The 57,671-nt window shown below is 73.4% G+C and carries 43 protein-coding genes (1 of these 43 running past the window's edge); 19 read left to right on the plus strand and 24 right to left on the minus strand.

The window, feature by feature from the left end:
* Positions 1-184: 184 nt before the first annotated feature.
* The 6 genes from ACIQPT_RS35325 to ACIQPT_RS35350 all read right to left on the minus strand — a co-directional run bounded on the left by ACIQPT_RS35325 (position 185) and on the right by ACIQPT_RS35350 (position 10,572).
* A complete protein-coding gene (locus ACIQPT_RS35325; protein WP_401162134.1) occupies positions 185-1,603 on the minus strand; it encodes a DUF6177 family protein in 1,419 nt (472 codons plus the stop codon).
* Positions 1,604-1,680: 77 nt separating this feature from the next.
* Entirely contained in the window at positions 1,681-5,673 is a 3,993-nt protein-coding gene (gene eccCa, locus ACIQPT_RS35330) for a type VII secretion protein EccCa (protein ID WP_401162136.1), read from the minus strand.
* Between the two features lie 5 nt (positions 5,674-5,678).
* Positions 5,679-6,581, minus strand: a complete 903-nt coding sequence (locus tag ACIQPT_RS35335) for a MinD/ParA family protein (RefSeq protein WP_401162138.1) — start codon at positions 6,579-6,581, stop codon at positions 5,679-5,681.
* 409 nt (positions 6,582-6,990) lie between these two features.
* Entirely contained in the window at positions 6,991-8,334 is a 1,344-nt protein-coding gene (eccD, locus tag ACIQPT_RS35340; RefSeq protein WP_401162220.1) for a type VII secretion integral membrane protein EccD, read from the minus strand.
* 182 nt (positions 8,335-8,516) lie between these two features.
* On the minus strand, positions 8,517-8,822 hold the full coding sequence (locus tag ACIQPT_RS35345) for a hypothetical protein (RefSeq protein WP_401162139.1): 306 nt from the start codon (positions 8,820-8,822) through the stop codon (positions 8,517-8,519).
* Positions 8,823-8,973: 151 nt separating this feature from the next.
* The gene (locus ACIQPT_RS35350; protein WP_401162141.1) at positions 8,974-10,572 is read right to left on the minus strand and encodes a PucR family transcriptional regulator; all 1,599 of its coding nucleotides are present in this window, start codon (positions 10,570-10,572) and stop codon (positions 8,974-8,976) included.
* Between the two features lie 104 nt (positions 10,573-10,676).
* Between ACIQPT_RS35350 and ACIQPT_RS35355 the strand changes: the two genes are divergently transcribed.
* The 3 genes from ACIQPT_RS35355 to ACIQPT_RS35365 all read left to right on the plus strand — a co-directional run bounded on the left by ACIQPT_RS35355 (position 10,677) and on the right by ACIQPT_RS35365 (position 14,973).
* Positions 10,677-12,173, plus strand: a complete 1,497-nt coding sequence (locus ACIQPT_RS35355; protein ID WP_401162143.1) for a sodium:solute symporter — start codon at positions 10,677-10,679, stop codon at positions 12,171-12,173.
* 131 nt (positions 12,174-12,304) lie between these two features.
* On the plus strand, positions 12,305-13,294 hold the full coding sequence (gene speB / locus ACIQPT_RS35360) for an agmatinase (RefSeq protein WP_401162144.1): 990 nt from the start codon (positions 12,305-12,307) through the stop codon (positions 13,292-13,294).
* Positions 13,291-14,973 (plus strand): thiamine pyrophosphate-binding protein, encoded by a 1,683-nt coding sequence (locus tag ACIQPT_RS35365; RefSeq protein ID WP_401162146.1) that lies wholly within the window; start codon positions 13,291-13,293, stop codon positions 14,971-14,973. The genes speB and ACIQPT_RS35365 overlap by 4 nt, the downstream gene beginning before the upstream one ends.
* A 48-nt stretch (positions 14,974-15,021) precedes the next feature.
* Here ACIQPT_RS35365 and ACIQPT_RS35370 read toward each other — a convergent pair whose 3' ends face one another.
* Together ACIQPT_RS35370 and ACIQPT_RS35375 are read right to left on the minus strand one after the other, a co-directional pair.
* The gene (locus tag ACIQPT_RS35370; RefSeq protein ID WP_401162148.1) at positions 15,022-15,441 is read right to left on the minus strand and encodes a helix-turn-helix domain-containing protein; all 420 of its coding nucleotides are present in this window, start codon (positions 15,439-15,441) and stop codon (positions 15,022-15,024) included.
* A complete protein-coding gene (locus ACIQPT_RS35375) occupies positions 15,441-15,830 on the minus strand; it encodes a type II toxin-antitoxin system RelE/ParE family toxin (RefSeq protein WP_401162150.1) in 390 nt (129 codons plus the stop codon). Before ACIQPT_RS35375 ends, ACIQPT_RS35370 begins: the two co-directional genes overlap by 1 nt.
* Before the next feature lie 220 nt (positions 15,831-16,050).
* Here ACIQPT_RS35375 and ACIQPT_RS35380 point away from each other — a divergent pair, with 220 nt between their 5' ends.
* From ACIQPT_RS35380 to ACIQPT_RS35390, 3 genes are all read left to right on the plus strand, one after another.
* Positions 16,051-19,785: an ABC transporter ATP-binding protein gene (locus tag ACIQPT_RS35380; RefSeq protein ID WP_401162152.1), complete on the plus strand. Its 3,735-nt coding sequence runs from the start codon at positions 16,051-16,053 to the stop codon at positions 19,783-19,785.
* 136 nt (positions 19,786-19,921) lie between these two features.
* On the plus strand, positions 19,922-20,287 hold the full coding sequence (locus ACIQPT_RS35385; protein WP_401162153.1) for a hypothetical protein: 366 nt from the start codon (positions 19,922-19,924) through the stop codon (positions 20,285-20,287).
* 116 nt (positions 20,288-20,403) lie between these two features.
* Entirely contained in the window at positions 20,404-21,888 is a 1,485-nt protein-coding gene (locus ACIQPT_RS35390) for a S28 family serine protease (protein ID WP_401162155.1), read from the plus strand.
* Between the two features lie 56 nt (positions 21,889-21,944).
* Here ACIQPT_RS35390 and ACIQPT_RS35395 read toward each other — a convergent pair whose 3' ends face one another.
* From ACIQPT_RS35395 to ACIQPT_RS35435, 9 genes are all read right to left on the minus strand, one after another.
* The gene (locus tag ACIQPT_RS35395) at positions 21,945-22,607 is read right to left on the minus strand and encodes a hypothetical protein (protein WP_401162156.1); all 663 of its coding nucleotides are present in this window, start codon (positions 22,605-22,607) and stop codon (positions 21,945-21,947) included.
* A 126-nt stretch (positions 22,608-22,733) separates the two neighbouring features.
* On the minus strand, positions 22,734-24,566 hold the full coding sequence (locus tag ACIQPT_RS35400; RefSeq protein ID WP_401162158.1) for a glycoside hydrolase family 3 protein: 1,833 nt from the start codon (positions 24,564-24,566) through the stop codon (positions 22,734-22,736).
* Positions 24,567-24,722: 156 nt separating this feature from the next.
* Positions 24,723-25,511, minus strand: a complete 789-nt coding sequence (locus tag ACIQPT_RS35405) for a sugar phosphate isomerase/epimerase family protein (protein ID WP_401162160.1) — start codon at positions 25,509-25,511, stop codon at positions 24,723-24,725.
* Positions 25,512-25,638: 127 nt separating this feature from the next.
* Complete coding sequence (locus ACIQPT_RS35410) at positions 25,639-26,256, minus strand: GAF domain-containing protein (protein WP_401162162.1); 618 nt, start codon at positions 26,254-26,256, stop codon at positions 25,639-25,641.
* Positions 26,240-27,178 carry a S8 family peptidase gene (locus tag ACIQPT_RS35415; RefSeq protein ID WP_401162164.1) on the minus strand — a complete coding sequence of 313 codons (939 nt, stop codon included), beginning with the start codon at positions 27,176-27,178 and terminating at the stop codon, positions 26,240-26,242. The genes ACIQPT_RS35410 and ACIQPT_RS35415 overlap by 17 nt, the downstream gene beginning before the upstream one ends.
* A 3-nt stretch (positions 27,179-27,181) precedes the next feature.
* Positions 27,182-30,466 (minus strand): adenylate/guanylate cyclase domain-containing protein, encoded by a 3,285-nt coding sequence (locus ACIQPT_RS35420; protein ID WP_401162166.1) that lies wholly within the window; start codon positions 30,464-30,466, stop codon positions 27,182-27,184.
* A gap of 186 nt (positions 30,467-30,652) precedes the next feature.
* Positions 30,653-30,871 (minus strand): aroma-sacti cluster domain-containing protein, encoded by a 219-nt coding sequence (locus tag ACIQPT_RS35425; protein WP_401162168.1) that lies wholly within the window; start codon positions 30,869-30,871, stop codon positions 30,653-30,655.
* Positions 30,868-31,626 carry an iron-containing redox enzyme family protein gene (locus ACIQPT_RS35430; protein WP_401162170.1) on the minus strand — a complete coding sequence of 253 codons (759 nt, stop codon included), beginning with the start codon at positions 31,624-31,626 and terminating at the stop codon, positions 30,868-30,870. The genes ACIQPT_RS35425 and ACIQPT_RS35430 overlap by 4 nt, the downstream gene beginning before the upstream one ends.
* On the minus strand, positions 31,623-32,750 hold the full coding sequence (locus tag ACIQPT_RS35435; protein ID WP_401162172.1) for a radical SAM protein: 1,128 nt from the start codon (positions 32,748-32,750) through the stop codon (positions 31,623-31,625). Before ACIQPT_RS35435 ends, ACIQPT_RS35430 begins: the two co-directional genes overlap by 4 nt.
* 322 nt (positions 32,751-33,072) lie before the next feature.
* On the opposite strand from ACIQPT_RS35435, the gene ACIQPT_RS35440 reads away from it, so the two are divergent.
* The 4 genes from ACIQPT_RS35440 (at position 33,073) to lanKC (ending at position 37,573) form a co-directional block, all read left to right on the plus strand.
* Positions 33,073-33,234: a hypothetical protein gene (locus tag ACIQPT_RS35440; protein ID WP_401162173.1), complete on the plus strand. Its 162-nt coding sequence runs from the start codon at positions 33,073-33,075 to the stop codon at positions 33,232-33,234.
* Between the two features lie 74 nt (positions 33,235-33,308).
* Positions 33,309-33,467, plus strand: a complete 159-nt coding sequence (locus ACIQPT_RS35445) for a hypothetical protein (RefSeq protein ID WP_401162175.1) — start codon at positions 33,309-33,311, stop codon at positions 33,465-33,467.
* 192 nt (positions 33,468-33,659) lie between these two features.
* Positions 33,660-34,949: an MFS transporter gene (locus ACIQPT_RS35450; protein ID WP_401162177.1), complete on the plus strand. Its 1,290-nt coding sequence runs from the start codon at positions 33,660-33,662 to the stop codon at positions 34,947-34,949.
* 11 nt (positions 34,950-34,960) lie between these two features.
* Positions 34,961-37,573 (plus strand): class III lanthionine synthetase LanKC, encoded by a 2,613-nt coding sequence (gene lanKC / locus ACIQPT_RS35455; protein ID WP_401162179.1) that lies wholly within the window; start codon positions 34,961-34,963, stop codon positions 37,571-37,573.
* Here lanKC and ACIQPT_RS35460 read toward each other — a convergent pair.
* The 4 genes from ACIQPT_RS35460 to ACIQPT_RS35475 form a co-directional block, all read right to left on the minus strand.
* Positions 37,560-39,770, minus strand: a complete 2,211-nt coding sequence (locus ACIQPT_RS35460) for a BTAD domain-containing putative transcriptional regulator (protein ID WP_401162181.1) — start codon at positions 39,768-39,770, stop codon at positions 37,560-37,562. The genes lanKC and ACIQPT_RS35460 overlap by 14 nt on opposite strands.
* A 243-nt stretch (positions 39,771-40,013) precedes the next feature.
* Positions 40,014-43,037, minus strand: coding sequence for an AAA family ATPase (locus ACIQPT_RS35465; RefSeq protein ID WP_401162182.1), 3,024 nt, complete (start codon positions 43,035-43,037; stop codon positions 40,014-40,016).
* 79 nt (positions 43,038-43,116) lie between these two features.
* Complete coding sequence (locus tag ACIQPT_RS35470; protein ID WP_030593348.1) at positions 43,117-43,314, minus strand: hypothetical protein; 198 nt, start codon at positions 43,312-43,314, stop codon at positions 43,117-43,119.
* 114 nt (positions 43,315-43,428) lie between these two features.
* Entirely contained in the window at positions 43,429-46,734 is a 3,306-nt protein-coding gene (locus tag ACIQPT_RS35475) for a type 2 lanthipeptide synthetase LanM family protein (RefSeq protein WP_401162184.1), read from the minus strand.
* Positions 46,735-46,991: 257 nt separating this feature from the next.
* On the opposite strand from ACIQPT_RS35475, the gene ACIQPT_RS35480 reads away from it, so the two are divergent.
* Positions 46,992-47,972, plus strand: a complete 981-nt coding sequence (locus tag ACIQPT_RS35480; protein ID WP_401162185.1) for a DUF4232 domain-containing protein — start codon at positions 46,992-46,994, stop codon at positions 47,970-47,972.
* A gap of 39 nt (positions 47,973-48,011) precedes the next feature.
* Here the strand turns inward: ACIQPT_RS35480 and ACIQPT_RS35485 are convergent, their stop codons facing one another.
* Together ACIQPT_RS35485 and ACIQPT_RS35490 are read right to left on the minus strand one after the other, a co-directional pair.
* The gene (locus ACIQPT_RS35485; protein WP_401162187.1) at positions 48,012-48,662 is read right to left on the minus strand and encodes a hypothetical protein; all 651 of its coding nucleotides are present in this window, start codon (positions 48,660-48,662) and stop codon (positions 48,012-48,014) included.
* A gap of 53 nt (positions 48,663-48,715) precedes the next feature.
* Positions 48,716-49,852 carry a LacI family DNA-binding transcriptional regulator gene (locus ACIQPT_RS35490; protein WP_401162189.1) on the minus strand — a complete coding sequence of 379 codons (1,137 nt, stop codon included), beginning with the start codon at positions 49,850-49,852 and terminating at the stop codon, positions 48,716-48,718.
* Between the two features lie 109 nt (positions 49,853-49,961).
* On the opposite strand from ACIQPT_RS35490, the gene ACIQPT_RS35495 reads away from it, so the two are divergent.
* The 6 genes from ACIQPT_RS35495 (at position 49,962) to ACIQPT_RS35520 (ending at position 55,459) form a co-directional block, all read left to right on the plus strand.
* Positions 49,962-51,113: a Gfo/Idh/MocA family protein gene (locus ACIQPT_RS35495; protein WP_401162190.1), complete on the plus strand. Its 1,152-nt coding sequence runs from the start codon at positions 49,962-49,964 to the stop codon at positions 51,111-51,113.
* Between the two features lie 40 nt (positions 51,114-51,153).
* Positions 51,154-52,311, plus strand: a complete 1,158-nt coding sequence (locus tag ACIQPT_RS35500; protein ID WP_401162192.1) for a dihydrodipicolinate synthase family protein — start codon at positions 51,154-51,156, stop codon at positions 52,309-52,311.
* On the plus strand, positions 52,308-53,144 hold the full coding sequence (locus tag ACIQPT_RS35505) for a sugar phosphate isomerase/epimerase family protein (protein ID WP_401162193.1): 837 nt from the start codon (positions 52,308-52,310) through the stop codon (positions 53,142-53,144). The genes ACIQPT_RS35500 and ACIQPT_RS35505 overlap by 4 nt, the downstream gene beginning before the upstream one ends.
* Before the next feature lie 246 nt (positions 53,145-53,390).
* Positions 53,391-53,987, plus strand: a complete 597-nt coding sequence (locus ACIQPT_RS35510; protein WP_401162195.1) for a hypothetical protein — start codon at positions 53,391-53,393, stop codon at positions 53,985-53,987.
* A 69-nt stretch (positions 53,988-54,056) separates the two neighbouring features.
* A complete protein-coding gene (locus tag ACIQPT_RS35515; protein WP_401162197.1) occupies positions 54,057-54,611 on the plus strand; it encodes a DUF664 domain-containing protein in 555 nt (184 codons plus the stop codon).
* A gap of 38 nt (positions 54,612-54,649) precedes the next feature.
* Entirely contained in the window at positions 54,650-55,459 is an 810-nt protein-coding gene (locus tag ACIQPT_RS35520; protein WP_401162199.1) for an MBL fold metallo-hydrolase, read from the plus strand.
* A gap of 12 nt (positions 55,460-55,471) precedes the next feature.
* Here ACIQPT_RS35520 and ACIQPT_RS35525 read toward each other — a convergent pair whose 3' ends face one another.
* On the minus strand, positions 55,472-56,179 hold the full coding sequence (locus ACIQPT_RS35525; RefSeq protein WP_401162200.1) for a VOC family protein: 708 nt from the start codon (positions 56,177-56,179) through the stop codon (positions 55,472-55,474).
* 259 nt (positions 56,180-56,438) lie between these two features.
* On the opposite strand from ACIQPT_RS35525, the gene ACIQPT_RS35530 reads away from it, so the two are divergent.
* Entirely contained in the window at positions 56,439-57,320 is an 882-nt protein-coding gene (locus tag ACIQPT_RS35530; protein WP_401162201.1) for a lysozyme, read from the plus strand.
* Between the two features lie 106 nt (positions 57,321-57,426).
* Positions 57,427-57,671 carry the beginning of a peptidoglycan recognition family protein gene (locus tag ACIQPT_RS35535; RefSeq protein WP_401162203.1) on the plus strand. Its footprint extends 415 nt past the window's final position, so 245 of the gene's 660 nt are visible here — the first part of the coding sequence; its start codon is at positions 57,427-57,429; the stop codon falls past the right edge of the window.

The raw sequence follows: 57,671 nt of genomic DNA on the forward strand, positions 1-57,671 counted from the left end.
TCAACGTCCCCAGATCCGTACTCGCACCCTGCGAATCCGACAACAGCCTCGACAGAACCGACGCCCCCATATCGAACTTCACAACATCCCCCACCCCGTCGAACGAACACACGTACGGCCATGTTTATCAACCCTGGAGTCGCTACTGCAATCTGCAATCAGCCAGATTGAGGCCGGTGCGGATCTACGCCCCCTTGAGGTGCCGCACCAGCCTCTCGAACTCCTGCCACCCCGTCAGATCCGAGGGGTCCCCCGGCAACGGGTAGTAGAGAGCAGGCCTGGTCCTCGGGCCGAGCTGCACCGGTTGTCCGGTCAGCGGAGTGCGCCTCGCCCGGTCTCCCGGCATCGCACGGACCTCCTCCGCACCCAGTACGAAGGCCAGCGGGACCCCCGGGCCCTCGAAGCGCGGCGGTACGGCCACATCGCGGCGCGCTTTGCGAAGTTGTACGAGCATCGACTGGAGGTGGTGGCGTGTGGCGAGCGCTTCGGCGGCCGCGGGCAGGGCGTCCAGCGGAGGCTTCTCGTCGGCGCCGTAGCCGAACGCGAGCGTGACCTCCTCCTCCACTCCCGCCTTCGTTCGCGTGATGCGTACGGTCGCGATTCCCGGTCGCGAGCGATTCCCGACCACCACGAGCCAGGTCGGTTCCGGCGCCCGCTCGTACGCGACGTCCGTCAGCCGGCGCAGTGACCAAGGAAGGGTCGCCGGTTCCGATGTGCCCCAGCCGGCCGGCGGTTCGCCCGTCAGGTCCCGCCACACCGTCTCCAGGCCGCCGCCCAGGACGAGTCGCTCGTCCGCCGGGTGCACCATGCGGAACGTCAGGCCCAGTTGGCGTTCGCCGGTGTCCCGGACCTCCTGGTAGGCGGCCGCCACCGGGGTGCGCGGGTCGTCGTCCGTGGCGTCGGGGGAGAGGACCGGGTCGAACGCGCCGTCCTGCCAGCGCAGTACCGCGCCCGTCAGGCCGTCGTAGTAGCCGTCGCGTTCGTCCTGGACGATCCAGCGGGACGGCCAGCCGGTCAGGGCGTCCCGTACGGCGGGGGAGAGCGTGGTGCCCGCCGGGCTGACGATCTGGAGGCCGAGGCCTGCCTCCGCGGCCGCGCGGAACGCTTCGGACAGCCAGGCCGTCATGGCCACCACCGGGCGGTCCTGGATGACGACCGCGACCTTGTCGGTGAGCACGTCGATGGCAGGCTGCGCCGCGGCGGGTTCCGGCGCGACGCTCACGCCGTCGGTCTTCACCACGGCGATCGAACCGACCGCGTCCGGTGGCCAGGCGGTGCCGCCCACCAGCGTGGCCAGCCGGGCCGCGAACGTGCCCGCGAGCTGTTCCGCCTCCGCGACCCCCGTGGTGGCGCGTGCCTCCGTCCACCAGTACGGGACCGGGGGCGCAGTGGTCCCGAGCAGCCGCTCGGCCTCGCCCTCGACGGAGACCAGCAGCGGGGCCTCCACGGAGACGAGCGGGCGGCCCTCCGCGTCGCAGAGCTGTATCACCGCACCCTCGCCCCGGGTGCCCACCAGTTTGTCCGGGCCGCCGGAGAGCAGGCCCGCCAGCACGGCCCACGGTTCGGGCATACGGGGGGTGAGGGCGATGACGTCCTTGGTCATGGAGGGGGTGTCCGGTCCTTTGTCGGTCGGCGGTGGGTGTGCAGGGGGCGTGTGCGGGGGGCATCCCCGCACACGCCTCACGTCGGCGCGTACACCGTCTGGATCAGGCGGTTCGGCTGTCCCCTGCGGATGAACACTCCGCGCCCGGGAGCCTGTTGGGAGGCGTACACGCCGGGGAACAGCTGGCCCTCGCTGCGGTCGCCCGCCATCAGCAGCGCCGAGGACCCCGATTCCCGCAGCCCCTGCACCAGCGGCTCGTACATGCCCCGCGACGCTCCGGCGACCCGGCGGGTCAGGACGAAGTGGAGGCCGATGTCGACCGCCGAGGGGATGTACGGCAGGAACGGTGACAGCGGGGACTGGCCCGCGGTCGTGAGGACGTCGTAGTCGTCGACCAGGACCACGATGCGCGGGCCCTTGCCCCAGTTGCCCGGCTCCAGATCCTCCAGGCGGGCGTTCTCGTCGGGCAGCCGCTTCTCCAGTTCGGTGGCGATCCCCGCCGAAAGGCCTGCACACAGCTTGGAGTTGTACGCGTAGCCCCCGTTGAACTCCTCCGGGATCGCACCACGCAGCGAGCGCCGCGGATCCATCACCGCGAACACCAACTCGTCCTCGCCGTACCGGTCGATGAGGCCGTGTGCGACGGTCCGCAGCAGGTTCGTCTTGCCGCATTCGCTGTCTCCCAGCACCAGCAGGTGCTGGTCGTGCTGGAACAGGTCGAGCAGTACGGGCGCGAGCGCCGACTGGTCGAGTCCGATCGGTACGCGCGTGGGTTCGGCTGCCGGGCCCGGCAGCGAGTGCGGCTCCAGGACATGTGGCAACACCCGCACCGGCTGGGCCACTTCGCCGTTCCAGGTGGCCCGGACCGTACGGGCCGTACGCTCCAGGACCGCACCCAGGTCCGCCGTGTCGTCGACCCCGTCCGTACGCGGTAGCGCCACCTGGGCGAAGAGCTTTCCGTCGGTGAGGACGCGGCCGGGTTCGTCGGGCGACAGGGTCTCGGCGAGCTTGCGGTCGATGCTGGACTCGCCGGGGTCGTTCAGGCGCAGCTCGACACGGGTGCCGAAGTTGGACTGGATGGCGATGCGTACGTCGTTCCAGCGCAGCATGCCCGCGACGATGTGGATCCCGTAGCCGCCGCCGCGCTTGAGGATGTCGGCGATCGCGTCGTCCAGCTCGTCGAAGTCGTCGCGCAGCGCACCGAATCCGTCGATGACGAGGAGGATCTCGGCCGAGGCGAGTTCGGGCAGTTGGCCGGCCGCGTGCAGGGTGCGCAGCTGCTCGACCGAGTCGATGGCGTGCTCGCGGAAGAGGTCCTCGCGCAGCGCGAGCATCGTGCGGACCTCCTCGACGGTGCGCGCCGCCCGCTCCCGGTCCGCGCGGCCCGCGATGCCGCCGACGTGCGGCAGACCTGACAGCGCCTGGAGGCCGCCGCCGACGAGGTCGAGGCCGTAGACGCCGATCTCGCGCGGGGTGTGGGTGAGCGCGAGGGAGAGGACGAGCGTGCGCAGCAGCGTCGTCTTGCCCGACTGCGGTCCGCCGATCACCGCCGCGTGGCCGCCCGCCACCGTGAGGTCCAGGAACCACTGCCCCTGCCACTGCTTGGCCGGGTCGTCGAGCAGGCCGACGGGGACGCGGAGCGGCCTCCGGCGTCCTTCCGTGACCGCTCCGGTCAGCCGCATCCCGTGCGGTCCGATGTCCAGCGGGCCGGCGACGGTGTCGAGGGCCGTGGCCGTGGGCAGCGGCGGCAGCCAGATGCTCCGTACGGCGGTGGCGGCTCCGGTCAACTGGTCGACCATCACACCGAGTTCCGTCGGTCCCGTCTCGCGGCGGCGGGACGCCGGTTCCGGGGACTGCCGTGCCTCGTCCGGTCCGGCCAACGTGTTGAACGCCTCGTACGACAGCGCGAGCGGGCCCGTCTCCTCGTCCTCGGTGCTACGGACCGGGCCGCGGTAACCGCCCGACACATAGCCCGCCTTGAACCGGGCGTAGTGGCTCGTGTCGACCTTCAGATAGCCGAAGCCGGGCAGCGGAGGCAGGTGGAAGGCGTCCGTCGTGTCCAGGACCGTGCGGGACTCGTCGGCGGAGAAGGTCCGCAGGCCGAGCCGGTAGGAGAGGTAGGTGTCCAGGCCCTTGAGCTTGCCGCCCTCGATGCGCTGGCTGGAGAGCAGCAGATGCACGCCGATGGAGCGGCCGATCCGGCCGATGGAGAGAAATAGATCGATGAAGTCCGGCTTGGCGGTGAGCAGTTCGCCGAACTCGTCGATCACCACGAACAGATGCGGCAGCGGATCCAGGTCCGGCCGCTTCTCGGCGCGCAGGGCCGCGTAGTCCCCGATGTCCGCGACGTTCCCCGCGTCCTTGAGGGCCTGCTGGCGGCGCTTGACCTCACCGGCGAGGGAGGAGTGGACCCGCTCGACGAGCCCCGCCTGGTTCTCCAGGTTGGTGATGACCCCGGCCACGTGCGGCAGCTCCGCGAACGGCGCGAACGTCGCCCCGCCCTTGTAGTCGACCAGCACGAGCGCCAGATCCTCCGGCGGATGCGTGGCCACCAGGGCGAGGACCAGGGTGCGCAGCAGCTCCGATTTTCCCGAACCCGTCGCGCCCACGCACAGACCGTGCGGGCCCATCCCCAGCTCCGAGGACTCCTTGAGGTCCAGCAGCACCGGCTCGTGGGAGTCGCTGATGCCGATCGGGACGCGCAGGAAGGCGCGTTCGCCGCGCGGCGCCCACAGCCGGTCCAGGTCGAGCCGGGCCACGTCGTCGATGCCGAGCATCGCCGCGAACTCCACCGGCCCGGACAGCGGGGCGTCGGCCAGGGACTCGGCGGACAGCCGCAGGGGCGCCAGCATCCGGGCCAGACCCTCGGCGAACGGGATGCCCGCCTCGTCCACCGTGCCGTGCGCCTCCACGGGCTCCGGCGTCCGGAGGTCCTCGATGGTCACGTCCGTGCCGTCGACGGTGATCCGTACGCTGACGTGTCCCGGCTCCTGCACCCGCTGCTCCAGCAGATGCAGCACCGTGACGCCCATCTCCCGCAGACCGACGGCGTCGTCCGGGCGCGGCAGGTCGACGGCGTCCTCGCCGTGCCCGTCGGTGACGACGAGCAGCCGGGAGTTCATGGACAGCGCGTCCCGGCCGGCCAGGCCCCGGCGGACCTCGGCCGCGTACGAGGCCCGGCGGCGCAGCTCCGCCCCGATCTGCCGGGCGAGCTGTGGGGCGGAGGGGGCGATGCGGCGCGCGGCGACCGGGCCGTCGTACTGCTCGGTGTCGAGCAGATGCGGCAGCCACTTGGCCCATTCCCAGTCGGCCATGCGGTCGCCCGGCGCCGCGAGGGCGATCGCCACGTCGTCGGGGGCGTGCAGGGCGGCCGTCTGGACCAGCAGGGCACGGGCCACCCGCAGACAGTCCTCGCGGGGGCCGATCACACTGACGTTGCCGATCCGGTCCAGCGGGACGGTGAGCGGCAGTTCGGTGCCGTTGCGGAACCGGTTCACCAGCGCCGACGCCTCGTTGAGCATGAACAGGTCGGGCGGTGTGAGCACCGTCGACCCCGGCTCGGCGATCTGCAGATCCCGTACGGGCATCTCGCCGGTGCCGACCCGCACACGCAGGAAGTCGTCGTCGATCCTGCGCCGCTCCCAGAGGCGCGCCGGGTCCCGCACGATGTCGTACAGGGCGTACGGCGGGGGGTTCAGGACGTCGGCGCGCTCACGTCGCTCGCGCTCCTCGCCCGAGAGCTCCTCCCGCAGGTCCTCCACATAGGCGAGATACGCCTCGCGCTGGGTGCGCCGGGTGCGCTGGGCCTTGCCGCGCTGCGAGAAGAGCAGGGCCACGGAGCCGATGACGGTGACCACGAGGATGATCGCGCCGAGGGCGGCGAACTGGCTGTTGCGGATCACCGTCATCATCACGACGGACGACATGACCCCGGCGACCGGCAGCAGCGACATCGCGATGTTGCCCGCCTTCCCCTCGGGGAGGTTGGGCGGGGCCTCGATGGTGCGGGGCGCGGGTGCGGCCGGCGGACGGGTGGTCCGGGCGGGGCGGTGGATCAGTCGGGTGCTCATGGGTGTTACCGGCGCTTCTGGGAGAGCTGGAAGACCTCGGCGGCCAGTCGGGTGGCGGCCAGTCGTGTCGGCCGGGCGAGCAGTTCGGTGCGGAGTTCTCCGCCTGCTGCCAGATGCCGGTCGTGGGGCAGGACATGGACGGCCGCGCCGGTGGACCGGAGCTTCTCGGCGGCCGCCTCCACATCGATCCCGGGGCGGGCCGTCGTGCTGGTCAGCGCCACCACGGTCCCGGCGATCAGGTGGCGGGGCAGCCCCTGCATCCACTGGAGGACCGCGTACGTGCTGGTGACGCCGTCCAGCGTGGCGGGGGCGGCCAGTACGCGGGCCTGGGCGGCCGAGAGCGCGACCCGGGCGACCTCGGCGGGCAGCGTCTCGCAGTCGACCACGGTCACCCCGAAGTACCGGCGCAGCGCCACCATGACCCGCTCGTACGCCGCCGTGTCCAGCATCGCCCCGATCCGGCCCTGACTGCCGGGCAGCAGCCAGGCGTTGTCGGGGAGCTGGACGAGATAGCCGGTGACGTCGAGCAGCGACATCTGCGGCTCCACGATGTCCGCCAGATCCGCCGTGGTCCAGCGCAGCGTCTCCGCGCCGAGACGCAGCGGCAGCGAACCGAGCGCGGGATCGGCCTCGACGAGGAGGACCGGGTCGTGGCGGTAGTGCGCGTACGCCGTGCCGAGCAGGGCAGCCACCGTCGTCTTGCCCGCACCGCCCCGGATGGAGGTGACGGCGATCTGCCGGCCGGTCGTCACCGGCTGCTGGATCCGCTCGGCGGTGCGGGTGATCTCGGCGACCTCACGTGCCGCAGACGAGGAAACGATCCGCCGTAGCGCGCGCGTTATTCGCGCGGCGGCCGGCTCACCCTGCCGGGGCCGGCGTGCCGTACCGGACAGGGCGCTGTCCACCACGGGCCGTGAGTCGGGGGAGCGGACGGGCCGTTGCGTACGCGCCGGGGGAGCGGCGGGGGCGGTTGCCGCGGCGGCGTCCGGGCTCGGCACCTGCGACGCCCGCGCCTGGGTACCCGTACGTTCTTGAGACGGGGACGGGGACGGGGACGGAGGCTGGGACTGGGACTGGGACTGGGACTGGGACGGGGGCTGCGGCTGGGGAGGCTGATGCTGATCCCGCGGCTGTGCTCCCGTATGTTCCCGCGCCTGTTCCCGCGCCTGTTCCCGCGCCGGGCCGTGGCCCTGCGCGCGCGGCGGGGGCGTACCCCTCAGATCGCGCAGCACATCACCCTGCCAGTTGTCCGCGTTCGGCATGTCTGCCCTTCTCCTCCGCTCCGATGCCCCGACCGGAGCCGCCCGCGCATGAATGTCAGAACTTGTCGAGCAACTGGCCGTACATGCCGAACACGCCGATGGCGAGCGGGAACAGCCCCACCATGCCGATGGACTCGACCAGGTCGGCGGTGCGCCGCAGCCGCACCCGTACATGCTCGGGCGGCTCCACCGACAGGGCGAGCAGCGGCAGCAACGCCGCCACGCCGAGCACGACGACGGGGCCCGCACCCCCGGACGCCTGCTCCATCCACAGCATCACGAGGCGTACGAGAAGCACCGCCGCAGCGGCGAACAGGGCCACCACCTCGGCCACCAGCGGGAACGCACGGGCCCTCGACAGCAGGACCACCGCCACCAGCGAGGGCAGGAGCACGGTCCACACGGTCGGCCGGGCGGTCAGGGTGAGCAGCCAGCCCGCCGCCGTCGCCGAGACCGCGGTGACCACGGTCGCGAGGGCGAGTCCGCGGTGCGTGGCGGCCAGCGCGTCGGCCACGTCGTGGCGGCTGACCGACACCCCGCCCGACCGCCGGTCGTCGAGTGCGGTGAGCCCGGACGCCATCAGGGCGAGCCGGGGCAGCATGCCGAGCAGCACCACGGAGAACACCGCCATCACGGCGCCCAGCCGGGCCGGATCCGACTCCACCGCGGCGACGGCCTCCCACACCGCGGCCATGACCGCCGTGGAGCCCGCGCCGATCAGGCCACCGCGGCCGAGCGGCGAGAAAATCCCGAGCAGCAGTAGGGCCAGGGCCACCGCAGCCGCCACCGCGGCGAGCCGGGCCGGGCCCGACCAGTCGTACGCGTCGGCCGCGGTCCAGGCCGTGAGGACGCCGAGGCCGCCCGAGACGAACAGCAGCGCGGTCGCCAGTCCGCGGTTGCCCGTCCCGATCCGGGCGCACAGCGCGCCGCCCACGAGAAGGACGGCGGTGACGACCGCCAGCGCGACGGCCAGCGTGCCGAGCGGGAATTCACGGCGGGCCAACAGGGCGGCGATCACGGCGAAGGCCACGGTCGACGCCCCGGCGGCGACCCTGCGCGCGGCCGGACGCCAGCGCCAGGCTTGCAGGTCGAGACTGTCGGCCACTTGGTCCGTGACGTCGTGGACCACCGGGGCGGGCGGCGCCGCGTGGGTCCGGACCAGGCGCAGCACGGCACCGTCGCTGACACCGGCCGAGGCGAGCGTGCTGTCGTGCGGCAGGGCCGAACCGTCGGAGGTGATCAACTGCCTGGTCAACGGCCGTGACGCCGCGCGGTCGTCCAGCAACTGCAGGATGTCCGGGAGAAGCTGACCGATGGGCGTGTCCGAGGGCAGCACGATGTCGGCCCGGCGCCGCTCACCGACCAGGGTCACCCGGCTCAGTTCCGAGCGGGACGTCATTGCTGTGCTCACCACTTACGGAAACCTATCATCGTGATTTTCCGAAAATTCGGGCCAATTGGGCAAAGTGCGTAGTGAAGTTGGCGCATTTCCGAGTTCGGCGAAATACCGCCTGCAACGCGTGCCCGGATGCATTTCCGGCCACCTGGTCGTTCTCCGGTCGTTCCTCGGCCGGAAGGCGATCAGGGGCCCTTCTCCGGGCCGGAAGGCGAAGCGGAATGCGTCGGCGGTTCGTACCGCTGCGCCTGACGCTGCTGTTGCTGCTTCTCCTGCTCGGCCTTCTGTTTCTCCAGCGTGTGCTGGAGGAAGGACCAGCCGACGCACCCGGCGCAGAGTACGGCGGTGATGGCGATGCCCGCGAAAACCTTCCCGAGGCGTTCGTCGGCGGTGCGTCGTGCGCGCCCCACGCCGAAGAGCAGGGCATCGCGCATCCTGCGGCGGCGTACCCCCACCGATTCCAGCAGTTGACTGTCGTAATCCCGTGCCACGCGATCCCCCTTTGCCACTGCAACATACCGAGGGGTGGTCACGGCGTGCACACCAGGGCGGCCATCGCGCTCGCACTCCGGCCGGAGAGAGGCGTGCACGTGCCCTGTACGGCGTCGCGGCCGTAGCCGTGGCCGCGGGTCCCCCGGGGGCTCACCCCTGCCGCAGCGCGAACCACAACTCCGCCCGTACGTCCATGTCGTCCAGGTCCCTGCCCAGCAACTCCCCGCACCGCCCGATGCGTTGGCGCACGGTGTTGCGGTGGACGGCCAGGGCCACCGCCGTACGGTCCCAGTTGCCGTGGAGCGAGAGCCAGCAGCGCAGGGTGTCGGCCAGGGGTGTGGTGAGCGGGGCGAGGAGGGCGCGGGCGTGGGCGGCCGCCTGTTCGGGCGGTACCAGGGCGGCGAGGCCGCTCGCGGGGGCGTCCACCGTCAGCGGGGCGCGGGTCGCCTGTGCGTGGGCCAGGGCGCGGGCGGCCAGGTGGTCGGCGGCGTCGAGAGCAGTGACGGGTGTGGGGGCGGACGCGCCGAGCGTCCAGCCGGGCTGCGGGGTGACCCGGGCCGGATCGTGGCCGGTGGCGCTGCGGGAATCCGTAGCGGGATCGGCCCGGGCCGGATTCGGCTCCGTTCCGAGAGGGCTCGGCAGCAGTACCCGTACCGCCTCGTCGCCCCCGCGGCCCGCGTCGACCAGGGCCGTGCCCAGCGACGCGCCCAGGGCGCCGGCGGTCAGGGCGTCCGCCGGGGCGCCGTTCGTGCGGCGGGCGTGGATCACCGTCCAGGGGCCGGTGGAGCCGAGCAGCGGGGCCACCTCGGCGGGGGAGGCGCCCAGGAGCATGCGGACCAGGGCCGCCGAACGGCCCGCCGCGTCCGCGCCCTGGTGGGGGGCGGCCAGGAGGGAGAGGAGGACCACCGCGATGCCCGCCACCGTGTGGTCGCCGGACTCCCGGTGCCGGGTCGCGAGCGCCAGCACCAGGCCCTCGCCGCCACCCAGCGCGTACGCGGCCAGGTGGGTGCCGTCGTGGGTGTCGGTGGCCGAGGTGGGGGAGCCGGGGCGTTCGCGGGCCACCACCCGGGCCAGGCGGGTCAGGGCTCCCGCCGCATCCGGGGGCAGCCGACGGCCCGCCGTGGGGGGCTCATCGGCCGGGGCGCGGCCCGCCGCGTGGACCTCCTCGCCCCGTGCCGTCAGCAGCACCGCCCGGCCGCCGAGCTGCGCCGCGAGCTGGTGGAGGACCGCCGGTACGGGGTCGGGGCGGGCCGCCGCCGTCGCCAGGGCCTGCTGGGCGCGGGTCACCCGGCGCAGCTCGCGGTGGCGCGCCTCGGCCATCAGCCGCCACACCGCCCGCGCGATCGTGGTGAACGGGGTCTTGGGCGGCACCTCCAGCAGCGGGAGGCCGTAGCGGTCGCACGCCTCGATGAGTGCGTCGGGGACGCTCTCGTACACCGGCCGTACCCCGAAGCCCAGCGCCGCCGCCCCCGCCTCCACCAGCCTGCCGACGTAGTGGTCCGGGTCCGTCAGCAGCACCCCGGCGCTCAGCAGCAGCTCGCCGCCCAGCAGATACGGATACGGGTCGGCCATCTCCGAGGTGTGCACCCAGAGCAGGTCGGCGTCCGCCGGACCCGCGATCCGGCGCAGGCCCAGCTCCTCCCTGGCCAGGAGTTCCGCCAGGGGGATGGGCGGGGTCGGCGGGCCGGGTGGCGGCGGAGTCGGCTGTGGGGTGCCTGCGGGAGGAGTCGGCATGGACGGTTCATCCATTCGGTGTGGCGGGAATGGAGGAAACGTACACTTCAGCGTCGGCTTTCGGCCACCTACCGTCTTCCTCGCACGTACATCTGTTTGCGCGAGACGGAGGGAAGCCCATGGCTGTCGACTACGCCGTGATCGTCGTCTACCTGGCCGGCATGCTCGCCATGGGCTGGTGGGGCATGCGCCGCGCCAAGTCGAAGAGCGAATTCCTGGTCGCGGGCCGCCGCCTCGGACCGGGGATGTACTCCGGCACCATGGCCGCGATCGTCCTCGGCGGCGCGTCCACCATCGGCGGTGTCGGGCTCGGCTACCAGTACGGCCTCTCCGGCGCGTGGATGGTCTTCACCATCGGCCTCGGGCTGCTCGCGCTGTCCGTCTTCTTCTCGGCGCGGATCGCCCGGCTGAAGGTCTACACCGTCTCCGAGATGCTCGACCTGCGCTACGGCGGCAAGGCCGGGATCATCTCCGGCGTCGTGATGTGGGCGTACACGCTGATGCTCGCGGTCACCTCGACCATCGCGTACGCCACCATCTTCGACGTCCTCTTCGACGTGAACCGCACGGTCGCGATCGTCCTCGGCGGTGCGATCGTCGTCGCGTACTCGACGCTCGGCGGCATGTGGTCGATCACGCTCACCGACATGGTCCAGTTCGTCGTCAAGACCATCGGGGTGCTGCTGCTCCTCCTGCCGATCGCCGTCGTCAAGGCGGGCGGCTTCAGCGAGATGAAGGCCCAGCTGCCGACCGAGTACTTCGACCCGCTCGGCATCGGCGGCGAGACGATCTTCACGTACGTGCTGATCTACACCTTCGGCATGCTCATCGGACAGGACATCTGGCAGCGCGTCTTCACCGCGCGCAGCGACACCACGGCTCGTTGGGGCGGGACGGTCGCCGGTACGTACTGTCTCGTCTACGCCATCGCCGGGGCGGTCATCGGTACCGCCGCCAAGGTGATGTACCCGAACCTGGCGAGCGCGGACGCCGCCTTCGCGACGATCGTCAAGGACGAGCTGCCGATGGGGGTGCGCGGGCTGGTGCTCGCCGCCGCGCTGGCCGCCGTGATGTCGACGTCCTCCGGCGCGCTGATCGCCTGCGCGACCGTCGCCAACAACGACATCTGGTCGCGGTTGCGGGGCGTCGTCGGCCGGGGCGGGGGCGGCGATGAACCGCAGGACGAGGTCAAGGGCAACCGGGTCTTCATCCTGATCATGGGCGTCGGCGTCATCCTCATCGCCATCGCGCTGAACGATGTGGTCGAGGCGCTGACCGTCGCGTACAACCTGCTGGTCGGCGGGCTGCTCGTGCCGATCATCGGCGGGCTGCTGTGGCGGCGCGGCACGGCGGCGGGGGCGCTGTCGGCGGTGTGCGTCGGGGGTGTCGCGGTGGTCGGGCTGATGTGGCACTACGGGATCCTCGCGAACCAGCCGATCTATTACGGGCTGCTGGCGTCGCTGGCCGTGTACGTGGTCGTGTCGCTGGCTACGCCGCCCACGGATGCGGCCGTGCTGGCCGCGTGGCGTGAGCGGTTGGCGGGCCGCGCTGAGCCCGCCCCGGAGGCCCTGGCTGCCGCCGGCGACTCCGGCGCACCCAGCCCGTCCGGCGTTTGAGGACGGAACCCTCGGGCTGGTCCCGGCCGGCCTCAAAGACGTCCTCCATCGCCGGACGGGCTGAATTTGCCCGCACACTTGACACCGTACGAAACCTGTACGAATCCCGTACTGAAGGAAAGGCACCCCCCATGAGCAGCACCGATGCGCCGCGCGGACCCATCGACTCCTCCCGCGTCCCGCGGTACGCCGGGCCCGCGACGTTCGCCCGGCTGCCCCGGCTCGACGAGGTCGGGCGCACCGACGTCGCCGTCGTCGGCGTGCCCTTCGACACCGGGGTCTCCTACCGGCCCGGCGCCCGCTTCGGCGGCAACGCCATCCGTGAGGCCTCCCGGCTGCTGCGCCCGTACAACCCCGCCCAGGACGCATCCCCGTTCGCCCTCGCGCAGGTCGCCGACGCCGGGGACATCGCGGCGAACCCGTTCAACATCAACGAGGCCGTCGAGACCATCGAGGGCGCGGCCGACGACCTGCTGGGCACCGGCGCACGCCTGATGACCCTCGGCGGCGACCACACCATCGCCCTGCCCCTCCTGCGCTCCGTCGCCAAGAAGCACGGGCCCGTCGCCCTGCTCCACTTCGACGCGCACCTGGACACCTGGGACACCTACTTCGGCGCCGAGTACACCCACGGCACCCCGTTCCGCCGGGCCGTCGAGGAGGGCATCCTCGACACCTCCGCCCTCTCCCACGTCGGCACCCGCGGCCCGCTCTACGGCAAGCAGGACCTGACCGACGACGAGAAGATGGGCTTCGGCATCGTCACCTCCGCCGACGTCATGCGGCGCGGCGTCGACGAGATCGCCGACCAGCTCCGTCAGCGCATCGGCGACCGGCCGCTCTACATCTCCATCGACATCGACGTGCTGGACCCCGCGCACGCCCCCGGCACCGGCACCCCCGAGGCCGGCGGCCTCACCTCCCGCGAGCTGCTGGAGATCCTGCGCGGGCTCTCCTCCTGCCACCTGGTCTCCGCCGACCTGGTCGAGGTCGCCCCCGCGTACGACCACGCCGAGATCACCTCCGTGGCCGCCTCCCACGCCGCGTACGAGCTGACGACGATCATGTCCCGCCAGATCGCGGCGGAGAAGGAAACCACGGGAGCCGAGGACGCCAAGTGAGCCACGACCACGACGACCGGCCGCAGCTCACCGCCGCGCAGGCCGCTGCCGTACTGGACCCGCCGGCCGGCCGCAACGGCGGTGACCTCGTCGTCGAGTCCCTCCAGGGGCTCGGCGCGACCACCGTCTTCGGGCTGCCCGGCCAGCACGCGCTCGGCATGTTCGACGCGCTGCGCCGCTCCTCCCTCTCGTACGTCGGACTCCGCGTCGAGAACAACGCGGGCTTCGCCGCCGACGCGTACGGCCGGATCACGGGGGAGGTCGCGCCGCTGCTCCTGTCCACCGGGCCCGGGGCGCTGACCTCGCTCGCCGCGCTCCAGGAGGCGGCCGCCGCCTCCGCGCCCGTCCTCGCCATCTCCAGCCAGATCCCCACGGCCGGGCTCGGCGGCGGGCGGCACGGCTATCTCCACGAGCTGCGCGACCAGCAGGCCTCCGTCCGCGACATCGTGAAGTCCGTCCACACCGTGCGTTCCGCCTCGCAGATCCCGTCCGCGATCGCCGCCGCCTGGGAGTCCGCCCTGACCGCCCCGCACGGGCCGGTCTGGGTGGAGATCCCGCAGGACGTGCTGCTGGCCGAGACGACCCTGCCGGTCGTCAGCGCCATGGACGCCACCCCGCGCGAGCTCTACCCGCGCCCCGAGCTGACGATCGCCGCGGCCCATCTGCTGTCGAACGCCGAGCGGCCCGTGATCATCGCGGGCGGCGGAGTCGTCCGCTCCGACGCCTCCGGCAAGCTCCTCGCGCTGGCCGAGAAGATCGACGCCCCCGTCGTCACCACCTTCGGCGGCAAGGGCGCCTTCCCCTGGGAGCACCCGCTGTCGCTGCGCTCCTGGCTGGAGGACCGGCACACCACCGACTTCCTGGAGGACGCGGACGTCCTGCTCGTCGTCGGCTCGGGGCTCGGCGAACTCTCCTCGAACTACCACACCTTCCGCCCGCGCGGCCGGGTGATCCAGATCGAGGCGGACGCCGGGAAGCTGGAGTCCAACCACCCCGCCCTCGGCATCCACTCCGACGCCCGCGAGGCGCTGGCCGACCTCCTGGAGGCCGTGGAGCCTCGCGAGGACGCGGGTGCCGCGGAGCGTGTGCGTACGGTGCTGGAGAAGGTACGGGTCCGGATCGACGCCCAGGAACTCACCCTGGAGCAGCAGGTCCTCGCCGCCGTCCGTGAGGCGCTGCCCGACAACGCGCCCAGCTTCTGGGACATGACGATCCTGGCGTACTGGGCCTGGTCCGCGTTCGACGCGCGGCGGCCCAACACCATGCACTCCGCCCAGGGCGCGGGCGGCCTCGGCTACGGCTTCCCGGCGGCCATCGGGGCCGCCGCCGCCGACCCGACGAAGCCCGTGCTCGCGGTCTCCGGCGACGGCGGCGCGATGTACTCCATCGCGGAGCTGGCGACCGCCCGCCAGTACGACCTGCCGCTGACCTGGCTGATCGTCGACGACGGCGGCTACGGGATCCTGCGCGAGTACATGACGGGCGCCTTCGGCGAGTCCACCGCCACCGAGCTGTCCCGCCCGGACTTCGTCGCGCTCGCCGAGTCCTTCGGCGTCCCCGCCGTCCGTACGACACCGGAGTCCCTCGCCGGGGATCTGAGCAAGGCACTGGCTGCCCCGGGCCCGTCCGTCGTCGTGCTTCCGGCGCTGCTGCGGATGTTCGAGCCGACGCATCTGTAGGGCGCGTGGTTACGGGGGCAGGGGTAGCCCGCACGCATCGCGTGCGGGCTACCCCTGTGCCGCCCGCGGGGCCTGGTCGTCGACGGCTCCCGATTCCTCGGGCCGGGAGGCCCGACCCGCCGCCTCCGGTGCGTCACCGTCGAGGTCGGTGAACGTCACGCGGATGCTGCTTCCGAACAGCTCCATCCGGAACATCGCTTCCATGGCACGGGCCAGCCGTGCCAGCAGCGGCACGGTGGGGACCGTGCCGCCCAGCTCCAGCTTCGAGACCTGAGGCTGTGTCATGCCGGCGCGCCGGGCCAGCTCGGTCTGTGAGATGCCGAGGGAGACCCGCCGGTCGTACACGGCCTGTCCGAGGTCGAACGCGAGGGAGATCTCCTCGCGCCGCCGCTCCACCTCGGGGTCCTCGGCGATCCCCTGGGCGACCTTCTCGTCGCGGGCGAACTTCCAGCGTGCGTGGCTGACCATTACCGCTTCTCCTTCTCCTCGTCGGCTGTACGCGTGTACACATCGTGAGCCGGTTGGTGCTGGGTCTCGCAGAGCACCTTGGCGCGCTTGGCGCGGGCGACCTCGGCCGTCTCCCGCTGCCGGGTCTTGCGGAAGACGGTAAGCAGAACGATCCGGCGATCCGGTGCGAGCCAATAGGGAATCCGGGTCGCGAACCCCCGTCGGCCCAGGCTGAACCGCAGCTCGCGGACACCGTCGCCGAGGTGCCGGGAATATGGCTCCCCGAGGGTCGTGGGGTGCTCCCGCAACAGGTCGGCGACGTGTTCGACCACGAGGAAGTCGTTGAACGGCAGGTTCATCAGCCACAGCCGAACCTCGGGTTCGATCTCGATCACATAGGGCGTATCCATATATCGGAACGTATAGATGCTCCAGTGTATGACGTCCGTCTTCCCTGTGCAGTCACCCGCACGGGTGATCTGCCCGGATCGGTTGTCGCACCCCCCACCCACCCCCATTTGTTGCGGAGGGATGAAATCCGCTCCCCCTGATGTTGGTGCCTTCCGGTAGAGCAGGTCCGCGATCCGGGCGACCGGACACGGGCACACGGGGCGAAACGGGAGGCAACGCGTGACGGGCGCAGAGCAACAGGGGTGGGGCCGGCGGCTGACCGGGTACGCGTGGCGGTACCGGCGCAACGTCGTGCTCGCTCTCGGCTCGTCGCTCGCCGGTATGGCCGTCATGGCCCTCGTACCGCTCATCACCAAGGTGATCATCGACGACGTGGTCACCGAGCACACCCGCTCCCTCGGGGTCTGGACCGGGCTGCTCATCGGCGCGGCCCTCCTCGTCTACATAGCGACCTACATCCGCCGGTACTACGGCGGCCGGCTCGCCCTGGACGTCCAGCACGACCTGCGTACGGACATGTACGCGACCATCACCCGGCTCGACGGGAAGCGTCAGGACGAGCTGTCCACCGGGCAGGTCGTCGGCCGGGCCACCAGCGACCTCCAGCTGATCCAGGGGCTGCTGTTCATGCTCCCGATGACCATCGGGAACGTGCTGCTCTTCCTCATCTCCCTGGTGATCATGGCGTGGCTCTCGCTGCCCCTGACCCTCGTCGCCCTCGCCGTCGCCCCCGCCCTCTGGTTCATCGCCCGCCGCTCCCGTACCCGCCTCTTCCCCGCCACCTGGTACGCCCAGAGCCAGGCCGCCGCCGTCGCCGGAGTCGTCGACGGGGCCGTCTCCGGGGTCCGGGTCGTCAAGGGCTTCGGCCAGGAGGACCAGGAGACCGGCAAGCTCCGCGAGGTCGGGCGCCGGCTGTTCGCCGGGCGGCTGCGCACCATCCGGCTGAACTCCCGCTACACCCCCGCCCTCCAGGCCGTGCCCGCCCTCGGCCAGGTCGCCATGCTCGCCCTCGGCGGCTGGCTGGCCACCCGGGGCGAGATCACCCTCGGCACGTTCGTCGCCTTCTCCACCTACCTCGCCCAGCTCGTCGGCCCGGTCCGGATGCTCGCCATGGTCCTCACCGTCGGCCAGCAGGCCCGCGCCGGTGTGGAGCGCGTCCTGGAGCTCATCGACACCGAGCCCTCCATGCAGGACGGTACGAAGGAGCTGCCCGCCGACGCCCCGGCCGGGATCGAGTTCGACGACGTACGGTTCGGCTACGACGAGGAGCGGCCCGTTCTCGACGGGTTCTCGCTCACCGTCGAACCGGGGGAGACCGTCGCCGTCGTCGGCGCGTCCGGCAGCGGCAAGTCCACCGTCTCGCTCCTGCTGCCCCGCTTCTACGACGTCTCCCACGGGGCCGTCCTCATCGGCGGCCACGACGTCCGCGAGCTCACCCAGGCGTCCCTGCGCTCCGCCATCGGGCTGGTCCCCGAGGACAGCTTCCTGTTCTCCGACACCGTCCGCGCCAACATCGCCTACGGCTTCCCCGACGCCACCCAGGAGCAGATCGAGCAGGCCGCCCGCGCCGCCCAGGCCGACCGGTTCATCGCCGACCTGCCCAAGGGGTACGACACCACCGTCGGCGAGCACGGGCTCACCCTCTCCGGCGGCCAGCGCCAGCGCGTCGCCCTCGCCCGCGCCATCCTCACCGACCCCCGGCTCCTCCTCCTCGACGACGCGACCTCCGCCGTCGACGCCCGCGTCGAGCACGAGATCCACGAGGCCCTCAAACAGGTGATGGCGGGGCGTACCACCCTCCTCATCGCCCATCGCCGCTCCACCCTCCAGCTCGCCGACCGCATCGCCGTCCTGGACGGCGGGAAGCTCGCCGCGATCGGCACCCACGAGGAGCTGGAGCGCACCTCCGCGCTCTACCGCCGCCTGCTCACCGACCCCGACGAGCTCGGCGGCACCTCGCCCGGCCACCGGCCGCCGCGCACCGGGGCGGACCCCGAGGGCGACGACCGCGCCCTCCAGGAGGAGCTGGACGCCGAGTTCGACGCGGAGCGCGGCATCACCCCCGCGCTGTGGGTCCGCGAGGAGGAGGAGCGGGACACCACGGTCGCCGGTATGCCCGCGACGCCCGAACTGCTCGCCCAGGTCGAGGCCCTGCCGCCCGCCACGGACACCCCGCAGGTCGACGAGGCCGCCGCTGTGCGGGCGGAGGAGTCCTACGGGCTGCGCCGGCTGCTGCGCGGCTTCGGCGCGGTCCTGCTGATCAGCCTCGGGCTCGTCGCCGTCGACGCGGGCATGGGCCTGCTGCTGCCGGTCCTGATCCGGCACGGCATCGACGAGGGCGTCACCCAGCTCTCGACCGGCGCGGTGTGGGCCGCCTCGGCGATCGCGCTCGTCGTCGTGCTCGTCCAGTGGGTGGCGCAGACCGGCGAGATCCGGATGACCGGCCGGACCGGCGAGCGGGTGCTCTACTCGCTCCGCCTGAAGATCTTCGCCCAGCTCCAGCGCCTCGGCCTCGACTACTACGAGCGCGAACTGACCGGCCGCATCATGACCCGGATGACGACGGACGTGGACGCGCTCTCCACGTTCCTCCAGACCGGACTCGTCACCGCCTTCGTCTCCGTGGTCACCTTCTTCGGCATCATGGTCGCGCTGCTCGTCCTGGACATCCAGCTCGCCCTCGTCGTCTTCGCCACCCTGCCCGTGCTGATCATCGGCACCTTCTTCTTCCGGCGCAGCAGCGTCAAGGCGTACGAACTGGCCCGGACCCGCATCAGCGCCGTCAACGCCGACCTCCAGGAGTCCGTCTCCGGCCTCCGTATCGTCCAGGCCTTCGGCCGCGAGCGGGACGGGGCCGCCCGCTTCACCGAGCGCAGCGACCACTACCGCCAGGCCCGGGTACGCGGCCAGTGGCTGATCTCCGTCTACTTCCCGTTCGTCCAGCTGCTGGCCTCCGTCGCCGCCGCCGCGGTCATGATCGTCGGCGCGGGCCGGATCGACAACGGCACGCTGACCACCGGAGCCCTGGTCGCCTACCTCCTCTACATCGAGCTGTTCTTCGCCCCCGTCCAGCAGCTCTCCCAGGTCTTCGACGGCTACCAGCAGGCCACCGTCTCCCTCGGCCGGATCCAGGAGCTGCTGCGCGAGCCCACCTCGACCGCCGACCCGGACGAGCCGCTCGACGTGCTCTCGCTGCGCGGCGAGATCGCGTTCGAGGACGTCTCCTTCGCGTACGGCTCCGACGAGGAGGCCCTCACCGGTGTCGACCTGCGCATCCCGGCCGGCCAGACGGTGGCGTTCGTCGGCGAGACGGGGGCCGGGAAGTCGACCCTGGTCAAGCTCGTCGCCCGGTACTACGACCCCACCAGCGGCCGGGTCACCGCCGACGGCACCGATCTGCGCCGCCTCGACATGACCGCCTACCGGCACCGCCTCGGCGTCGTCCCGCAGGAGGCGTACCTCTTCGCCGGCACGGTCCGCGACGCCATCGCCTACGGGCTGCCCGACGCCACCGACGCCAAGGTGGAGGCCGCCGCCCGGGCGGTCGGCGCGCACGAGATGATCGCCACGCTGGAGGACGGCTATCTCCACGAGGTCGCCGAGCGCGGCCGCAACCTCTCCGCCGGGCAGCGCCAGCTCATCGCGCTGGCCCGCGCCGAGCTCGTGGACCCGGACGTCCTCCTCCTGGACGAGGCCACCGCCGCCCTGGACCTCGCCACCGAGGCCCTGGTCAACCAGGCCACCGACCGGCTCACCGGCCGCCGCACCACGCTGGTGGTGGCCCACCGGCTGACCACCGCCGCCCGCGCCGACCGCGTCGTGGTCATGGACCACGGGCGCGTCGTCGAGGACGGCACGCACGGCGAGCTGCTCGCCCGGGACGGGCGGTACGCCCGGCTGTGGCGCACCTTCATCGGCGAGGGCATAGGGGAGGACGAGCCCGCGGGCGTCTGAACCGGCGGTGCAACCTCCCGGGGGTCTGCTGCGTCGTAGCCAGGGACGCACAGGTGCGTACAGACGTCAGGTGGGGGCGAACGTGTTCGACATAGCTGCGGGACCGGCGAGACCGGCGGCCGCGAAGAGGCGGCCGTTGCTGGTCCGTCTCCTCGTCCTGCCCCTGCTGGCCGGACTCGTCCCCCTGCTCGCCGCCCCCGCCACCGCGCAGGCCGCCTCCGCCTGCACCGGCCGCCCGGCGAAGACGGTCGGGTTCTCCACGGGCGAGCTGCGCGTCTACAAGAGCCGCGCCCACGTCTGCGCGGTGACCGTCGCGAAGAAGCCCGGCAAACGGCGGACGATGAGCGTCACGCTCCAGCCGCGCGGCGGACGCAAGGTCTCCGACAAGGGCTCATACACGAAGATGGCCGGGCCGGTCACGGTCAACGCGCTCAACCGCTGCGTCCGGGCCACCGGTGCGATCGGTAAGAAGTCCGTCTCCACCGGATGGATCCTCTGCTGACACCTCCGCCGGGCCCGTTTGCCGATATTGCCCACTGACACGGACAACCGGGTCTGGCGTGGCGTGTGTTGCCCCGATAAGTTCACGGCGACTGTTGTGAATCAAGGGGAGAGTGCATGCGCAAGTCACTCACAGGGGTTCTCTCGCTCGCCGTGCTCATAGGTACGGTCGGAGCCACGGGGGCCTCGGCCGGTGCGGCCACCGCCGCGGAGCCGGCCGCGAAGCTGAGCAGCGGCGCTGCCAAGGGCGGCGAAGCGAGCAACGAGGACATCAAGGACCGCATCCTGGCCATCCCGGGGATGAGTCTGATCGAGGAGAAGCCGTACGAGGGCTACCGCTACTTCGTCCTCAACTACACCCAGCCGGTCGACCACCGGCGCCCGTCCAAGGGCACGTTCCAGCAGCGCCTGACCCTGCTGCACAAGGACGTGAGCCGCCCGACGGTCTTCTTCACCAGCGGCTACAACGTCTCCACGAACCCCAGCCGCAGCGAGCCGACGCAGATCGTCGACGGCAACCAGGTCTCGCTGGAGTACCGCTACTTCACCCCGTCCCGTCCGGCCCCGGCCGACTGGTCCAAGCTGGACATCTGGCAGGCCGCCAGCGACCAGCACCGGGTGTTCACGGCGCTGAAGAAGATCTACGACAAGAAGTGGCTGGCCACCGGCGGGTCCAAGGGCGGCATGACCGCCACGTACTTCGAGCGCTTCTACCCGAAGGACATGGACGGCGTCGTCGCCTACGTCGCGCCCAACGACGTCGTCGACAAGGAGGACTCGGCGTACGACCGGTTCTTCCGCGACGTCGGTACCAAGGAGTGCCGCGACAAGCTGGCCGGTGTGCAGCGCGAGGCGCTGATCCGCCGGGCCCCGCTCCAGAAGAAGTACAAGGAGCAGGCCGCCGCCAACGGCTGGACCTTCAACACCGTCGGCTCCCTCGACCGCGCCTACGAGGCCACGGTCATGGACTACACGTTCGCGTTCTGGCAGTACAGCCTGCTCGCCGACTGCGTGGACCTCCCGGCCGACGCCAAGAAGGCCACCGACGACGACATCTGGAACTCCGTCGACGCCATCTCCGGCTTCTCCGCCTACGCCGACCAGGGCCTGGAGACGTACACCCCGTACTACTACCAGGCGGGCACCCAGCTCGGTTCGCCGGACATCAAGCAGCCCTGGCTCGGCAACCTGAGCCGCTACGGCTACCAGCCCCCGCGCAACTTCGTGCCCCGCTCCATCCCGATGAAGTTCGACCGGGGCGCGATGCGGGACATCGACAGCTGGGTCAGGAACAACGCCCGGCAGATGATGTACGTCAACGGCGAGAACGACCCGTGGAGCGCGGAGCCGTTCCGCCTCGGGCGCGGCGCGAAGGACAGTGCCGTCTACACCGTCCCCGGCGGCAACCACGGTGCGAAGGTCTCCGGTCTCCCCGAGGCCCAGAAGGCGAAGGCCACCGCCGACATCCTGCGCTGGGCGGGCGTCGCCCCGGCGGCCGTCGAGGCGGACCCGTCGAAGGCGAAGCCGCTGGCGAAGTTCAACTCGAGGCTGGACCAGCGCAACGGTGAGATCGAGCGCGACGAGGCCATGCTGCGCCGGTAGACGTCACGCCGTCACGCCGCCGCCCCGGTCTCACGCAGGTGGGCTGTGCCCGCGGGTCACCTTCCCGGTGTCCGGCGGGCGCAGCCCACCGGCCTGTCCCCGCCCAGGGAGACGAACAGGTCCGTGGTGCCGGGGCACTGGGCCCGCCGCTGCACCGCCGACTCCACCCGGTAGCGCGGCGCGCGTCCGCCCGTGTCCTCGCAGGCGGTCTCCGTGACCTCGCCCGCGCGGGACGCCGTGACGCAGTCCCCGACCACGGTCAGCGGGCCGCCGCCCTGCCCCGGGTCGCCCGGATGCGGGGGCTCCAGATTCCGCATGCAGGCGTAGCCGGTGGTGAGCCGGGAACGCGCCCCGGTGCCCGTCTCGGAGACATGCAGGACGAAGTCGGTGGTGTCGGGGCAGGGCGGGCCCGACGCCGGAGTGCCGAGGTGCCGGGCGAGGACGGTGGCCGCGGCCTTCTCGCTGCGGCAGAACACCTCCCGGATCTCCGGCCCCCGCGAACTGCAGTCGCCGGGCCCGAGGAAGACCACTCCGTACGGGGACGGGCCGGGCGAGGCGGGGACGGGCCCCCGGTCGTCGGTGACCGTCCCGTCCGGGATCCGGCAGCCCGTCAGCAGCAGGAGCGCGGCCACGGCCAGGACCGCGACCAGGGCGGCCGGCGGGGTGGCCAGTGGGGCGGGCCGTCGGCTCCGGTCCCCCGGGGAAGCGTGCTCATCCATGAAGAAACCCCCGATACGTCCGTAAAGACGTACACCCGGCGCGGCCCGCCGGAGCGGGGCCACGCCAGGTGCTCGGGGTGCTTTGCGTCTGCGGCCGGACGGTCGGGCCGTCCGGTCGGCGTAGGGCTAGTACGACAGTCCGTGGCCCACCGGATACAGCACCTGCGTGGGGTCGTCCGCGCGCTGCACCGGAACCGGGAGGGTGCCCTCCGGTTCGGCGCGGCCCGCGATCACCCGGGCGGCGGCGCGCAGTTCGACGTCCGTCCAGGAGTACGCGGCGAGGCTCGCCGCGACCCCGGTACCGGTGAGATGGGCGACGTCGTACGGGTTGCGGATCGCGACGGCGACCACCGGGACGCCGGTCGCCACCAGGGCGGTGACGAGGGCGCGCTGCGAGCTGCTCGCCGTGACGTTGTACGTCGCCACGACCACCGCGTCCTTGCCCTCGGCGGCGGCGACGGCCTCGGCGATCTTCGCCTGGTCCGGTGCCGTACCGGTGGACAACGCCCGTGCCGTGAAGCCCAGTTCACCGAAGGCGTTGGCCAGGGTGCTGGTCGGCGGGCCCGTCGTGCCGGAGGGCGACGCCGGATCCGCGCCCACCACCAGCAGCTTGCGGTGGGTGCGGCGGGAGAGCGGCAGCAGCGTGCCCGGGTCGGCGAGCAGGGTCGTCGTGCGCTCGGCGATCCGGTCGGCGGCGGCCCGGTGGGCGCGGCTGCCCACCGTGCGCTCGACGCCCCGGTGACTGACGAACGGGTCCCGGAACAGGCCCAGTCCGCTCTTCAGCCGCAGGATCCGCAGGATCGATTCCTCGATCCTCGCCTCGCTGATCTCGCCGCCGCGCACCGCCTCCAGCACCGCGTTCCAGGCGACGGAGAGGTCCGGCGGGTTCAGCAGCTGGTCCACGCCCGCCAGCAGCGCGAGGACCGGCACGCGGTCGTCGCCGTACTTCGTGCGCACCCCCTCCATGCCGAGCGAGTCGGTGACCACCACCCCGTCGTAGCCCAGCTCCTCGCGGAGGATGCCGGTGAGGATCGGCCGGGAGAGCGTGGCCGGGTCCTCGGACGGGTCGAGTGCGGGGACCACGATGTGCGCGGTCATGATCGAGTCGATCCGGGCCCGGATCGCGGAGCGGAACGGCGGGGCGTCCAGCTCCTCCCACTGGGCGCGGGTGTGGTTGATGACGGGCAGCCCGGTGTGGCTGTCGGTGTTCGTGTCGCCGTGACCGGGGAAGTGCTTGGCGGTCGCGGCGATGCCCGCGCCCTGATACCCCTTCACCTGCTCGGCGACCAGGCCGGCCACCGCGTCGGGGTCGGAGCCGAAGGACCGTACGCCGATGACCGGGTTGGCCGGGTTGACGTTGACGTCGGCGTCCGGCGCGTAGTTCTGGTTGATGCCGAGCGCGGCCAGTTCGGCGCCCGCGATCCGGGCGGCCCGCCGGGTGTCGGAGCGCGAGCCGCCCGCGCCCAGGGCCATCGCGCCCGGCAGCAGCGTGGCGGGTTCGCCGACCCGGCAGACGATGCCGTGCTCCTGGTCGGTGGAGACGAGCAGCGGCACCCGGGAGCGCCCGGCGAGCGCGGCGCGCTGGAGGCCGTTGGAGAGGTCGGCGATCTGGTGCGGGTCGCGGGTGTTGTGCGCCCAGGTGAAGTAGATGATGCCGCCGACGTGGTACGTGGCGATCAGCTCGGCGGCCGTACGCACCCCGATCTCGGCGAGGTTCGCGTCGATGTCGGCCTGGTCGGGGTCGGTGGCGGAGTGCCCGTAGACCCGCATCACGAAGAGCTGGCCGACCTTCTCCTCCAGGCTCATCCCGGCGATGATCCGCCGCAGCCGGTGGTCGGTGTAGGCGTCGGCGGAGTGCGCGGAGGCTGCGGTGGGGGCGGCGAGGACGCCGGTGGCGGCCGCTGCCGTGGCGGCGGCGGTGGCGGTGAGGAGGGTGCGTCTTGAGGTGCGGTGGGGCACGTGAGCTCCTTCCCGGGGTGAAAGAAACTTCCAAGGAAGTACGCTTATAGGGAAAGTAACTTCCGGTCAAGGGTCCGGGCCGCCCACGGCACCACCCCCACGCGATCGGCCCCCGGCCTACGGCCCCGCCGCCACCGCCATCCCCACTGCCTTCGGCTACTGCTTCGGCGCTCCGAGCCGCAGCAGGTACTCGCGGCCCGCGCCCAGCAGACCCGGCAGCTCCGCCGCCCCCGGGTGCCAGCGCTTCTCGTACTCCCAGCACACCCAGGTGTCCGGATCCAGCCCGTCCAGGCACTCCGCCAGCGGCAGCACCCCGGCCCCCAGCGCCAGCGGAGTGAGGTCCTCCGCCGACGCGACGTCCTTCACCTGGACGTATCCCAGGTGCGGGGCGAGCACCGCATGGCTCGCGGCCGGCTCCTCCCCGGCGAGCCAGGTGTGCAGCACATCCCAGATCGCGCCGATCCGGGGGTGCCCGACCGTGGCGACGACCCGGGCCGCGTCGAGGCCCGCGCGGTGCGAGTCATGGGTCTCCAGCAGGATGCTCACGCCCATGTCGGCGGCTGCCGGGCCGGCGGACCCGAGCCGCCGGGCGGCCGCCGCGTCGGCCTCCGCCTGCTCCTGGTCGCCACCGCCGGGGAACACCCGGACATAGGACGCGCCCAGGTCACGGGCGAGCTTCACCAGCTCGGACAGTTCCGCCAGGACCGCCTCGTCGTCCTCCTCGGAGGCCGCCTTCACATAACCGGCGAGGGCCAGGATCTCCACCCCGCCGGCCTTGAACGCCTCGACCACATCGGCCCGTTCCAGCGACGAGAGCCCCAGGTGCACCGGCTCCTCCGGATGGACGCGCAGCTCCACCCCCTGGTAGCCGTGGTCGGCGGCGAGCCGGACGACCTCGGTGACCGGCGTCCCCGGAACCCCGAGGGTGGAGAATGCGAGCTTCATCGTGCGTGTCCTTCCCTTGTGCCGACGACCTGTGCCGATGACCTGACCGACGACCGGTACCGACGGCCTGTGCCGATGCCCCGCTCCTGCCCGCCGGGCCGGTGGCCACTCCCGTACGGACGCCTCCTCAGCCGACGCCCCGCAGCAGCCGCTCCAGGCTACCCAGCAGCTTCAGCGCGTCCTCGCGCCGCGCACCCTCCAGCGCGCCCCCGCCGGACACCGCGCCGTGCTCGGCCTCCCGCACCCGCTCCGGGGTGAGCACCCGCAGCGCGGCGGCGGCCTGCCGGGCGAACATCGCGAGCAGGTCCAGCTCCCGGACGCCCGACCGGGCCTGCGGGGAGGGATCCAGCACCTCCAGTACGCCGAGGATCCGGGCATCGCTGATGAGCGGGGCCGCCATCAGGGAGTTCGGCACATATGCGGTCGACTCGGCCAGCGAACGGTCGAAGGACGGATCGGCGCTCAGATCGTCCACCACCATCGGCTCGCCGGAGGTCGCCACCCACCCGGCGATCCCGCGCCCGGCCGGGAACCGGCGGCCCACGAGGAACTCCTCGCCCTGCCCGGACACGGCCTGGAACACCAGCTCGTCCGCCTCCTCGTCGAGCAGGAAGACCGAGCTGGCCTCGGCCCCGAAGATGGCGCGGGCCACGTCGACGACCGACTGGAGCAGCTCGCTGCGCGGCGCGTCGGCGACCGTGGTGGTGGCGGAGAAGGAAGGGGCGGAATCAGTTCTCGGAGTCATCACGGGTATCTCCTGCCGGAGTGGAGGAAGGACGCGGCGCGTGACGCACGTTGGCCGCGGACAGATAAAGGGCGTTCTTGAGCTGGAAGGCCGTCATCCGCGGATGCGCGGACAGGACGCGGGCGCAGAGCCCGGCGACGTACGGCGTGGCGAAACTGTTGCCCGTGGTGCGGATCGTCCGGCCGCCCAGCCACGGCACGGTCACGTTCTGGCCCGGTCCGAAGAACTCCACCGGCGGGTCCGGGTTGTACAGGTGCAGTTCGGGGTCGTCCTCCTGGTGGCTGCCCACCGAGATCACCGACGCGAACCGCCAGGGGAAGCTCTCCACCGGGGTGTTGTGGGCCGAGGCGACGATCACCGTACGGGCGAAGTAGGCGCTGTCGGCCAGGCTGTGCAGCTCCTGCGCGAACCGGGTGCGGGTCGTCGACAGGCTGAGGTTGACCACGTCGAAGCGCTGCTCCACCGCCCAGCGCAGCCCGGCCATCAGGACCTCGCCGGTGCCGGAGAACCGCTCGCCGAGCACCCGCACACTGTGGATCTCGCACTCCGGTGCGGTCCGGCGGATGATGCCCGCGCACGCGGTGCCGTGCCCGCAGGTGTCGCCGGTGGTCGTCGGCTCGACCGTGATCCCCCCGCTCTCCCCGTCCTTGACGACCACCCAGGAACCGGCGAGCGGGCCGACCAGCGGATGGTCCCGTTCCACCCCCGAATCCACCACGCACACGCGTACGCCGCGGCCCGTGGCGGGCCCGGCGGGGCGGCCGAGCGGTGGTCCGGCGTCCGCCAGCACCGGTACGTCCCCCGGGCCGCGTCCGCGCAGGCTCCAGGTCAGCCCCTGCCCCGGCCCGGTACGCCTGCCTCCGGGGGCCGTGTCGGTCCCTCCCGGCCCCGTCCGTGTCCGTCCCGAATCCGTCGTCGTCATCGGTCAGCTCCTCTCCCTCGTCGTGGCCATGGACCGGGGCGGGTGCGCGAGGAACCCGGAGACCCGGCGCACCCCCGGCAGATGCCCCTTGCCGGTGAAGTGCGCCCCGGCCGACCGGGCCGAGGCCCCCGCCTCCGGCCACCGGCCCAGGGCGGCGAGCGTGTGCGCCCGGTCCAGCTCGGCCGTCGCCTGGACCAGCGGCGAATCGGTGAGCAACGAGGCCCGCACCGCCCGGTCCGCGTGCCCGGCCGCCTCCTCGGGGGCGACCCGCGCCGCCAGCCGGGCCCGGAGCCCCGCCAGATCCACCGCGTCCGCGCGGCTCAGCCCCGAGGTGTCGCCGACGCCCGCCAGCCGGGCGGCCGCCCGGTCCGCACGGCCTTCGTCCAGCTCCAGCCGGGCCGCGTCCAGCGCCACCGCCGTCCGCATCCCGGCCGCCCCCGTGCGCCGGGCCGCCGCGTCCGCCCGGCCGAGCAGCTCCAGTGCGGCGGCGCTCCGGCCGAGCAGCGCCGCCACCGTCGCCCGGAACACCGGAAGGAACACCTCCGCCTCGGCGAACCCCAGCTTCCCGGCCAGCCGCTCCGCCTCGGCCAGGCAGCCGTACGCCTCATCGGGCCGGCCCTGGAGCGCGTACAGCACCGCCAGCGGGCAGTTGAGGGTGACCCGGACCGTGGGCCGGCCCGCGCCGTGCGCCGCCAGCAGCGTCCGGCAGCGGATCACCGCGGCGGGCACCGGAACCGGCCCCCGCCACAGGGAGATCCCGATCGCGCCGAGCGCCCCGGCCCGCTCCGGCTCCGCACCGGCCAGCACGGCGTGCTCCAGGGCCCGCGCCTGGTCCCGCTCCGCCTCCTCGTGCCGCCCGGACCGCTGGAACTGCTGGGCGAGCCGCAGATGGGCCCGCGCCCGGCCGGTCGAGTCCCCGGCCGCCTCGAACACCGGCAACACGGTACGGGCCACGGCGGCGGGGCCGGGGCCCGGGCCGCCCGGATCCAGCACCGCGAGCGCGAGGCGGGCATGGGCCGCCTCCACCGGATCGGACCCCATGTCCCGTACGCGGCACAGCAGTTCGGCCCCCTCCTCGGTGCGGCCGAGCGCCACCCGGACCTCGCCGAGCCGCCGCGTCGCCGCCGGGTCCCCGGGGCGCAGGTCCACCGCCCGTTCCAGCAGGCCGTGCGCCCAGTGCAGGTCGGACCGGGCGGCGGCCTGCGCCCCGGCCCGGCCCAGCGCGGCGGCGGCCCGGTCACGCAGCCGCCGGGCCCGGTCGTCCAGCAGCCCCAGCTCGGCGCGGTAGCGGTAGGCGCGCTCCAGATGGCCGCCGACCGCACCGTCCCCGCTGCGCAGCACACTGGGCAACTCGGCCGCCCAGGCGTGGCGTTCGGCCTTGGCCCGCTTGGACAGCGAGGCGTACGCGACCTCGTGCACCAGTCCGCTGCTGAACCGGTACGCCGCCTCACCCCGGCTCCCCGGCGGCCCCGACTCCACCAGCCGGCGGCGGCCCAGCACCGCCAATGCCTCCTCGACATGCCGCCGGTGCTCCGGGGCGGCCGCGCCGCCGCTCGTTCCCGCGTCCGGCCCGGCGTCGTGGTGTTCCCCGGCCTGTACGGACAGCTCCAGCCGGACCAGTTCCGGTGCGGTGAACTCCCGCCCGATCACCGCGGCCAGGTCCACCACCCCGCGCTCGGCCCGGGCCAGGGCGCCGATACGCGCGCCCAGCAGGGCCTGGAGCGTGGGCGGCAGCTCCCCGTCGGCGGCCTCTCCCGCCGGGTCCGCCCGGTCGCCGACCAGGAGCTGTTCCAGATAGAGCGGATTGCCCCCGGCCCGCGCCAGGAGCCGGTCGTCCACCGGGGCGGTCCCGCCGTCCGGCCCGGCGGGACCGGTGGTGAGACCGGCGCCAGGGTCGACGGCGGCACCGACGGTGAGACCGGCGGCGAGCCGTGTCGCCTCCTCGTGCGGCAGGCCGGTGAGCTGGAGATGCGCGGCCCCGGCGGGAGCCTCGCCGTCCTTGTCCAGTCCGTCCGGTCCGTCCGGCCGCCCGGCGCAGAGCACCAGCACCCCCGCGCACCCCGAGCCGTCCGTCAGCCGGTGCACCGTTCGGACCAGCAGCGGGGCCGCCGCGTGCCAGTCGTCCAGCACCAGGACGGCCGGGCGGGCCCGGGCCGCCCGCTCCAGGACCGCCGCCAGGGCCGCGCACATGTCCTCGAAGGGCGCGTTCGGCGTACCGTCGCGCAGCAGGCCCCCGGACAGCAGAGCCATCGCGTCGTCGACCGCCAGCCCGCCGGCCCCGTCCGCCGGGCCGGGCGTGGGTACGGACATGGGCCCGGCCGCCACCAGGGAACGCACGGCGTCGGCCAGCGGGGCGAGGGTGCCGTGGTCCCCGTAACTGCGGCACCGCCCCGCGCCGTAGGCGAGCGCGCCGGACGCGGACGGGCCCGCCAGCCACTCCCGTACCAGCCGGGTCTTGCCGATGCCCGCCTCCCCGGTGACCCGCAGCAGCCCGGCACCGCCGCCGTGCACGGCCCGTTCCAGGGCGGCGTCCAGCGCCTGCCGCTCGGCGTCGCGGCCGACGAAGGGGACGTCGAAGCGGCGCAGCAGCTCGGGGTCGTCCGCGCCCAGCGCGAGCAGCCGGTAGGCCGCCACACTGTCCCGCTTGCCCTTCAGCCGCAGCGGCCCGGTGGGCTCGGCGCGCACCGTCGGACCGGCGGCGAGCAGGGTCCCCGGGCCGATCAGGATCTCGCCCCGGCCCGCGTTCTGCTCCAGCCGGGCGGCGATGTTGACGGTCTCCCCGGAGACCAGGGCCTGCCGGGCGGTCGCATCCGAACCCGCCACCACCTGACCGGTGTTGACGCCGATCCGGGTGGCCAGCTCGATGCCGAGGGTGGCGTCCAGCTCCTCGTTCAGCCGGGCCAGCGCCCGGCGCATCCCGAGCGCCGCCGCCAGTGCCCGGCGGGCGTCGTCGTCACGGACCACCGGTACGCCGAACACCGCCATCACCGCGTCCCCGATGAACTTCTCCGGGGTGCCGCCCCGCGCCACGATCTCCGCGCTCATCGCCTCGAAGTACCGCAGGGTCACCGTGCGCAGCGTCTCCGGGTCGAGCACCCCGGACAGCGCGGTGGACCCGACGAGATCGCAGAACAGCACGGTCACCGGCTTGCGTTCGTCACCGGGCGCGGCGGCGGAGGCCGGTCCGGCGGCGGACCCGGCGGCGGCGTCGGTCGCGCACGGTGTCCCGCAGGACGAGCAGAACCGGGCCGTCGGCGGCAGATCCTGCTGGCACGAGAGGCAGTTCATGGCGGGTCCTTCTCTCCCGGGGGCCGTGCTGGCATACGGACGGGCGGACGGACGGGCATACAGGCGGGCGTACGGAGCAGGGGCGTCGCGAGGCGGGCCGGGGCCCGGGCCCGGCGGTGATCGCCGGGTCCGAACCCCGAACCGGTACCGCCGTCGGCCGACGGCCTCCGGCTGTCGGCCGCCGGGTCAGAACAGCGCGCCCCCGGCGATCTCGCCGTGCGCCTGCACCTCCGGGCCGACGGCGTCCAGCCTGCTCTTCACGTCGAGCAGCAGCGCCAGCTCCGCCGGCGTCAGCCCGCTCAGCACCTCGCGCTGTTCCTCGGTGAGCAGGTCGACGGGGAAGCCCGCCTCGTACAACACGTCGGGCAGCGCGGCCCGTTCGCTGTTCTCGGGTGGTCCGGTCATGGTGTGACTCCCATCGGTGGGACAGGTCCGGCTCCCCGCGGCGACGGCGCCGCAGCGGAGCGCCCGAGCCGGACGAACAGCCGGGTGAGCGCGTCGAGGGAGTGCAGCGCGCTGACCGCCACGGCCGCTTCCCGGTCCCGGCCGAGCGGCAGCCGGTCCAGCAGCGCGTACAGCTCGTCCAGGTGCTCCGTGTCGAGCACCGAGTGCTCCCGTACGGTCCGGAGCGCGGCGGCGGGCAGCCCGGTCAGCCGGGCGATGCGGCCGGTGAGGCCGGGGGCGGGCGCGTAGCCCTCCAGTACGGCGATGTAGCCGAGCAGGGCGACCGGGTGGTGGTGCTCGATCCAGTAGTACTGGGCCCCGACGAGCGAGGCGACCAGGGGAGAGGGCAGCGGGCCGAGCGCGTCCTCGGGAGTGCCGCCCGCCGCCCGCAGGTCCTCCAGCAGCCAGGCGTCGTGGCCCTCCTCCTCCCGGATGTGCTCCTCCAGATACGCGGCGAGCGGCGCGGCCAGCGGGTCGCCGGAGGCGGCCCGGCCCCGGGTGCGGTCGAGGGCCAGCTCCATCAGCGGGACGGAGGCGCGGATGACGGCGTGCATGGTGCACAGATACGTCCGGTAGCGCGGCAACAGCCCCTCCGCACGCCACATATGGTGCGTCGCGGCACGGAACTCCGGCTCCAGCAGCAGGAGTTTCACCCGCAGGCGCGCGGAGGACCCCGCGCACCCGGTCCGCGTGTCGTCGGCCACCCGCGTGCTCATCGGACGTCCCCCGCGCCGGCCCCCGGCAGGGGCGGCCCGCCCGCGACGACCAACGGCGCGTACGCCGCGCAGCCGTGCCGCCGCACGACGCCCTGCGCCCCCTCCCGGGAGCCGCGCACCGCGGCCGTCAGGTCCAGCAGCGCTCCGGCGGCCCCGCCCGCCACCGCACGGGCCCCGGCCGCCACCGCCTCGTCGCCGCCCAGTGCACGGCAGCCGTCGCAGTAGGAGCCCGCCCGGGGGCCGGAGCCGTACCGGGCGGCCAGATGCGTGGGCCCGACCGTGCGGAGCATGCGCAGCACCGGGGACTCCAGCGCCCGGCCGCGCACCGTCCCCCAGTCGCCGTCGGCGATGTGGCCGAGGTCCAGATGGGCCGGGACGGGCCGCCGGTCGACGGTGTCCTGGTTGCAGCAGGCCAGCACCCGGCCGTCGAAGGCGACCACCGGCCAGGCGGCCATCGAGCACGGCGAAGCGGCGGCGGGGTCCGGGCCGGTGCGGGCGGGCCTGGCCCACGCGGCGGCCCGGCCGAACGGCCGCACCTCGTTGACCAGGCACGGGACCCGGCCGCCGAACTCCTGCTCCACCGCCCGGGTGATGTCGGCGAGATACGGGTCGGAGCCGCCCGTCCCGGTGAGGTGGAGGCTCACGGCCACGCCCTCCTCCCGGACGAGGTGCAGGGCGCGGAACACGTCGGCGCGCGGGACCTCGCGTTCGTGGTGGACGTCGAGGGAGGCGGAGAAATGGTCGACGGAGCGGATCGCGCGCAGGATCGCGGACGGAATCGCCTTCCCGCCCCGCCCGATCCGCCGGCCCTCGGACCGGGCGAAGAACATGCCGCTGAGCAGCGCGGTACGGGACCCGGCGCGGCGCGCCAGGGTGCTCAGCCGCTCGGCGAGCGCGGGCAGCAGCAGCGGTTCCCCGCCGGTGAGCATGACGACGTCGGGCCGGTTCGCCTCGGTGAACGAGCCGACGAACCGCTCCAGTTGGCCGCCGTCCGGCTCCTCCCGGGCGAACGGGTCCGACCCGGTCGAGCAGTGCGCGCAGCGCAGCGGGCAGCGCCGGGTGAGGCCGAGGAGCAGACCGGCGGCCGGGAAGGGCCGTCGTGCGATGAGTTCGGCGAGTTCCATGTGGGCCGCCTCCTTCGGGGCCGGGGCGCGTCGTGCGCGAACCCAGGCTGCGCTCCGCCGGTTCGAGGACGGCCCGAGGGCGCTTCGGTAGCGGTATGGGCCCAGGCCGGGACGGGTGCCCGGCCTCCCGGCCGGTCCGGCGGGCCGTGCTCCCACGGCCGCGAGCTGGCCCGATACCGGTGCCATACCGGCGGCGAAGCGATCGCCAGGCCCGGCTTCCTAACTTTCTCGGCAACGGCAGGCACCGGCCCGCCGCACCGGACACCGGAGGGAACGCCCCCGGAGTCCCGGGTTCCGCAGTGACGAGTGGATGGAGACCACCATGTCCGAGAACACGAAGCCCGCCGCCGGCGAGACCGACGAGACCCCCGAGGTCGAGGCGCACTCCGTGCTGGACCTCCAGGAGACGTCCGTCAACGCCGACCGCGACATCATCGCGCCCCCCGGTAACTGCATCAGCGTGCTGAGCGTCGTCGAGAACTGAGCCCACGCACCCGGCCCGGGGCCGTTTCCCCGGGCACCCGACCTTCCCGCAGTGACGAGTGGATGGAGACCACCATGTCCGAGAACACCAAGCCCGCCGCCGGCGAGACCGACGAGACCCCCGAGGTCGAGGCGCACTCCGTGCTGGACCTTCAGGACACGTCCGTCCAGGGCGGCGAGACGACCGACGGCAACTGCATCAGCGTGCTGAGCGTCGTCGAATCGCAGCGCTGACCACGGCGCTGACCGCAGCACTGATCACAGCACTGACCGCGACACGCTGACCGCAGCACACCGACCGCGGTGCCGGCGGACAGACGGTACGGGGGGCGGCTCCGCGAACACGGGAGCCGCCCCGCCACGCTGCGTACACCCACCACCCACCCACCACCCACCCCTTGCCCGACGATCTCCGGGAGCCCCCCGATGGCCACGTCGCTCCGCTCCAACCGGGATTTCCGGCTGCTCTGGATGAGCGGCCTCTTCGCCGTTCTGGGCAGCCAGATGGGCGCCCTCGCGCTGCCCCTGCTGATCCTCAGGGAGACAGGTTCCGCCGTGCAGGCCGGCGCCGTGGGGACGGTGTCCGTCTGCGCCGTGCTGATCACGATGCTGCCGGGCGGGGTCATGGCCGACCGGGTCGAACGCCGCCGCCTGATGCGGCTGTGCGACGTCGGGAGCCTGCTCGCGGTCACCGCCCTGACCGTCGCCGTGTGGAACGGCAGCGCCCCCATGGTGCTCGTCCTGCTGGTCGCCACCGCCGGCGCCGTCCTCAACAGCGTCTACGCCCCCGCCGCCTTCGGCCTGCTGCGCGCCGTCGTGCCGCCGGACCAGATGGGCACGGCGACCGCCCGGCTCCAGGCGCGTACCTCCACGGTCCGGCTGGTCGGCCCGCTCGTCGGCGGCGCGCTGTTCGGCGTGCACGAAGCCCTGCCCTTCACCGCCCAGTTCCTCGGACTGTTCCTCTCGACGGTCTGCGTGGCCCTCGTGCGGACCCGTTCGAAGGCCACGGCCAAGGCCGGTTCGGTGTTCAGCCGCCGGGAACTCACCGCCGGGCTCACCTTCCTCTGGCAACTTCCGTATCTGCGCACGATCCTGCTGGTCTTCGGCCTCGGTATGAACTTCGCGTTCGGCGCTCTCACCTTCACGGCGCTCGCCGTCTTCTCCGAGGGCGGACGCTCCGGGCTCGGCGGCGGCTTCGTCATCACCTGCGTCTCGGCGGGCGCACTCGCCGGCGCGCTCCTCGCGCCCCGGCTCGCACCCGACCGCCATGTCCGGGCGCTCATCGTCATCACCTGCTGGAGCTGCGTCGCGACGGCCGCCGCACTGGCCTGGGTCACCAGCCCGCTGCTGGCCGGCCTACTGTGCGCGCTCTGCATGGGCCTGTCGACGGTCGCCAGCATCGGCTTCCTCTCGACCCTGCTGATCGTCACGCCCGAGGACCGGGTCGGCCGGGTGCAGAGCGCGGCGAGCTTCCTGTCCTCGGTCGTCCAGCCGTTCGGCCCGCTCGCGGGCGGCGCCCTGCTGACCGCCCTCGGCGCCAGTACCGCCTTCGGGCTGATCGGGTGCGTGCTGGCCGTCTCGGCGGCGGTGGTGACGCTGGCCCCCTCCGTACGGGCCGGGGCCCTCCCGCCGACCGGCCGCCCGGCGGAAGCAGCCGAGCCCGCCCCCGCCCCCGCCTCCGCCCACGACACCGCCGGCCGTCCCGGCACACCCTGAGGAGGAACGCCGTGCCCGGCATCCAGGAGACCCAGCTGTACTGCCTCGCCGACCGCAGGTACTACGACACCCCGGCCCGGCTCCCCGACCAGGAGACCCGCTACCCGCTCGACGCGGCCGAGCCGCCCCCCGGGTGGCGGCGCGTGGCGGGCGGCCTGTGGACCTCCCTGCTGCCCGACGACGGCGAACCGGCCGAACAGGGCTGGAAGATCCATGTGTCCACCGTCCCGGAGGAGGCGGCCCGGACCCTCCGCGACACTGCCGGGATCTGTCTCCGGCACGGGGTGCCGTTCAAGTTCCTCCGCAGCGAGCAGGCGCTCCTGCTGATGTCGGGGAAGTACATGTCCCGGGGCAGCGCGGGGAAGTTCCTCACCCTCTACCCGCCGGACGGGACGGTCCTGGCCCGGGTGCTCGACGAGCTGGCCGGGGCGCTGTCCGGCCGCCGGGGCCCGTACATCCTGAGCGACCTGCGCATCGGCGATGCCCCCGTCTACGTACGGTACGGAGCCTTCGTCGACCGCTGGTGCCGCGACGCCAAGGGCGAGCGGGTGCCCGCCCTGCGCCACCCCTCCGGTGAACTCGTGCCCGACGAACGCGGGGTGGTGTTCCGGACGCCCGCGTGGGTGCGGGTGCCCGCCCTGCTGCGGCCGCATCTCGCCGCCCGCGCGGCCGCCCGCGACGACTCCTTCCCGTACACCGTCACCGAGGCCCTCCAGTTCTCCAACGCGGGCGGCATCTATCTCGCCCGGCACCGGGAGACCGGCCACCGGGTGGTGCTGCGCGAGGCCCGCCCGCACTGCGGACTCGACGCGGTGGGCGACGACGCCGTGACCCGGCTGGACCGCGAGCACCGGGCCCTGACGGCGCTCGCCGGGCTCGACTGCGTACCGGAGGTGTACGGCGTACGGACCGTGTGGGAGCACCGGTTCCTGATGACGGAGTACGTGGAGGGGCCCACCCTGCTCGACGAGATCGTCGCCCGCTTCGCCCTGGTGCGCGGAGCCCGCACGGCGGCCGAACTCGCCCCGTACACCGCGTGGGTGGACCGGGTGACCGGCCAACTCGCGGACGCGCTGCGGGAGATCCACGGCCGGGGGCTGCGCTTCGGCGATCTGCACCCCTCCAACATCATCCTGCGGCCCGACGGACGCCTCGCCCTCGTCGACTTCGAGTACGCCACCGAACTCGACGACGAGAAGACCCCGTTGGCCGGTGCACCCGGGCTTCAGGCCCCGCCCGGCACCCCCGGAGCGGAGGCCGACGCCTACGCCCTGTGGGCGACCTGGCTCACCATGCTGATGCCGCTGACGGAGATGGCCGCCCACGACCGGGCGAAGGCGCTCTCGCTGGAGTCCTGGGCCCGGGAGCGGTACGGCCTCGCGCCCGACGCCGGTCCGCCCCGGCCGGCCCTGCTGCGGGCGGCGGAGCGCGCCGCCGACCGGGAGAGCGAGATCGCCGCCCTCGTCGGCGGGCCCGTGCCCGACTGGGCCGAGCTCCGTACCCGGCTGATCGCGGGCGTCCACGCGGGCGCGACGCTCGAGCGCCGCGACCGGCTCTTCCCCGGCGACCCCCGGTCCTTCGCCACCGGCGGTACGGATCTGGCGCACGGGGCCGCCGGCGTCCTGTACGCCCTCCACCGCGTCGGGGCCCCCGTGCCGGACGCCTGGACCGACTGGCTGGCCGACGCCGCCCGCCGCCGCGATCCCGCATCGCCCGGCGGGCTGTTCGACGGGCTGCCGGGCACGGCCGTGACACTGGCCCTGCTCGGCCGCCGGGACGAGGGGCGCGAGCTGTTCGCGCGGGCCGTCTCCGCCGCCCACCCGTCCCCCTCGGCCGACCTGCTGACCGGCCGCGCGGGCACGGCCCTGGCCGCCCTGCGACTGGCGACGGCGGGCCCGTCCGACGTCCCGGACCCGGAGCTGGTGGACACCGCCCTGCGCACCGCCTGGGACCTCGACTGCCTGGTGCGGGGTGAGCCGGTGCCGGGCGGCGGACTGGCCGCCCCGCCCTCCGCCGGACTGCTGCGCGGGCTCAGCGGCGTCGCCCTGCTCCACCTCGAACTGCACGCGCTCACCGGCGAGGAGTGGCTGCTGCGCGCCGCCCGCACCGCCCTGTACCGGGACTCCGGCCACTGCGTGGCGATGGACGACGGCACGGTCCAGGTCAAGGACGGCCGCCGCCATCTGCTCTACCTCGACCAGGGCAGCGGCGGCTTCGCCCTGGTCGCCCGCGCCTATCTGGCCCGGGAGGAAGCGCCCGCGCTCGCCGGTCTGCTCCCCGGGGTGCGCAAGGGCTGCGGCAACGAGTTCGTGCGCGAGCCGGGTCTGTTCACCGGGCGCGCCGGACTCGTCGCCACCGCCCGGCAGTTGGAGGACGGCGGCCGGGCCGGGCCCGAGGTCCTCGCCTCCCTACGCAACCTGTCCTGGCACCTGGTCGCCGACGGGGACCGGCTGCTGGTGCCCGGGGCCAGACTGCGGCGCTGCTCGGCCGACCTGGCCACGGGGGCGGCCGGGCTGCTGCTCGCCCTGCACTTCCTGGCCGGGGCGGACGCGGGGGCGGCCGCCGCCCCCGAGGACGACGGCCACCGGCCGCACGATCTGCTGAAGCTGCTCACCCTGGGCTGACCGGCCCGGCGGCTACGGCCGTGACGGCTGCGGCGCCGGTGTGGGCGGGAGCGGCCGCCACGCCGGTGCCGGTCGGTGCGCCGGGACGGTCGGGCGCGACCGGTACGCGGGAGGCGCCCGCAGGCGTGACCGGTAGGCCGGAGGCGCACGCAGGCGTGACCGGAACGCCGGAGGTGCCCGCAGACGCGACTGGAACGCCGGAGGTGCCCGCAGGCGTGACCGGTACGCGGGAGGTGCCCGCAGGTGTGACCGGTACGCGGGAGGTGCCCGCAGACGCGACCGGCACGTCGGATTGCGCGGGCGCGACCGGTACGCCGGTGTGCGCCGGAGCCTCCGGAACTCCGGTCCGCGCGGGCGCGACCCGCTCGCGGGCGTACAGGCCGAGCAGCCGCGGCACCTCGTACAGCGCGGCGTGCGCGGTGACCTCCCCGGCCGGCGAGGTCACCGCACCGGCGTCGATCAGCGACTCGACAGCCCGGATCGCCGCCCGCTCCCCGCAGCCCAGCGCCGCCGTGGCCCGGTCCAGGGTGAAGCCCCCGTCCTCGGCGAGCCCCGCCAGCCGCCCCAGCACCCACCGGTCGCCGTCCGCCAGGTCCTGCCAGCCGGACGCGATCCGGTGCCGTACGGAGATGTCACCGGCGACCAGTTCGTCCAGGGCGGCCGACGGGTCCTCCAGCCGGGCCGCGTACTCCGCCAGCGGCAGATGCCGCAGCACCGCGAGCCGCATCCCGCTCACCTCCACCGCGAGCGGCAGCGCCCCGCAGGCCCGGACGATCCGCAACGCCGCCCCCGGGTCCGTCCGCAGCCGCCCGGCCCCGATCAGCTTCCCCAGCAGCTCCAGGGCCTCGCCGTCCGCCAGCGCGGGCAGCGCGATCCGGTGCACCGGGGCGAGCCCGGCCAACTGCCCCCGGGCGGTGACCAGTACGGAACACTGCCCGGACCGGGGCAGCAGACCCCGTACGGACGCCTCGTCCGGCACATCGTCCAGGACCACCAGCGCCCGATGCCGGGCCAGCCACTCCTGCCAGGCGTCCGCGAGGGCTTCCGTCGCCGCGCTCACGTCCCCCCGCCCACCCTCCGGAGCGGCGACGCCCGCGCCCATCACCCCGCACAGCCGCCCCAGCTCCGCCAGGACCTCCGCCCGGCCGCGCGCCGTACCGTCCCCCCGGCGCACCCGGACCTGGACGCGGCCGTCGGGGAACCGGTCGGCGAGCAGATGCGCCGCCCGGACCGCCAGCGCCGACTTCCCCGCCCCGGCCGGGCCCGAGACGACCACCACGCGATCCTCGCCGCCGCCCAGCACATCGAGCAGGCCCCGCAGTTCGTCGCGACGGCCGGTGAAGGCCCCGGTACAGGCGGGCAGCGCCACCGCGCTCACCGCCTCCCGGGCGGCGGCGGGCCGCCGGGCCTCGCGCCCCCGGCCGAGCATCGAGCGGTACAACGCCGTCATCGCCGGGCTCGGCTCCAGGCCCAACTCCCGTGCCATCAGCTGCCGGTAGTCGTCGTACACCGCCAGCGCCTCGGCCTGCCGGCCCGACTGGTGCAGCGAGTTCATCCAGGCGGCCCGGAGCCGCTCCCGCAGCGGATGGCGCTCCACCAGGTCCCGCAGCCCGTCCACCGCGACCGCCGCGCGGCCCAGCTCGATCTCGGTCTCCGCCCAGTCCTCGTATACCGTCAGACAGCGGGCCTCCAGCCGGTCCGCCTCCTCGGCGACCCCGGCGGAGTCCCGCAGATCGTTCAGCGGCGGCCCCTCCCAGAGGTCCAGCGCCTCGCGCAACAGCCGGGCGGCGGCCCGCAGATCGCCCCTTCCCGCCTCCGCCCGACCCGCACGGGTCAGCGACCCGAAGCGCAGGGTGTCCAGCTCGCCCTCCCCGATCCGCAGGAGATAGCCCCCACAGCCGTGCGCCACCCGGTCCCGGCCGTCGTCCCCGGCGGGACCCAGGAGGGCGCGGGCGGCGCTGACATAGACCTGGAGGTTCTTGCGGGCGGTGCGGGGCGGATCGTCCGGCCACACCGCGTCGGTCAACACATCCACCGGTACGGGGGTGTTGGGGCGGGCCAGCAGGGTGGCGAGGACCAGGCGCTGCTTTCGCGGGCCGAGCGGCAGCTCACGGCCGTCCAGCCGGGCCGTGAGCGGGCCGAGCAGGGAGAAGTACACCGCACCTGCGGAACCGGTACGGGTGGGAGGTCGGGTCATCGGCGGGCCTCCGGGAACGGGGACGGGCGGCGGACTTGGCCGTACGCACGCCCCGATCCTGCTGCCGCCCCGACCCCCGCACATCGGGGCCCCGCCCGCATTTTCCGCCCGGGCACCCGACCGAAACCGCGCCGCGCCCCCATGTTGCCCGCCCCGGCCCCCATGGCCCGGGTACTCAGGTCGCGCGGCCCTGGCTCCGGGCCCCCAGCACCCCGGCCTTCCCGGTCTCAGGCCTTCCCGGCCTCAGGCCGACTCGACGGCGCACTCGGAGGCGAACTCGCACAGGGCCGCCCGGTCGGCGCGCCCGGTCTTGCTCAGCAGACTGGCCATGTGCTTCTCCACCGTGCGGGGCGAGATGGACAGCCGCCGGGCGATCTGCTGGTTCCCGGGCCGCTCGGGGAGCAGGACGAACACCTCGTACTCGCGCGGCGTCACCCCGCTGGTCCGCAGCGGCGACGGGATCCGGTCCCAGCCGCCCCGGTGCTGGCCCACGCTCGCCCCGGCCTGCCGCAGCGCCGCCCGGCACGCGGAGGCGACCGGCTGCACCCCGGCCCCGTAGAAGTACTCCTCGGCGGTCCGCAGCCACGCCACCGGCTCGCCCCACCCGTCCGCGCGGGCCGCGTCCGCGACCAGCCGCAGGCCCAGATGGCGGGCGACCGGGAAGGGCGCGGAGCGCGCGTCGAAGGACGCCATCAGCCGTTCGGCCCCGGCCGGGTCCTTCTCCCGGCCCAGCAGCACCGCGTCGGCCAGCTCCAGGAACTGCCGGTTCCAGGCGAGGCAGCCCCCGGGAGCCGCCCGTGCCTCCTCCAGCTCCGCCCGGTCCGCCTCGCCCGCCAGGACCCGCAGCAGCGGGCGCAGCCCGTACCGGCCGCTCAGGTAGTAGTAGCTCGGATGGTCCGACTCCCAGGCCAGCGCCTCGTCCAGACCCGCCGCCGCCCGCTCCCGGTCCTCCTCCAACAGCGCCCCGAACGCCCGGCACAGCCCCGACCGGAGCGGCACCAGCAGCGACTGCTCGCCCCCGGCCCGCCGGAACGCGGCCAGCGCCCGGTCCATGTCCCGCCGCCGCCCCCGGTGCGCGGCCATCGTCGCCCCGGCCAGCAGCAGATAGCGGTGCGCGGACAGATCGCCGACCCGGGCGCTGGCCTCCGCCGAGCGGTCGATGATCTCCTGCGCCTCCTCCCACCGGCCGCACATCACCGCGTTCATCGCGAGCAGCCCGTCGACCGTACGGGTCAGCAGCAGCGCGCCCAGCTCGGTGGCCGCCGCCCGGGCCGAGAGCAGCCGGGAGGCGTCCCCGGTCCGCATGAAGGCGTTCGCCCCCAGCCGCACCAACGCCTCCACCCGCCAGACCGGCAGGGCGTGTTCGGTGGAGATCGACAGCATCCGTTCCAGCGCGGCGTCCGCGGCGTCGAAGCCCTCCTCGCGCCGCAGCAGCGCCAGCAACTGCCAGGCCTGGCAGGCCACCACGGGCAGCCCCTCGGCCTCGGCGGTCTCCGCGGCCTCCCGCACGGCCTGGTCCGCCTCCGCCGGATCCCGGGGCTTCGGCCCGCGTTCGAGCCCGTTCCCGTTCCCGTTCCCGTTCCCGTTCCCGTGCCTGTTCCCGTTCCCGTTCCCGTTCCCGGAACCCGGCCCTGTTCCGGTCGTTGCGGTCGCTCCGGGAAGCAGGGCGAGATACCCGTCGACCACCACCAGTGCGGCCCGGCGGCCCGGTGGCGGCGACGCGCCCAGCAGGACCCGGGCCGCTTCGACCTGGAGGGCCGCTTCGGCGGTGCGCTCCGCCATGACCGCCGCCCAGGCGAGTTCGATATGGATCCGGCCGCGCCGGGCGGCGGCCTCGGAACGCGCCGGAACCGGCGGCAGCGCGTCCGCCAGCGCCAGTGCGCCGGTCAGATCGCCGCCCTCGGCACGGGCGACCGCCAACGACTCGGCGACGGCGGCCCGGTCGCTCTCGGCGGCCAGCGGGTGCGCCCGCTCCAGCAGCACCACGGCGGAACCGTGCGCCCCCGAAGCGAGCATCCGTCTTCCCGCCTCCGCGAACTGCCGGGCCGCCCCCGCCCGGTTGCCCGCGGCCAGTTGCAGCGAGGCGACGAGCTGCCGCCCGTCCTCGTCCAGGGGCTGCCCGGAATGCTCGATGGCCCCGGCGGCGCGACGGGCCAGGGAGGCGCGCTCGGCCGGCGCCAGCGAGGAGACCAGGGCCTCGGCGGTGAGCGAGTGCCGGAAGGTGTAGCGATCGGGGGCCGCGCCGTCCGGGGCGATGACACCGGCCTCCACCGCCGACCGCAGATGCGTGAACAGGGCCCGGTCCTCGAAACCGGTGACGGTCTGGAGCACGGTCACCGAGAACTGGCTGCCCAGGGTGGCCGACGCCAGTAAGAGGTCCCGCACCGGCTCGTCCAGCCGCTCCAGCCTGCGGGCCCAGCTGCGGACGATGTCCGAGGGCACCGAACCGTCCGGCTGCTCCGCCGCCTGCCACCCGTCGTCCGTCCGCCGGAGCCGACCGGTGTCCAGCAGATCCGCCAGCAGCACCTCCAGCAAATACGGGTTGCCCGCGGCGCGTTCGGCCAGCCGGCGGTGGACCGACTCGGGGATCTCCTCCGGCCGCGCCTCCAGACACGCGCCCGTCAACGCCCGCACCCGGTCGTCGCGGAGCGGCCCCATCTCCCGCACCGTCGCGGTGTGACGGCGCTCGGCGGAGCGTACGAGGTCCAGGGCGGGGCCCGGCTCCGGACGCAGGGTGCCCAGGAACAGGATGGGCAGATCCGCGAGGTTGTCGATGACGTACTCGACGACCGCGACGGTCTCCGTGTCGCAGTCGTGCAGATCCTCCAGCAGGATCGTGCAGCCCGCCTCCCTGCCCAGCACGGACAGCAGCCGCAGCAGCGCCTCGGCCAGCTCCACGACCGTCTCCGGATAGCCGGGCGAACCACCCCTGCGCCACTCCGGGACCAGCCGGGCCAGCGCCGGATGGTAGGGCGCGAGCTCCGGATCGGTCGGGGTGCCCGCGGCCCGGAACCGGGAGGCCAGCGCCTCCGCGAGCGGGCGGAAGGGGACGACGAGCCCGGTCGAGGTGGCCCGGCCGCGCAGCACCGGCATGCCGAACCCGTAGGCCCGGTAGGCGCATTCGCCCACCAGCCGGGATTTGCCGATACCGGCTTCCCCGAGAAGGAACAGCGCGCGCCCCGAACGCCGTCGTACGGCGTCCAGGGCGCTGCTCAGCAGTCCGATCTCCTCGTCCCGCCCGACGATGACCGGCGAAGTGGCTCGCATGGCGGCAGATTACTGGAGCTGCAACTCCCACGGCAGCAGGCCAAACCGGCTGATGTGCCGCCGAGTTGGCCGGATCCGGTCAGAACGGGGACGTCATGGTGGTCCAGGGCAGATCGTGGCTGTAGCCGCTCTCGCCCTCCGAGGCGCTGAGAAGTCTGCTGCGCGCACCGAGTCCTCCGGTGGAACCCAAGGAGATCTGCCCGGCCGGGTGCTCGGGCGTGCCCTCGTGCGCGATGTCGCCGGACGCCTGCAGGGCCGATTCGCCGAACTGCTTCATCTCTGCCTCATCCTCTGGTGGTTGTCAGAAACGGTGGTGGTCGTCAGGAGCGCTGGTGGTCGTCGGGAGTGCTGGCGGTCGTCAGGAACGGTGGCGGTCGTCAGGAACGGTGGGTCAGGGCGCCCGGGAGGGGCGCAGGAGCAGGGCGGAGCCGATCCGGTCGGGGAACCCCGCCCGCAGGAGCCCGTGCCCGATCCCCGAGAGCCCGGTGAGCAGCCCCGGATGCGGTACGCGGCCGGGCGTCCCGCACTGCGGCCCCGCCCGGTCCGCGGCGGCCAGCAGCGTCCCGGCCCGGCGCACCCACGCGGGCCGTGCGGCGGGCAGCACGGCGGGCAGGGCGCTGTGGCCGAGGAGTTCGAGCAGCCCCGACTCCCCGTGGCACAGGCTGTCGTCGGCGAGCGGGCCGATGCCCGCCAGCTCGCCGGAGCGTGCCGCCAGCCAGCCGGCCAGCTCCGGGTCGGCGAGCGCGTCGTGGCTGTCGGCGATCGCCAGCGCGATCCCGGCGACCCCGTGGCACCAGGCGGGCCCGGTGGCCGCTGAGGTGGCCCTTTCGCGCGCCGCTCCGGTGGTCCTTTCGTGGGCCGCCGTCGCCCGGCGCAGGGCCCGCAGCCCGGCGCTCCGGTGGCGGGCGTCGCCGCCGGCCCCGACGAAGCGCAGCAGCGCCCAGCCGATCCCCGCCGCCCCGTCGGCGAAGCCCCCGGAGACGGGGAGCGGGGCGGCGGCGATCCGCTCGGCGCAGCGCGTGGCGCCACGCCAGGCCTCCGGGCGGCCGGTGGCGCGGTACACCGCGAGCAGCGAGACCAGCCCGCCCGCCGCGCCGCCGCGCACCCCGTACCCGGCCTCCGCCGCGCTCGCCGCGCAGCTCAGCCGGACGGCCGGACCCGCCAGGTCCAGCACCTCCCGGTCGCCCAGCAGCGTGCCCACCTCGGTCAGCGCGTACGCGATGCCGCCGAGGCCCGCGAAGGCGCCGGAGCCCAGGGACCCGAGGTCGTCGGCCCGCCCGTGCAGCGCGTCCAGCAGCCCCGGGACCGGGGTGAGCGCCTCGCGGGCCGCCTCCGCGTACCGGGCGGCGCCGGTGAGCGCGGCCAGCTGGGCCAGGAAGAGCGCGGGACCGGCGTAGCCGCCCGCGAGGTCCGCCGCCATCGGCGTGAGCCGCCAGTAGCGCTCGCCGAGCAGTTCGAGACTGATCCAGTTGGTGCGGCGCTCGTGCCGGTACGCCAGGGAGACGAGCTGGTCGCCCACCGACCGTGCGGCGGAGAGCAGTTGCTCGGGTTCCGGCGCGGTCGCCGCGCTCCGCGCCCGGCCGCCCGGGCCCGCCCGGTGCGGCGGCTCGGGCGAGGTGCTCACCATGGCGGCCCGGATGATCCGTTCCTGGTCCTGCCGGTCCACGGTGTCCATCGCGCGCACCTTCGCCTCGACGCGGGCGAGCCCGGTGGCGATGACGACAGCGTCGTGCGGGTGCGGCTGCGGGTGCGGGTGCGGTTGCGGCTGCGGGTGCCCCGAGATGCCCTCGGCCGGCCCCGGAACCGTACGGCCGGTGCCGCCCCACAGCTCCGTGCCGCCCGGCCGGGTACAGAACACCGGCACATCACCGCACCACAGCTCCGCGATCTCCTCGTCCTCCAGACCGGGCAGCGCGGGCACGCCCAGGAGCGGGGTGCGCAGCAGCGACAGCACCCGGTGCCGTTCGGCGGCGTCCCGCATCAGGTCGGGGTGGGTCGACTCGTCCAGCAGCGTCGTGTACGTCCAGGTCGGCCGCGGTACGACGCGCACCTCGTCCCGCGCGAAGAGCCGCAACAACCCGTCCTCGCCCAGGAGTTCGTCCCGATGCTCGTGGATCGCGGTGTACCCGGCGCGGAAGCCGCCGCAGAGGGCCTCGGTGTACGTGGAGGGGTCGGCGGCCACTCCGTCCAGCCGGGGCCGGTTGGCGGACTCGGTGAACCGGCCCGCCCGCCGCACCAGCCGCATGCGGTCGGTTCCGGCCTCCGCCCAGTCGGCGGTCTCGATCGGGGAGGAGGCGGCCCGGCCCCCGCCGATGGCGGACATGTCGAGTGCGGTCGTGTCCCCGACGAGCAACTGGGGCAGCAGGCCCACCCGGTGGACCGAGTCGTGCAGGGCGCGGGCGGCCGGATCGGCGGACCGGGCGGGCCCCAGCGGCGGATGGAACAGGGTCTCCACATCGACCAGGACCGGGTGCGGGCCGCAGGCGATCAGGTTCTCGTGGTGCAGGTCCGTACCGTCCAGCGCGTGCAGGAGGGCCAGCAGCGCACCCTGCCGCCGGTAGAACTGCCGGGTCTCCGCCCCCGAGGCGCAGGGCCGCTCCTCGACGAACTCGACCCAGCCGTAGTCCCCCCGGTCCAGGACGCGCAGCACCCGCAGATCCGGGGCGCCGGACAGCGAACCGAACCAGTCCGCCAGGGTGTTGAAGTGCCGGTGCGCCGCGAGCGGGCGCGGCTTGTAGACGAGCCGGGCGCCGTCGGCGAACCGCAGCAGCATCACCGACCGGCCCCCGCGGTGGCTGTCGCCGGCACCGGCTTCGACGCCGGTGAGCGCCCCGGGCCCCGCGCTCCCGCCGGGCCCTCCGTCCGGGAGGCCGGCCCGGTCGTCGCCGAGCACCCCGGCGGGGGCCAGCAGGTGCCGGTCGGCGGCGAGCCGCGTGGCCATCTCCGCGAACGCGTCCCCCGCGTTCAGGCAGGCCGTAGCGAGGAGGCGGGCCAGGACGGGGTAGCCGGTGACGAGCCGGGCGAGTCCGTCGCGGCGGGCGGTCAGCCGCACGAAGTCCCGGAAGCGCTCCTCGGACCCATCGCCGCTCAACCGGCCCAGCCGCCGGGCCTCGTGCAGTTCCGTGACGAGGGTGCGCGCCGCGATCCGGGACAGCCGGCGCGTCAACTGCCGCCGGAAGTCGGCGAGGACGGGGGCGGAGACGTCCACCGCCGCACCGCCCTCCTGCGCGAGTGCGTTCCGCGTCAGCGCGTCCTTCGTCAGCGCGTCCTTCGTGAGCGCGTCCCGGAGCCGCCCGGCCGCCGCCTCGACGAAGGGCGCGACGACCGGCCCGAAGCCGCTGAGCCCGGGGTACGCCTGCTCGGCGACCACCACGTCACGCGGCGCCGAGGAGACGGCCTCCCGGGCGAGGACGGCCCAGCCGGGTTCGCCGGAGGGCCTGCTCCCGACGACACCGGGAAGCCACCAGGGCTCGCCGCCCGCACCCTCGAACGGGGAGGGGGAGGGGGAGGGGGAGGAGGACGAGGAGGCGGGGGACGAGAGGGCGGCCGAGGCACCGCCATCCGCGACGAAAGCCCCATTGTCGGAAGCCCCATCGTCGGAAACGCCATCGGCGGAAACGCCATCGGCGGACGCGACGGAGACGGCAGGAGCGAGGCAACGGCTCGTACCTCTGTCGATCAGATCCTTCTCCACCATCGCCACGCACCTCCCCGGTCCCGGGCCGGCCCCGGTCGGGCCGCCCGTGACCATCGTGGTGGGGGAGCGGGGCGGGCACATGGGGGAGTCGCCCCCATCTTTCGGTCCCTGAGCCCGCAGACACCGACCACCGGCCACGGGAAGCGGTGGATCTGGCGACCGGATCGATCCGGCCGCCCCGGACTTGTGACACCCCTGTGACCCTGGCTATGGCCTCCGTCACAGGCGCGGGGGCCCCGTCCTGATCGGATGACCGGATGAGCAGACCTCCTTCCCGCCGCCGCTCGCCTCTCGGCGGAACCGCCCCCGTCGTATCAGCTCTCGTGGCCGCCGTACTGCTGACGGCCTGTGGGACGGAGCGCCCCGGTACGGAGGGTCCCGGGACGGAGGGTCCCGGCGCCAGGAGTGGGGGCGCTGCCGCATCGCCGTCCCCCGGGCAGGTCGACGATCCGGGCAAGGGCGGCGTACGGGTCACCTCGCTGACCCTCCCGTCGGCCTCCCCCTCGCCCGTCCGCAGCAAGGGAATCTCCGCCGACAGCCTCCCCTCGGGCTCGCGGGCCGTCGCCGGCTACGAGGTCACCAACGAGGGCACCGAAACCCTGACCTACTCGGTCATCATCACCTTCATGAGCGCCGACGGCGGAGCGATGTCCAACCGGACCGTGACCGTGCGGGACGTCGGACCCGGGAAGACGGTACGGGGCACGGTGTCGGCCGAGGAACTGCCGCCCGCCGCGCCACGGGTGACACAGGCCAAGGTGCTCGAAGTGACCAAGGTCCCCGCGGGCGAGGCGCCGGCCGAGCCGGGCACGTGTCCCGCCTCGGGGATCCGGGTCAGCGCCGACCAGGGCGACGCGGCCATGGGGCTGCGCGTGGTGGGCCTGCATCTCGAGAACTGCGGCACACGCCCCTACACCGTCGAGGGCTACCCGCTGCTGAAGCTCCTGGACAGCGACTTCCGGCCCGTCGACGGCGTCACCGTCCTCGACGGCAGCAGCGAGATCACCACCGGTGCCGGGGCCGACGAGCCGCCCCGCCCCGTCACGCTCGGGCCGGGCGAGTCGGCGACCGCCGGCCTGGTCTGGCGCAACACCACGGAGTCCGGCACCGCGGTGAACGTGCCCTACGTGCAGGTCCGGGCCAAGGCCGGTGCCGACCCGGTGACCGTGACGCCGAAACTCGACCTCGGAACGACCGGAAAGCTCGGGGTCAGGCCGTGGAAGAAGGCGGAGCGCTGAGCGAACCGGGCGGAGTGGTGTGCTCCCGGCGGCAGCGCGTCAACTCCCTTCGGCGGCAAGGGAATCGAACGTCTCCCGCATCATGCGATCCATCACTCCCGGCTGCCCGGCCAGGGAATCGAAGAGGTCGGCGAGCAGCCACAGCACGAAGCCGTGCACCAGGGCCTCCTCCGGCGGAATCGGCCCGAAGCGGTCGCGCCATGCCACGGTGTCCATGCCCATCGCCGCGGCCATGAGGACCCCGGTGACCATCGGCACCTGAGCCGGGTCGGCCGACTCGAAGGCGGGCAGTCTGCGGATCACGGCGGGGATCAGATCGCTGAGCGGATCAAGACGATCCCCGCCACCGGATGCGCCGCCACCGGATGCGCCGCCACCGGATGCGCCGCCACCGGATGTGCCGCCTCCGGATGCCCCGCTGCCGACTTGCCCGGTGGTGCCTCCGGCATGTCCGGTGCCGCCTCCGGCTTGCTCGGCGATCAGATATCCGGTCAGCACGCCCACCAGAAACACCGTCCCCCGGGACACCTCCGCACGCCCGTAGGCGTCCACCGCGGCCTCGACCCGCTGCCGCGCCTCCTGGCGCTCCCCGGCCGGCGTCCGCTTCTCGAGGACCCGGTAGGAGTCCCAGGCCGCCCGGATCGCCTCGTTCACGACTACGCCGTCTCCACTCATGCCGTCTCCGCTCATGGAGCCGACCGTAGACGAGCGCCGTCGTGCACCGGCAATCTCCCCGGCCCGGCTCACCCCCGCGGCGCCGCCGTGGACCCCCGGATCATCAGCTCGGCCGCGATCGTCGCGATGCCGCCGGGCGGCGGGTTCTCCTTGCCCATGGCGAGCCGCCCCGCCCGGGCGCCCGCCTCGAAGAGCGGCAGCCGGACCGTCGTCAGGGCCGGTACCGCGTCCACCGAGAACGGCAGGTCGTCGAAGCCCGCGACCGAGATGTCCTGGGGGATGCGCATCCCCTGGTCCCGTACGGCCGCGCACGCGCCCAGCGCCACGGTGTCGTTGGCGGCCACGATCGCGGTCACGTCCGGTGCCCTGCGCAGGAGTTCGAGGGTGGCCTCGTAGCCCGAGCGCCGGTCGTAGGGGCCGTGCACGGTGAGCCGCTCCTGATCGGCGGACGCCTGATCCCCGGAACTCTGGTCACCGGAGCCGGCCTGGTCGCCCCCGCCCCCGGCCACCGGCGCGGCGTCCAGCCCGGCCGCGCGCAGCGCCTCCCGGTGGCCCTCCAGCCGGTGCCGGGTGGTGGTGCGCTCCGGGGGCCCGGCGACGTAACCGATCCTGCGGTGGCCGAGCGAGATCAGGTGCTCGGCGAGCCGGCGTCCGCCGCCGCGGTTGTCGAACGCGAGCGCGGCGACGAGCGCGTCCCCCTCCGGCAGCGGGGGCCGCCCGCAGAAGACGATCCGGGTGCCCGCGTCCGCGAGCTTCGTCAGCTTCGCGGACATCGCGGCCTGGTGCGCCGGGTTCTCGACCGCGCCGCCGGTGAGGACGACGGCGGCGGCGCGCTGGCGCTGGAGGAGGGTGAGGTAGGTGAGTTCGCGCTCCGGGGAGCCGCCGGTGTTGCAGATGACGGCCAGCTTCTCGCCGCCCGCCCGGCCGGAACCGTCCCCGGGACCGCCGATCTGCGTCTGGGCCGCCCCCGCCATGATCCCGAAGAACGGGTCGGCGATGTCGTTGACCAGGATGCCGACCAGGTCCGAGGTGGCCGCCGCGAGCGAACTGGCGGGCCCGTTGAGTACGTAGTCCAGGTCGTCCACCGCGCGCAGGACCCGTTCCCGGGTCGAGGCCGCCACCGGGTAATTGCCGTTCAGCACGCGGGAGACGGTGGCCGGGGACACCCGGGCGCGGGCCGCCACATCCGCCAGGGTGACTGTCATCGCTGTCCTCCGTGAGATCACGTGCGGCCCCCTCTTGTCCGGCCGCTGTCGGCAGGCTAGCGTCATCTCCGATAGAAAGCGCTTGCTACGGCTGTATGGAGGGACCTTCGTGACACGCAGGACAGTGCGCATCGCCATGAACGGCGTCACGGGACGCATGGGATACCGGCAGCACCTGGTGCGCTCGATCCTCGCGATCCGCGAACAGGGCGGCCTGGATCTCGGTGACGGCGAGGTGCTGTGGCCCGAACCCGTGCTCGTCGGCCGCCGCGCCCACGCCCTGGAGGAACTCGCCGAGCGCCACGGCCTCACCGAGTGGTCGACCGACCTGGACGCGGTCCTCGCGGACGACACGGTCGAGATCTACTTCGACGCCCAGGTCACCTCCGCCCGGGTGGAGGCGATCAAGAAGGCGATCGCGGCGGGCAAGCACATCTACACCGAGAAGCCGACCGCCACGGACGTCGAGGGCGCCCTCGACCTGGCCCGGCTCGCCCGGGACGCGGGCATCAAGCACGGTGTCGTCCAGGACAAGATCTTCCTGCCGGGCCTGCGCAAGCTGAAGCGCCTGATCGACGGCGGCTTCTTCGGCGAGATCCTGTCCGTGCGCGGGGAGTTCGGCTACTGGGTCTTCGAGGGCGACTGGCAGGAGGCCCAGCGCCCCTCCTGGAACTACCGCGCGGAGGACGGCGGCGGCATCGTCGTCGACATGTTCCCGCACTGGGAGTACGTGCTCCACGAGCTGTTCGGCCAGGTCACCTCCGTAACGGCCCACGTCCAGACGCATGTTCCGCAGCGCTGGGACGAGCAGGGCAAGCCGTACGAGGCGACCGCCGACGACGCCGCCTACGGCATCTTCCAACTGGCAGGCGGGGCGGTCGCGCAGATCAACTCCTCCTGGACGGTACGGGTCAACCGTGACGAGCTGGTGGAGTTCCAGGTCGACGGCACGCACGGCTCCGCCGTGGCCGGCCTGCGCAACTGCCGTGTCCAGCACCGCTCGGCGACCCCGAAGCCGGTCTGGAACCCGGACCTCCCGGTCACCGAGTCGTTCCGCGACCAGTGGCAGGAGATCCCGGACAACCAGGAGTTCGACAACGGCTTCAAGGCGCAGTGGGAGCTGTTCCTGCGCCATGTGGCCCTGGACAGCCCGTACGCCTGGGACCTGCTGGCCGGCGCCCGGGGCGTCCAACTGGCCGAGCTGGGCCTGAAGTCGTCCGCCGAGGGCCGCCGCTTCGACATCCCGGAGCTGACCCTGTGACCCGCGCGACCGGCTCGTCGCTCCACCGGAGGCCGCTGCCATGACGACGATCCACCTCCCGCAGGGCCCGTACACCCTGCGCACCACCCCGCTCGACCTCGCGCCCGGAGCGGCGGCGGCCCCCACCTCCCGTACGGTCTTCTCGGCGGCCCACGTGGTCGCCGACCCGTACGCCGACGTCGCCCCCGGCGACCCGGCGGCCGTCGACTGGGAGTCCACGCTCGCCTTCCGCCGCCACCTGTGGGCGCACGGCCTGGGCGTCGCGGAGGCCATGGACACCGCGCAGCGCGGCATGGGCCTGGACTGGGCGGGCGCGGCCGAACTGATCCGCCGCTCGGCCGCCGAGGCGAAGGCGGTGGGCGGCCGGATCGCCTGCGGCGTCGGCACCGACCAACTGCCCGACGACGGCACCGTACCCACCCTGGCCGAGGTCAGGTCGGCGTACGAGGAACAACTGGCCCTGGCCGAGGAGCACGGCGCCCAGCCGATCCTCATGGCCTCGCGCGCACTGGCCCGCGCGGCGCAGGGCCCCGAGGACTACCTCGCCACCTACGCCCACCTCCTGCGCCAGGCGTCCGAACCGGTGATCCTGCACTGGCTGGGCCCGATGTTCGACCCGGCCCTGGAGGGCTACTGGGGGAGCGCCGACCTCGACGAGGCCACGGACACCTTCCTGAAGGTCATCGCCGAGCACCCGGACAAGGTCGACGGCATCAAGATCTCCCTCCTGGACGCGGCTCGCGAGATCGACGTCCGCCGCCGACTGCCGTCCGGGGTGCGCTGCTACACGGGCGACGACTTCAACTACCCGGAGCTGATCGCGGGCGACGAACGCGGCTTCAGCCACGCCCTGTTGGGCATCTTCGACCCGCTGGGCCCCTTGGCTGCCCACGCGGTACGGGTATTGGACACGGGAGACGTGGACGGCTTCCGGGCCCTCCTCGACCCCACCGTCGAACTCTCCCGCCATCTCTTCCAGCGGCCGACCCGCTTCTACAAGACGGGCGTGGTGTTCCTGGCCTGGCTGGCCGGACACCAGGACCACTTCACGATGGTGGGCGGCCTCCAGTCGGCACGCTCGCTGCCGCACCTGGCGAAGGCGTACGAACTGGCCGACGGCCTGGGCCTGTTCCCCGACCCGGAGCTGGCCGAACACCGCATGCGAGCCCTGCTGGCGGTCCACGGAGGCACACGATGACGAACGATCCGCTCGCCCGCCTCTCCATCAACCAGGAGACCATCAAGCAGTGGTCGCTGCCGGAGCTCGCCGAGGGCTGCGGCAAGGCGGGCATCGGCAAGGTGGGCCTGTGGCGGGCCCCGGTGCAGGCGTACGGCGTCGAGCGCACGGCACGGCTCATGTCCGACGCCGGGCTCACGGTCACCAGCCTCTGCCGGGGCGGCTTCTTCACCGCCCTGGACCCCGCCGAACGCGCCCGCGCCCTGGACGACAACCGGGCGGCGATCGACGAGGCGGCGGCCCTGTCCACCGACACCCTGATCCTGGTCTCCGGCGGCCTCCCGCCCGGCAGCCGCGATCTGCACGGGGCCCGCGAGCGGGTGGGCGAGGCGCTGGCGGAACTGGCCCCGTACGCGGCGGAGCGCGGCGTACGCCTGGCGATCGAACCGCTCCACCCGATGTACGCGTCCGACCGCTGCGTGGTCTCCACCCTCGGCCAGGCCCTGGACCTCGCGGAACACTTCCCGGCCGAGCAGGTCGGGGTGGTCGTCGATACGTACCACCTCTGGTGGGACGACCGGGCGCCCGCCCAGATCGCCCGCGCGGGCGCGGGCGGCCGCATCCACTCCTTCCAGTTGGCCGACTGGATCACCCCGCTCCCGGCGGGCGTCCTGCTGGGCCGGGGCCAACTGGGCGACGGCAGCGTGGACTTCCGCGCGTTCCGCCGCTGGGTGGAGGCCGCCGGCTTCGAAGGCCCGATCGAGGTGGAGATCTTCAACGAGGCGCTGTGGGCCCGCGACGGGGCGGAAGCCCTGGCGGAAGTGGCGGACCGCTACGTACGACATGCCTGCTGAGAGCCCTGCGCCACGGCGAGGGTAAAGAGATCGCAAAGGGCTGCAACCTTTGCGTACCCTCCCGTGTCACACATGGCGTCGGGACTTCCGGGGAGGGGTCCGGGGGGAACGGGAAGGCCCGACGGGAGGGGAAAGCGAGGGGGGTCCGGCCGCGAGGCCGGGCCCCATTCCGCGTCTTCCGCCCCACCTTCCGCCGCCCCCTCCCGGCGCGCGGCTCGCATGTCCAACGGGGAGCACCAAGAACATATGCGTAAGTGGAATCGCGCCGTCCCGGCGGCGCTGGGCGCCCTGGCGCTGACGGTGACGCTGGTCGGCTGCACCGACACGGACGACGCGAAGGGCGGGAAGGGCGGGAAGAACGCCGGTTCGTCCGAGGAGAAGAAGACCTTCCGCCTCGGAGAGCGCAGCCCTTCGCAGGGCAGCATGCGTGCGGACGAGGAGGGCGCCACGTACACGGTCACGCCCACCCGGGTCGAGACCGGCACGAAGGCCGACATGGACCATTCGGGCCTCGATCTGAATCAGCTTCCGGGCCCGAAGGTCCCCGTGCACGTGTGGTCCACGCTCACGCACACGGAAGGAAGGCCGATGCGGATCCGTGAAATGGCCGGTGACCTGGTCATCCGGACCGACCAGGGTGAACGCACCGAGGCCCTTCTGGTCTGGATGGGCGAGGCCACCTGGAAGAACTGCCCTGAGCCCGACTCCGAGAAAAAGGTGGGCGAGGGGAAGTCGGAGAAGATCTGCACGACGTTCCTGATCACTCGTGGCACCGAGCCGGAGGCTGTCGAGCTCACCCGGGGCTGGTACAAGGAACCACTGGAATGGGTGCTGAAGGGCTGACCGCGACGGCCGGACACCTGGGGCCGGACACCTAGGGGGTGTCGGTGCCCTTCGTTAGGATCTGCCGCCATGACGCAGAGCGCAGCGGAAGCCTGGCCCGAACCACCCCTCGCCGGTACGGAGGCGGCAGCCGTCCTCGGCGCGCTGGAACGCCAACGGGCCACGCTGGCCTGGAAGACCTCGGGCCTGGACGCCGCCGGGCTGAACGCCACGGTCGGCGCGTCCGCCGTCACCCTGGGCGGCCTGCTCAAGCACCTGGCGCACGTCGAGGACAGCCACTTCGCCCGCCTGTGGCTCGACGCCCCGGTGGGTGCGCCCTGGGACGCGGTCGACTGGGACGACGACCCCGACTGGGCCTACCGCTCCGCCGCCCACGACACTCCCGAGCAACTGCGCGCCCTCTGGCGGGAATCGGCGGCCCGCTCCCGGGCCACCGTCGACGCGGCACTCCGCGCGGGCGGCGGCCTGGACCAGCTCGGCGCGTACGTCACCCGCAGCGGCGAACGCCCGAACCTCCGCCGCATCCTCCTGGACCTCATCGAGGAGTACGCCCGCCATGTCGGCCATGCCGACCTCATCCGGGAGTCGGTCGACGGCCTGACGGGCGAGGACCCGCCGAGGTGAGCCGAGGCCTGATCAGGGGCCAGTCATAGGGTGCGTGGATGACGACGACCAACACCCCTTTCCGGATGACCGTTCTGGGCTGCGCGACGCCCTACGCGAGCGTGGACAACCCGTGTTCGGGGTACCTGGTGTCGGCAGACGGAGCCCGCGTCTGGGTGGACGCGGGCAGCGGGACGCTCGCCGAGCTGCAACGGCACGTCCGGCTGGATGAGTTGGACGCGATATGGATCTCGCATCTGCACGCCGACCACAGCGCGGACCTCCTCACCGCCTACTACGGCCTGCTCTTCGCCGACATCAGGCTCGCGGCCCCGATCCCGCTGTACGGCCCGCCGGGCATCGCCGACCGGCTCGCCCACTTCCTCACCAACACCGGGAGCCGCAGCCCGGTCGAGTCCGCGTTCGCCGTCGAGGAACTGCACGACGGGCATCACGTACGCGTAGGCGCGCTCACCCTGACCAGCAGGGCGGTCGAGCACGGCATCCCCGCCTTCGCCCTGCGGGTCGACGACCCCGCCGGCCGGTCGCTGGTCTACTCGGGCGACACAGCCCCCTGTCCCGCGCTGACGGGCCTGGCCGACGGATGTGACGTACTGCTCTGCGAGGCCGAGAGCGACCGGGCGCCCGCTACCGAAGACCAGGTGCACCACACGCCGGAGGACACCGGCGACACCGCCCGCTCGGCCGGCGTGGGACGGCTGATCGTGACGCACGTCGGCCGCGCCCTCACCCCGCAACAGGCGGTTTCCCGGGCGGCGACGCGCTACGCGGGCCCGGTCGAGTACGCCACCCCCGGGGCCTCCTTCGCGGTGGGCCGAGGCCACCCCCGTAACCGATCGACCCCGTAGCCGATCGGCGGATCAGCTCCGCAGGTCCGCGAGCCTGGCCAGCGCGTCGGCGGCCACTTCCCCGTCCTCGGGCCCGAGTCGGACCGCGGCGGCTTCCTCCAGCAACACCTTCGCCTCCTCCGCGTCCCCCATCCGCTGCGCGATGTCCCCGCGCAGAACGAGGAGCCGCAGCCTCTGTACCGGAGTCGGGTGCTCGTCCGTGAGCCCCAGCACCCGGTCGATGATCTTCGCCGCGCCCGGCAGGTCCTGCTTGGAGTCCGCGAAGAGGTCCGCCATGTGCAGCGCGCGGGCGAAGGTCTCCTTCGGGGCGAGCCGGTGGTTCGGGTCCTCGCTGACCGGCTGGCCGATCCGGATCGTGTTGCCGGTCGGGTCGGTCATCAGGAACTGCCGCACCCCGTACGACATGTCCTTCAGCGGACCGATGCGCGGCAGCCCCCGCGTCGGGATGCGCCCGTAGGCGGCCTTGAGGCCCGCCCGGAACGCCGTATGCAGGCCGTCCACGTCATCGGTGAGGACATAGCACCCGGAGTGGGACGACGCCGGGTCGTAGTCCTTCATGCCGTACAGCTGGAGTTCGACCGCTCCCCGCTCGACGACCGCGTACGCGTACGGGCTCTTCTGGAGGTACGTCGTCTCGAAGCCCAGGGCGGTGTAGAACTCGACCGCGGTCTCGATCAGCGAGGTCCGGCAGGGCAGCAGGGGGATCGTCGTCTCGGCCATCCGGCCAGCGTAGTCAAATTTGAATACCACGGTCAACGATTGTTCGATCGGTCGCGGGCGGGACCGTTGTCGGCGGCCTTCAGAAATGAAAGTTCTCGCCGCTCCGGCGCGTCTTCGCAGGTGGGGGGCGGCAACACAGGTCTAGACCAAATGACCCCTTTACGCCCCTCCCCGCCCGTGCGTTACTCGTGGCATGTCCATGGCATCCGATTATCGGATGCCATGGGTCCCTTCCCCGTCCACGTGCCCGGAGGTGGCCATGTCCGTGTTCCGTTCTCCGTCCCGCCGCATCAAGAGATCCCGAGCAGCTTTACCGGCCGCCGCTCTCGGCAGTGCCGTGGCGCTGCTCCTGACCGGCACGGGCACGGCCGCCGCCGCGCCGCCCGCGCCCGATGAGCCGGTCCGGTCCGGACACGCCTGGATGGGGGCGGGCACCCGCATCGAGCAGGGCCCCGCGTCCTCGGCGTCCGACGGGGTCACACCGATGGACACCAGCGGCATCCAGGGCATCGACGTCTCCCACTGGCAGGGGTCGATCAACTGGGGCTCGGTGAAGGCCGCGGGCATCGACTTCGCCTACATGAAGGCCACCGAGGGCACGTCCTTCAAGGACAGCAGCTTCAACGCGAACTACACCGGCTCCTACAACGCCGGTCTGATCCGGGGCGCGTACCACTTCGCCCGCCCCGACATCTCCAACGGAGCGACCCAGGCAGGGTACTTCGCGAGCAACGGCGGAGGATGGTCCAAGGACGGCAAGACCCTCCCCGGTGTGCTGGACATCGAGCACAACCCGTACGGCGCCACGTGCTACGGCCTCTCCACGACCCAGATGCGCACGTGGATCAACGACTTCTACACCACCTACAAGGCGCGCACCACGCGGGACGTCGTCATCTACACGACCGCCAGCTGGTGGAACACCTGCACCGGAAGCTGGACCGGCATGGCCGCCAAGTCCCCGCTCTGGGTGGCCCACTGGGGCACCAGCAACCCGACCATCCCCAGCGGCTTCCCCACCTGGACGATCTGGCAGTACTCGGCCACCGGCCGGGTCGGCGGAGTCTCCGGCGACGTGGACCGCAACAAGTTCAACGGCAGCCTCGCCCGGCTCCAGGCCCTCGCCAACAACACGGCGTAGTCTCCCCGCTCGGGCGGCGGCCGGGTGAGCCCGTCGGCGGCTCACCCGGCCGCCGTACCGCGACCGTGCCTCTGCCGCCCCCCCACACACACACCTGGAGCTTGCCGTGATCCTTCCGCAGCCGTCCCGTCGCCACGTCCTGCTCGCCGGTGCCGGCGGCCTGGCCGCCGTCGCCTTATCGGGTACGGGTACGGGCACGGCCCACGCCTCCGAGGCGGTCACCCCCGACATCGACGGCACGGCCCAGTGGAAGGCCCGTGCGCCGCAGAGCCCGGTGACGCTGGTGGGGAAACGGCCGACGAAGATCATCGTGCACCACACGGTCAGCGACAACACCTCCGACGTCTCCCG

The sequence above is a fragment of the Streptomyces sp. NPDC091289 genome (assembly GCF_044757365.1).
GTDB lineage: Bacteria > Actinomycetota > Actinomycetes > Streptomycetales > Streptomycetaceae > Streptomyces.

Coding starts and splice junctions, on each gene's coding strand:
- ACIQPT_RS35325 (WP_401162134.1), bottom strand. CDS start 1,603: ATGACCAAGGACGTCATCGCCCTCACCCCCCGTATGCCCGAACCGTGG.
- eccCa (WP_401162136.1), bottom strand. CDS start 5,673: ATGAGCACCCGACTGATCCACCGCCCCGCCCGGACCACCCGTCCGCCG.
- eccD (WP_401162220.1), bottom strand. CDS start 8,334: ATGACGTCCCGCTCGGAACTGAGCCGGGTGACCCTGGTCGGTGAGCGG.
- ACIQPT_RS35350 (WP_401162141.1), bottom strand. CDS start 10,572: ATGGATGAACCGTCCATGCCGACTCCTCCCGCAGGCACCCCACAGCCG.
- ACIQPT_RS35355 (WP_401162143.1), top strand. CDS start 10,677: ATGGCTGTCGACTACGCCGTGATCGTCGTCTACCTGGCCGGCATGCTC.
- speB (WP_401162144.1), top strand. CDS start 12,305: ATGAGCAGCACCGATGCGCCGCGCGGACCCATCGACTCCTCCCGCGTC.
- ACIQPT_RS35370 (WP_401162148.1), bottom strand. CDS start 15,441: ATGGTCAGCCACGCACGCTGGAAGTTCGCCCGCGACGAGAAGGTCGCC.
- ACIQPT_RS35375 (WP_401162150.1), bottom strand. CDS start 15,830: ATGGATACGCCCTATGTGATCGAGATCGAACCCGAGGTTCGGCTGTGG.
- ACIQPT_RS35390 (WP_401162155.1), top strand. CDS start 20,404: ATGCGCAAGTCACTCACAGGGGTTCTCTCGCTCGCCGTGCTCATAGGT.
- ACIQPT_RS35395 (WP_401162156.1), bottom strand. CDS start 22,607: ATGGATGAGCACGCTTCCCCGGGGGACCGGAGCCGACGGCCCGCCCCA.
- ACIQPT_RS35405 (WP_401162160.1), bottom strand. CDS start 25,511: ATGAAGCTCGCATTCTCCACCCTCGGGGTTCCGGGGACGCCGGTCACC.
- ACIQPT_RS35410 (WP_401162162.1), bottom strand. CDS start 26,256: ATGACTCCGAGAACTGATTCCGCCCCTTCCTTCTCCGCCACCACCACG.
- ACIQPT_RS35415 (WP_401162164.1), bottom strand. CDS start 27,178: ATGACGACGACGGATTCGGGACGGACACGGACGGGGCCGGGAGGGACC.
- ACIQPT_RS35420 (WP_401162166.1), bottom strand. CDS start 30,466: ATGAACTGCCTCTCGTGCCAGCAGGATCTGCCGCCGACGGCCCGGTTC.
- ACIQPT_RS35425 (WP_401162168.1), bottom strand. CDS start 30,871: ATGACCGGACCACCCGAGAACAGCGAACGGGCCGCGCTGCCCGACGTG.
- ACIQPT_RS35430 (WP_401162170.1), bottom strand. CDS start 31,626: ATGAGCACGCGGGTGGCCGACGACACGCGGACCGGGTGCGCGGGGTCC.
- ACIQPT_RS35435 (WP_401162172.1), bottom strand. CDS start 32,750: ATGGAACTCGCCGAACTCATCGCACGACGGCCCTTCCCGGCCGCCGGT.
- ACIQPT_RS35440 (WP_401162173.1), top strand. CDS start 33,073: ATGTCCGAGAACACGAAGCCCGCCGCCGGCGAGACCGACGAGACCCCC.
- ACIQPT_RS35445 (WP_401162175.1), top strand. CDS start 33,309: ATGTCCGAGAACACCAAGCCCGCCGCCGGCGAGACCGACGAGACCCCC.
- ACIQPT_RS35450 (WP_401162177.1), top strand. CDS start 33,660: ATGGCCACGTCGCTCCGCTCCAACCGGGATTTCCGGCTGCTCTGGATG.
- ACIQPT_RS35460 (WP_401162181.1), bottom strand. CDS start 39,770: ATGACCCGACCTCCCACCCGTACCGGTTCCGCAGGTGCGGTGTACTTC.
- ACIQPT_RS35465 (WP_401162182.1), bottom strand. CDS start 43,037: ATGCGAGCCACTTCGCCGGTCATCGTCGGGCGGGACGAGGAGATCGGA.
- ACIQPT_RS35470 (WP_030593348.1), bottom strand. CDS start 43,314: ATGAAGCAGTTCGGCGAATCGGCCCTGCAGGCGTCCGGCGACATCGCG.
- ACIQPT_RS35475 (WP_401162184.1), bottom strand. CDS start 46,734: ATGGTGGAGAAGGATCTGATCGACAGAGGTACGAGCCGTTGCCTCGCT.
- ACIQPT_RS35480 (WP_401162185.1), top strand. CDS start 46,992: ATGAGCAGACCTCCTTCCCGCCGCCGCTCGCCTCTCGGCGGAACCGCC.
- ACIQPT_RS35485 (WP_401162187.1), bottom strand. CDS start 48,662: ATGAGCGGAGACGGCATGAGTGGAGACGGCGTAGTCGTGAACGAGGCG.
- ACIQPT_RS35490 (WP_401162189.1), bottom strand. CDS start 49,852: ATGACAGTCACCCTGGCGGATGTGGCGGCCCGCGCCCGGGTGTCCCCG.
- ACIQPT_RS35500 (WP_401162192.1), top strand. CDS start 51,154: ATGACGACGATCCACCTCCCGCAGGGCCCGTACACCCTGCGCACCACC.
- ACIQPT_RS35505 (WP_401162193.1), top strand. CDS start 52,308: ATGACGAACGATCCGCTCGCCCGCCTCTCCATCAACCAGGAGACCATC.
- ACIQPT_RS35510 (WP_401162195.1), top strand. CDS start 53,391: ATGCGTAAGTGGAATCGCGCCGTCCCGGCGGCGCTGGGCGCCCTGGCG.
- ACIQPT_RS35515 (WP_401162197.1), top strand. CDS start 54,057: ATGACGCAGAGCGCAGCGGAAGCCTGGCCCGAACCACCCCTCGCCGGT.
- ACIQPT_RS35520 (WP_401162199.1), top strand. CDS start 54,650: ATGACGACGACCAACACCCCTTTCCGGATGACCGTTCTGGGCTGCGCG.
- ACIQPT_RS35525 (WP_401162200.1), bottom strand. CDS start 56,179: ATGGCCGAGACGACGATCCCCCTGCTGCCCTGCCGGACCTCGCTGATC.
- ACIQPT_RS35530 (WP_401162201.1), top strand. CDS start 56,439: ATGTCCGTGTTCCGTTCTCCGTCCCGCCGCATCAAGAGATCCCGAGCA.